The sequence below is a fragment of the Cellulosimicrobium sp. BMG9.23 genome (genome assembly GCF_059159985.1).
In genome coordinates this window covers 171,831-228,204 of the sequence record NZ_JBZGBZ010000010.1, presented here as the reverse complement: position 1 = coordinate 228,204, position 56,374 = coordinate 171,831, and the positions used below count along the sequence as shown (strand labels likewise).

Below are 56,374 nucleotides of genomic sequence, written 5' to 3'. Positions count from 1 at the left end.
GACTCCCGGCAGGACCGAGTGGTCGATCGCCGAGGCGAGGTAGTTGGCAGCGCCCGGCGGCGTGCGCAGGACGACGAGGTTCGCCGACGCCTCCGCGGAGACGAGCATCTCGGAGCACAGGCGAGCGAGCCGTGCCGCGAGGTACTCGGGCGACTCCGCGCTCTGCACGCTGCGGTCGCCGCCCTCCCCCGGGACCGCGTACACGAGCGCCCCCGCGGGGCCGCGCACCTTCTCGGCGCGGAGCTCGATGAGGTCGCGCGAGAGCGTCGCCTGCGTGACCGTGAGACCGTCGGCCGCGAGCTCCCGGGCCAGCTCCGCCTGCGAGTGGATCTCGGTCCTGCGCACGATCTCGGCGATGCGCGCGTGACGCGCCGCCTTCGTCGTGGCGGTCCGGCCGTGCGCCGGGTCGGCACGCTCCGTGACGTCCAACTCGCGCCCCTCGGTCACGACCGCTCCAGGAGGAACGTCATGAGGGCCTTCTGCGCGTGCAGCCGGTTCTCGGCCTCGTCCCACACGACCGACCGCGGGCCGTCGATGACCTCGGCCGTGATCTCCTTGCCCCGGTACGCCGGCAGGCAGTGCAGGACGATCACGTCGTCCGCGCCGTGCGCCAGCAGCTCGGCGTTCAGCTGGTACGGCACGAACGGGAGCGCGCGCTGCGCCGCCTCGTCCTCGTCGCCCATGGACACCCAGGTGTCGGTCGCGACGACGTCGGCCCCGGTCACGGCCTCGACGGGGTCGGCCGTGACGAGGACAGATCCCCCGGTCTCGGCCGCGATCCGCTGCGCGTCGGCGACGAACGCCGGTGCCGGTGCGTAGCCCTCGGGTGTGCCGATCCGCACGTGCATCCCGGCGGTCGCGCCTCCGAGGAGGTAGGAGTGCGCCATGTTGTTCGCGCCGTCGCCCACGTACGCGAGGATCTGGCCGGGCAGCGCCGCCGTGCCGCCGCGGTGCTGCGCGACGGTGAGGAGGTCGGCGAGGATCTGGCACGGGTGGAAGTCGTCGGTCAGGGCGTTGACGACGGGCACCCGGCTGACGCCGGCCATCTCCTCGATGCGGTCCTGGCCGTGGGTGCGCCAGACGATCGCGGAAACCTGCCGGTCGAGCACGCGCGTCGTGTCGGCGATCGACTCGCGCACGCCGATCCCGGCGAGGCGACCGTCGACGACGAGCGGGAAGCCCCCGAGCTCCGCGATCCCTGTCGCGAACGAGACCTGCGTGCGCAGCGTCGGCTTGTCGAACAGCACCGCGACGGCCTGCGGTCCGCCGAGCGGCTGGCGGAACGTGCGGTCGTCCCGGAAGGCGAGCGCGATCTCCAGGACCTGGCGCTGCTCGGCGGGCGTGAGGTCGTCGTCGCGCAGGAAGTGCCGCGGGGCCACCGGGGTCATCGTCAGGTCCTCGTCTCGGTCGGTTCGGGATCGGGCAGGCTCAGCTCCGTGAAGAACGCGACGACGTCGCGCGCCTGGTCGGGCGTGAGGACGAGCGGCGGGGCGAGCCGGATCGCGTCGGGCGCCACGGCGTTGACGATGAACCCGGCCTTGAGCGCGGCGTGCACGACGTCGGCCGCGACGGGCCGCGTGAGCAGGATCGCGAGGAGAAGGCCGCGTCCCCGCACACCGGCGACGAGCGGGTTGCCCGCCGCCGTGATGCCGTCGCGCAACGACTGCCCGACCGTCCGGACGTTCTCGAGGAGCCCGTCCCGCTCGATGACGCCGAGCGTCGCCAGGGCGGCCGCCGCGGCGACAGGGTTCCCGCCGAACGTCGTGCCGTGCTGGCCCCGGCCGAGCAGGGTCGCGGCGCGCTCGCCGTACGCGATCACGGCGCCGACGGGGAACCCGCCGCCGAGGCCCTTGGCGAGCGTCACGACGTCGGGCACGATCCCGCCGCCGAGGTCGTGCTGCTGGACCGCGAGCCAGGACCCGGTGCGGCCGACACCGGTCTGGACCTCGTCGAGGACGAGCAGCGCCCCGTGCTGCGCGGTGAGCTCGCGCGCGGCGACGAGGTAGCCGGGCGAGAGGGAGCGCACGCCCGCCTCGCCCTGGACGGGCTCGACGACGAGCGCCGCGACCTCGCCGCGCGCCGCGACCGCCTCGGCGGAGAACGCCTCCTCGAGCGCCGCGACGTCGTCGAACGCGACGTGCTCGACGCCGCCCGGGAGCGGCTCGAACGGCTCGCGGTACGCCGCCTTGCTCGTGAGGGCGAGCGCGCCCATGGTGCGGCCGTGGAACCCCCCTTGGAGGGCGAGCACCCGCGGCTTCCCGGTGCGGCGCGCCATCTTGAAGGCCGCCTCGTTCGCCTCGGTCCCCGAGTTCGTGAAGAACACGCGCGACCCCTCGGGCGCGCCGCAGAGCGTGAGCAGGCGTTCGGCGAGCGCGATCTGCGTCGGCGTGCCGAAGAAGTTCGACACGTGCCCGAGCGTGCCGAGCTGTGCGCTCACCGCGGCCGTCAGGGTCGGGTGCGCATGGCCGAGCGCGTTGACCGCGATGCCCGCGAGCAGGTCGAGGTACCGCTTCCCGTCCGCGTCCCAGACGTAGGCGCCCTCGCCCCGCACGAGCACGCGCTGCGGCGGGCCGAACGTGTCCATCACGGCGTGCGAGTAGCGCTCGGTCCACTCCTGCACCGAGCCAGGGGTCGTGTCGAGGACGCCTCCCGTGGCGGTGACGGCGGTCGCGTCCGTCGCGAGCGTCGAGCCGTCGTGCGTCATGCGGCACTCCCTGTCACGGGGTCGGGGACGACCATGGTCCCGTTCCCCTGCGTCGTGAACACCTCGATGAGGAGCGAGTGGGGTACGCGCCCGTCGATGACGGTCGCCGCGGAGACCCCGCCCTCGACGGCGCGCAGGCACGCCTCCATCTTCGGCACCATGCCCGACTCGAGGGACGGCAGGAGCACCGCGAGCTCCGACCGCGTGATCTGCGCGACGAGCGAGCCCTTGTCCGGCCACGAGGTGTAGAGCCCTTCGACGTCCGTGAGGACGACGAGCTTCTTCGCACCGAGCGCGACCGCGAGCGCCGCCGCTGCGGTGTCCGCGTTGACGTTGAGCACCTGGGTCGGGTCCTCGAGGTCGGGCGCGATGGTCGACACGACGGGGATGCGCCCCGCGTCGAGCAGGTCCTGCACCGCGGACGGGTGCACCTCGACGACGTCGCCCACGAGGCCGACGTCGACGGGCTCGCCGTCGACCGTGGCGTGCCGGCGCTGCGCCTGCAGCAGGCCGCCGTCCTCGCCCGAGAGCCCGACGGCGTACGGGCCGTGGGCGTTGATCAGCCCGACGAGCTCGCGCGACACCTGGCCCGTGAGGACCATGCGCACGACGTCCATCGCCTCGGGCGTCGTGACGCGCAGCCCGCCGCGGAACTCCGACTCGATGCCGAGCCGGCCGAGCATCGCGGAGATCTGCGGCCCGCCGCCGTGCACGACCACGGGGTGCAGCCCGACGCGGCGCAGGAACACCATGTCCTCGGCGAACGCCGCCTTGAGCCGGTCGTCGACCATCGCGTTGCCGCCGTACTTCACGACGACGAGCGCGCCGGCGTACTCCTCCAGCCACGGGAGCGCCTCGACGAGCACCTCCGCCTTCTGGTCGGGGCGCAGGTCCGTCCGCGTGTCGAAGACGGGGTCGGCGGGCACCAGCCCCGGCGTGGCCGCCGTCGCCGGTTCGGTCATGATCTCGCTGGTCTGGTCGCTCATGAGGAGTACGCGCTGTTCTCGTGGACGTAGTCGTGCGTGAGGTCGTTGGTCCAGACGGTCGCGGTCGCGGAGCCGGCGTGCAGGTCGACCTCGACGCGCACCTCGCGGTCGGCGGCGAGGTCGACGAGCTCGCGCGGCTCGCCGACGCCCCCCGCGCGGCACACCTGGACGCCGTTCACCGACACGTCGAGCGCGAGCGCGTCGAAGGGCGCGACGTCCTCGGGCACCGTGCCCACGGCGGAGACGATGCGGCCCCAGTTCGGGTCGTTGCCGAAGATCGCGGTCTTGAACAGGTTCGAGCGCGTGACCGCGCGGGCGACCGCGACGGCCGCGTCCTCGTCGGAAGCGTTCACGACCGTGACGGCGACGTCGTGGCTCGCGCCCTCGGCGTCGGCGACGAGCTGGCGCGCGAGCGAGGCGCACGCCTCGGTGAGCGCGTCCGTCAGCTCGTCGAGCGTCACGGCGACGCCCGACGCCCCGGAGGCGAGGAGGATCACGGTGTCATTGGTGGACATGCAGCCGTCGGAGTCGACCCGGTCGAACGTCGTCCGGGTCGCGGCGCGCAGCGCGGCGTCGGCAGTCTCGGCGTCGACGACGGCGTCCGTCGTGAGGACCGAGAGCATCGTCGCGAGCCCCGGCGCCAGCATGCCCGCCCCCTTGGCCATGCCGCCGACCGACCAGGTCGCGCCGCCGTCGAGCGAGCCGGGCGCCGCCCCCTCCCGCACGACCTCGACCGTCTTGGGCACGGTGTCCGTCGTCATGATCGCGAGCGCGGCGTCGCTCCCGCCCGTGGCCGCCGAGGACGGGTCGTCGAGCGCGACGGCCGCCGCGTCGACCCCGGCGAGCAGCTCCGGCATGGGCAGCCGCACGCCGATGAGGCCCGTCGAGCACACGAGGACGTCGCCCGCGGACGTGGACAGCACGTCGGCGACGTGCTCGGCCGTGCGGTGCGTGTCGGCGAAGCCCTCGGGCCCGGTGCACGCGTTGGCGCCGCCCGAGTTGAGCACGACGGCGGTCGCGCGCCCGTCGCTCACGGCCTGGCGCGTCCATGCCACGGGAGCGGCGAACACGCGGTTGGTCGTGAGGACGGCGGCCGCGACGTCGAGCGGGCCGTCGTTGACGACGAGCGCGACGTCCTGCGCGCCGGTCGACTTGAGCCCGGCGGCGACGCCGGCGGCCCGAAAACCCTGGGGCGACGTGACGGTCACGGGGCCACTCCCTCGGTGGTGAGGCCCGCCGTCTGCGGCAGGCCGAGCGCGATGTTCATGGACTGCACCGCGGCGCCCGCGGTGCCCTTGACGAGGTTGTCGATCGCGGTGACGGTCACGACGCGGCCCGCGGCGTGGTCGACCGTGACCTGGAGAAGTGCCGTGTTGGCACCGAGCGTCATCGCCGTGCTCGGCCACTGCCCCGCGGGCAGGACCTGCACGAACGGCTCCCCCACGTACGCGTCGTCCCACGCCTGGCGCACCCGCGCGTCGATCTCCGCGGGACCGAGGTCTGCGACGTCGCGAGACAGCGGCGCCGAGACCGTCGCGAGGATCCCGCGCGCCATCGGCACGAGCGTCGGCGTGAACGAGACCCGCACCGCCGGTGCACCCGCGGCGCGCAGGTTCTGCACGATCTCCGGGACGTGCCGGTGGCTCCCGCCCACGGCGTACGGCTGGGCGGACCCGAGCCCTTCCGACGCGAGCAGGTGCGGCTTGAGCGACTTCCCGGCACCTGAGTACCCGACCGCCAGCACGGCGACCACGTCGGCCGCGTCGACGAGACCCGCCGCGACGCCGGGCTGGAGACCGAGAGTCACCGCGGTGACGTTGCAGCCCGGCACGGCGATCCGTCGTGCACCGGCGAGCCGCTCGCGCTGGCGGGTCTCCGTGGCGCCCGCGCCGGGGTCCTGCGTGAGCAGGAGCTCGGGGAGCCCGTAGGGCCACGTGCCGGCGTGCTCCGAGCCGTAGAACTGCTCCCAGTCCGTCGCGGACTCCAGCCGGTGGTCCGCACCCAGGTCGAGGACGAGCACGTCGTCGGGCAGCAGCGCCGCGATCTCACCCGACGCGCCGTGCGGCAGCGCGAGCACGACGACGTCGTGTCCCACCAGGTGCTCGACGGTCGTCGGCAGCAGCACACGGTCGGCGAGGGATCGCAGGTGCGGCTGGTGCGCCCCGAGGAGCGTGCCCGCGTTGCTGTGCGCCGTCACGGCGCCGATCTCCACGTCAGGGTGCCCGGCGAGCAGCCGGAGCATCTCCCCGCCCGCGTACCCGGACGCGCCGGCGACCGCCACTGTGATCGTCATATGCATCACTATACATAGTTATACATCGCGGCGTGTGCTCGCTGGCGCGCTCACGGTTGCGTCCGCGGAGGGGTCGCGCCGTGCGCTCGGGCCGACGGGCTCTGGTTGCGCCCGCGGAGGGGTCGCACCGTGCGCTCGGGCTGGCGCGCCGTCACCGTGGTCTGCCGCCTCACCTTCTCGCGCGCGCTTCTACGCCCTTCGCACACGGTCCGCCCCCACCGCTCGTCCCGACCGTCACCGTTTCGACGACACCACGGCGCGGCGGCGCGGCGGCGCGGCGGCGCGGCATGCGACATGCGACATGCGACATGCGGCGTCTGGCGTGTGGCGTGTGGCGTGTGGCAAGACAAGGGTGAGACGACGCCGGGCGGGGCGGGTGATGTGCGAAGGGCGTCAGAGCCGCGCTCCCAGAACGTGAGCCGGCGGACCGGGGTGACGGCGCGGCAGCCCGAGCACGTCAGCCGCCCCGCCCACCCCACCCGACCACAAGACCCGCCACGAGACCCGACCACGAGACCCAACCACCCGACCGACAACGCCGCGCCCCGCCTAGGCTGCTCCTATGCATGCGATCGTGGCCCGCGAGGCGGGTGGCCCTGACGTCCTGGAGCACCGCGAGCTGCCCGACCCGACGCCGGGACCGGGGCAGCTCCTCGTCCGCACGGCGGTCGCGGGCGTCAACTTCATCGACACGTACAGGCGCGCGGGCGTGTACGCGATGGAGTACCCGCACGTCGTGGGTAGTGAGGGCGCCGGCCACGTGGTGGCGGTCGGGGACGGGGTCGAGGACTTCGCCGTCGGCGACCGGGTCGTGTGGACCGAGGCTCCCGGCTCGTACGCGGACCTCGTGGTCGTCGCGGCGCGCGAGGCGCTGCACGTGCCCGACGCCGTGTCGCTCGAGGACGCGACCGCCGTCGCGCTCCAGGGCCTCACCGCGCACTACCTGTGCACGTCGTCGTACCCGATCCGTCCTGGCGACCGCGTCCTCGTGCACGCGGGCGCCGGCGGGGTCGGGCTGCTGCTCACACAGATGGTCGTGGCGCGCGGCGGGCACGTGATCTCGACGGTCTCGACGCCCGAGAAGGCCGAGCTCGCGCGCGGCGCGGGCGCGGAGCACGTGATCGAGTACACGGCGCTCGGGGACCTGTCGCACGACCTTCCCGAGATCGTGCGCGGGCTCACGGGCGGCGAGGGTGTCGCCGCCGTGTACGACTCCGTCGGCAGGGACACGTTCGACGCGTCGCTCGCGTCGCTGCACCGCCGCGGGACGCTCGTGCTGTTCGGCGGGTCCTCCGGCCAGGTGCCGGCGTTCGACCCGCAGCGGCTCAACGCCGCGGGGTCGGTCTTCCTCACGCGCCCCAAGCTCTCCGACCACACGGCGACGCGGACCGAGCTCGTCGAGCGTGCGACGGAGGTGCTCGGCGCCGTCGCGGGCGGCACCCTGGACGTGCGCGTCGGCGCCACGTTCCCGCTCGCCGAGGCAGCCGAGGCGCACCGCGCGCTCGAGGGGCGTGCCACGACCGGCAAGGTGCTGCTCGTGCCCGACGCCGCGGCGTCCGGCACTCCGGGCCGTCCGGCATGAGCTGGGACTGGGTCCCGGCGCGGCCCGGCGAGGAGGACGGGTCCGACGGCGGCACCTCCCCCGCGCTGCGCCGGGCCGTGACGGTGCTCGCCGTCCTGTTCACCGGGGTGCTCGTCGTCTACTACCTGACGATCGGTGTCCGGCAGGGCGACGACCGGTGCGTCGCCGAGCGGCCGGACGGGGTCGCCGCGAGCCAGGTCGACTCGCAGTGGCGGTGGTGGCCGCCCGGCACGGAGTGCGTCTACCCGACCGGGACCGAGGTCGCGCGCGCCTGAGACCCGGCGCTGCCCGCGCCGTGTCCGTCGACCGGTCCGCTGGCCGGCACGGCGACCGGCACGTCGACCGGTTCGGCGACCGGCGACGTCGCGTGCAGGTGGTCGACGGGCCCGCGGCCGGTCCCGACCTGCAGCGCCGCCCCCGCGCGCAGCGCGCCGGTGAGCCACTCCTTGGCGTCACGCGCGGCCTCCGGCCAGCCCGCGCGCTGCGGGCGCAGCGCCGCGAGCGCCGCGGAGAGCGAGCACCCGGTGCCGTGCGTGTGCGGCGTGTCGACGCGGTCGGCGTCGAACGTCGTCACCCGACCCACGCCGCCCTCGGCCGAGCCGGGCTCCACGAGCGCGTCGGGCGACGTCGCGCCGGTGAGGTGGCCGCCCTTGAGCAGGACCGCAGTCCCGCTCGCCGCGACGAACGCGCGCGCCTGGTCGAGCGCCTCGTCCCACGTCGTCCCGACCGGCGTCCCGGCGAGGACGGCGAGCTCGGGCAGGTTCGGCGTCACGACGTCGGCGCGCGCCGCGAGGTCGCGCACACCCTGCTCGGCGCCGGCGTCGAGGAGCCGGTGGCCGGAGGTCGCGACCATGACCGGGTCGAGCACGACGTACGGCGCCCGCTCGCCGCGAGACCGTCGCGACGCGGCCAGGTCGTCGAGCCACGCGACGATCTCCTGCGCGTTCGCGGCGTCCGCCACCATGCCGATCTTCACCGCGTCGATCACGACGTCGTCGGAGACCGCGTCGAGCTGCTCCCGGAGGAAGGCCGGCCCGGGGACGTGCACGGACCGCACGCCGTGGGTGTTCTGCGCGACGAGCGCGGTCGTCACCGCCATGCCGTACGCGCCGTGCGCGCAGAACGCCTTGAGGTCGGCCTGGATGCCCGCGCCGCCGGTCGGGTCGGTCCCGGCGATCGACAGGACGCGCGGCCGCGAGGGCCCGGGCGACCCGCCCGCGCGAGGTCCGGGTGCGCCGTCGGGCACGGGTGCGGTGCCGGGCGGGGTGCCGGGCGTGGTGGAGGCGAGCGTCATCGCGGACATCCCTTCGCTGGTACGAGCCAGAGCAGGTTCGACGGGTGTGATCTCAGCCCCGCTGCGGGGCACCCCGTGTCGTTCGCGTCATCCTAAGCCTGTCGAACAACTATCCGCGGCGGTCGAGTAGGCGTAGCAGGAGCTGGGTCTGGGACACATTCACCAACGCACCGTGGGCGGTGAGCCTGGCCTCTTGCTCGTGAAGTGCTTGTGTGCCGCGGACCTCGACACGGTGCAGTCGTGCGAGAGCGCCCGCGAAGGGACGCCGGTCGCGACGACGAACAGCAACGCGTTGACGTGCTCGTGTGACCAGTGCTCGCAGCATGGGCGCCCGCCGTGGGTGTGGGCGGAGATGACGAGGTTGCGGGTGCGCGTCCAAGGTGGTTTCGGTCAGGTCGGACGGGTACGAGCGTCGGGCGGACGTTCACGCGGAGCTGATCCTCTCGTGACCAGGGAGGACACACCGACTTGTGGCGGTGGGCACGGATAGCGTGCTCGTCGTGGCTCGGCATACGACGTTCCAGCTGATGGCTGACCCCACCGTGGAACAAGCGCGTGCCCTGGCCCGGCACGAGGGTGGCGCCCGGTTCGCATTCAACCAGGGCCTGCGGCTGCACCTGGACGCCCGCAACGCCTCAAGGAGGGCTGCCGCGACGATCACGGCCGACGACGACGGCGCGGTGAAGGTGCCGTGGACCGGGTTTGATCTGATCAACACGTTCAACGCGTGGAAGAAGTCCGAGGACGCTGGCCGCCGGTTCATCGTCGACGCAGCCGGTGAGACCGATGTCGAGGTGACGGGCCTTGCCTGGCGCACGCACGTATCCGCGCAGGTGTTCGAAGAAGCCGTCGTCGACCTCGGCGGGGCCCTGAAGGCGTGGACCGACTCCCGGCGCGGCAAGCGCGCAGGTCGGGCGGTCGGCCACCCCAGGTTCAAGAAGAAGAACCCCGAGCGCGGCTCGTTCCGGATACGCAACAAGGTCTCCAGGACGAAGGCCAGCGAGCGGGCCACGATCCGCCTCGGGGAGAACGGCCCCCGCTCGGTGACCCTGCCCGGCATCGGCACCATCAAGGTGCACGACGACACCCGCCGGCTGCGCCGCATGCTGAACAAGGGGCGGGCGCGCATCCTGTTCGCGACCCTCTCGCGCCGTGGCGGGAGGTGGCGGATCTCGCTGAACGTCAAGGCGTGCGACCTGCACCCCGTCGCCCGCCATCAGCAGCGCGACGACGCCGACCGCGGTGGGTGGGTCGGTGTGGACCGCGGCCTGCACGCACCCGTCGTCGCCGCAACCAGCGACGGCGAAGAGATGTTCCGCGTCGACGTGGCACCGAGAGCCCTGCGAGCGGCGCAGCCGGTCACCCGGCGGTTGAGCAAGGCCGTTTCCCGCAAGGTCAAAGGCTCCGCGAACCGGCGGGCTGCCGTGCGCCGGCTCGCACGTCATCACGAGCGGGTCCGTGCCCGCCGACACCACTTCCTGCACCAGGTCACCAACACGTTGGTCCAGACCCACGACCGGCTCGTCATCGAAGACCTGAACATCCACGGGATGCTCGCCAACCACCACCTCGCCGCCGCCATCGCGGACGCGGCCTGGGGCGAGCTCGCGCGCCAGATCACCTACAAGGCGTCCTGGCGTGGTGGGCGAGTCCTGATCGCGGACCGGTGGTTCCCGTCGTCGAAGACCTGCTCCGCGTGCGGAGATGTCAAGACCGCGCTCACCCTCGCCGACCGCGTCTTCGGCTGCGAGATCTGCGGGCTGACGATCGATCGTGACCTGAACGCCGCGGTCAACCTCGCCACCTGGGGCGAGCGCAACTTCTCCCAGGTCCTGGACCCCGAAGCACGAGGCCAGGTCACCAACGCCCACCGACGGGAAGGCTCTGGCCGACGCACACGCGCCGACGAAACCAGCCCGAATGACGTGGGAACCCGCACCGCCACAGCGGCATAGGGACGTCCGAGAAGGACGCTGCCGACACCCTCACCGAGGTTGCTCGACAGGCTTTAGACTGCGGGCGTGACCCTGCGCCTCGCCCTGCTCGCGTCCGGTACAGGCACCACCGCGGCAGCGTTGATGGACGCGTGCCGCACCGGGGACGTCGCCGGCGACGTCGTCGTCCTGATAGGGAACAACAGCGGCGCTCCCGTGCTGGCGCGGGCGTCGGAGCGCGGGGTGCCGACACGGCACCTGTCCGCGGTGACACACCCGGACGCAGGTGACCTCGACCGTGCCGTGCTCGAGACCCTGCGGGCGCACGGTGCCACCCACGTGGTGCTGACCGGGTACATGAAGAAGCTCGGTCCGCTCACGCTCGCTGCGTTCGACGGGCGTGTGCTCAACACCCACCCCGCCCTGCTCCCGGCGTTCGGCGGACAGGGGATGTACGGCGACCGGGTGCACCGCGCCGTCCTCGACGCGGGCGTGACGGTCACCGGCGCGAGCGTGCACGTCGTGACGGCGCGGTACGACGAAGGGCCGGTGCTGGCCCGGACCGAGGTGAGCGTCGCACCGGACGACACCGTCGAGACGCTGGGGGCGCGCGTCAGGGCGGCGGAGAAGACGCTCCTCGTCGAGACGCTCGCCGCCCTGTGAGATCGCGGACCTGCTCGCTGGCGGGTCCGGCGCACTCCCTCACTCCTGGTGGATCGCCTCGCCCGCGATCTCGAGCGACACCTTCTTGCCGACGAGGATCCCGCCGGTCTCGAGGATCACGTTCCACACGAGCCCGTAGGCCTCGCGGTCGAACTCGCCCGTGGCGTGGAAGCCGAAGATGTCGCGGCCGTACGGGTCGCGACGCGCGCCCCCGTAGCGCATCGTCAGGTCGATCGGGTGCGTGACGTCGCGGATCGTCAGCAGCCCGCTCACGATGAAGTGCCCGGCCTCGGCCGGTGCGACGCGGTCGGCGGCGACGGTCGCCCGCTCCGGCGACCGGTTGCGCAGCCGTGCCCAGGCGAGGATGGCGTCGTCCTGGCTCCCCTGCCAGCGGACGCCCGTGCTGCGGAACTCGAGCGTCGGGTAGGTCTCGACGTCCAGGAAGTCGGCGCTGTGCAGGTGCACGTCCCGGTCGGCGTTGTGGGTCGTGAGGCTCGCGGACTCGATGGTCGCCGACACGGCCGAGGCGAGCGGGTCCTGCCCGACGAGGATCGTCGCGCTCGCCCGCGTGAACTCGCCCCGCACCGGCGAGACCATCATGTGCTGCCCCGCGAAGCCCACTCGCTTGTGCGCCTCGTCGAGGACGTACGTCCCCGCGTCAGGAACGGTCATGCCGTTCCACTGGCGGACCGGTCGTGTCGTGGTCATCCGTCGCCCTCCGGGCTGCTGTGGTCGAACCGCGACCGCGCCGTCCGCTCGGTCCTGGTCAGGTGTCCAGCATCCCGGATTGTTAGGTGAACATTCAACTAATGGGGGCGTGACGTTGAGTACAACGACATCGCTCAGCGGCGGGGCAGCTCGCCGGGCATCGGGTCGTCGTCGCCCCAGCGGGTCACGCGCAGCCGGCGACCGTCCGGGCCGGGCACCGCACGCCCGTCGCCGGCCGCCAGCTCGAGCGCGGCCCGCAGCGATTCCGGTGAGTCGTGCGTGACGCGGACGAACGACCCCGAGAACGCGTCCAGCCCGCCCCCGGCGATCGCGACCACCATCTCGACCGTGCGCTCGACCGGCGTCCACTCCGTCCGGCCCCGGTGCATGACCATCGAGCCCGTCATGTCGGTCTGCACGACGCCGGGCGCGACCTCGAACGTGCGCAGCCCGCGGTCGTACCCGGAGCGGTGCAGGTTCGCGCCGAGGCGCAGGAGCGCCGTCTTGCTCGCGTTGTACGCGCTCGCGCCGACCATGTCGTGCGAGCCCGCGCCGCTGTTGAGGTCGACGACGCGGCCACCGCCCCGGGCGAGCATGCCCGGGACGACGGCCCGGGCGAGAAGGAACGGCCCGCGGACGTTCGTCTCGAGGATCGCCCACCACTCGTCGGGGTCGGCCTCCCACAGCGGCACCTCGGCGTCGACCCGGCCCGCGTTGTTGACGAGCAGGTCGATCCCGCCGATCTCCGCCTCCGCCGCGGCGACGGCCGCGGACACCGCCCCGGCGTCGGTGACGTCCGCCGTCACGAGGACGGCGCGCCCGGCGCCCGCGGCCGTGATCTCTTCCGCCACGTCCCGGAGCCGAGGGGCGTCCCGAGCGAGCAGCGCGACGTCGAGCCCCGCACCAGCCAGGCCGACGGCGATCGCGCGGCCGATGCCGCGCGACGCCCCGGTGACCAGCGCCGTGCGCGCGGACGCGACGGGCCCTCCCGCCACACCTGCGTCGGCGGGGGTGCCGGTGCTCATGCCCGCAGCTCCGCCCCGACGCGCTCGCGTGCCGCCTCGACGGCCCCGGCACGGACGCGCGCGACGTCGTCGGCCGTGAGCGTCCGGTCGGCTGCGCGCAGCCGGAGCGAGAACGCGAGCGACTTGCGGCGCGCGCCGATCTGCTCCCCGGTGAAGACGTCGAAGAGGGTCAGGTCCTCGAGGAGCTCGCCCGCGCCGTCGGCGACCGCCGAGCGCAGTGCCTCGGCCGTCACGTCGGCGCTCACGACGAAAGCGAGGTCCTCCTTCGCGGCGGGATACGTCGAGACCGGCGTCGCCGCGAGCGGCTCCGCGCTCGACCCCGCGAGGAGCGCGGTGAGATCGACCTCGAACGCGACCGACCGCGCGGGCAGCCCGAGGTTCTCGAGCGCCTTCGGGTGCAGCTCACCCGCATGCCCGACGACCGTCCCGTCGGCGAGCGCGAGCCGCGCACAGCGGCCCGGGTGCCACGGCGCGCGGTCGGTGTCGGCGCTCACGACGACCTCGGCCCCGACGTGCTCGGCGACGAGCCGGGCGGCGTCGAGCGCGTCGGTCCAGTCGGCGGCACGCCCTTCGCCCCACCAGCCGGCGCGCTCGCGCCGGCCGACGAGCACGCCTGCCACGTGGCGCGGCTGGTCCGGCACCGCGGCCGCGAGCGCCGCGAGCTCGTCGTCCGTCGGACGCACGCCCGGCGGGAGCGAGGGCGCAGCCGGGGCGTCGGCGCGCGGACGCGTCACCAGCCCGGTCTCGAACACCGCGAGATCCGTCATCCCACGACCGACGTTGCGGCGCGCGGTCTCCAGGAGCGTCGTGAGCAGGTCGGTGCGCATCAGCGGCCGGTCGTCGGCGAGCGGGTTGACCAGTCGCAGCGCACGACGGCGCTCGTCGGCGGCGGGCAGGCGCAGCGCGTCGAGCTCGGCCGTCCCGACGAAGGGGTAGCTGAGCGTCTCGACGAAGCCCGCCTCGGCGAGGCCACGGGCCACCGAGCGACGGACCGCCTGCTCGCGGGTCAGGCCCCGGCCGCCGGGCGCCTTCGGCAGCACCGACGGGATCTTGTCGTAGCCGACGAGCCGCGCGACCTCCTCCACCAGCTCCGCCGAGCCGGTGAGGTCGGGCCGCCACGACGGGGGCGTGACCACGAGGACGTCCGCACCGTCGGACGACGGCTCGTCCGCGACGGCGCAGCCCAGCGCGCCCAGCGTGCCCACGACCTGCTCGAGCGAGTAGGGCACGCCGACGAGCCGCTCCGGCTCCGAGACCAGCAGGCGCACCGACGCCGGTGCGGGCACGCGGTCGAGGTCCGAGACCGCCGGGTCGGCGGTCCCGCCGCCGTGCTGGACGAGCAGGTCGACGACGCGCTGCGCGGCGACCGCAGGCAGGCGCGGGTCGACGCCGCGCTCGAACCGCTTCGCCGCCTCGCTCGACAGCTTGTGCCGGCGCGACGTGCGCGCGACGGACACGGGGTCGAAGTGCGCGGCCTCGACGAGGACGTCCGTCGTCGTCGGGCCGACCTCCGAGGACGCCCCGCCCATGACCCCGGCGAGGCCGAGGACCCGCGAGCCGCGGGCGCCGTCGGGCGAGTCCGTGATGAGCAGGTCCTCGGCGTCGAGCGCGCGGTCCACGTCGTCGAGCGTCACCAGCCGCTCCCCCGCCTCCGCGCGGCGGACCACGATCGGGCCGGAGACCTGCGTGAGGTCGTAGGCGTGCAGCGGCTGACCGAGGTCGAGCATGACGTAGTTCGTCACGTCGACCGCGAGCGAGATGGGCCGCATGCCCGACGCCGTGAGGCGGCGCTGCATCCACGCGGGCGTGGTGGAGGCCGGGTCGAGGCCGCGCACGACCCGCGTGACGAAGCGGTCGCACCCGTCGACGCCGTGGACCGGTGCCGCGTCGTCGACCTCCACGGGGAACCCGTCGGGGGTCGCGGCCGGAGGCGGCGTCGGGAGCGAGGCGGCGAGACCGCGGTCGGTGAAGCGCGCGCCGGTCGAGTGCGCGTACTCGCGCGCGACCCCGCGGTAGGAGAACGCGTACCCACGGTCCGGGGTGACGTTGATCTCGAGCACCTCGTTCCCCAGGCCCAGGAGCGCGACGGCGTCCTGGCCCGGGGTGAGGTCGGCTTCCGCGAAGCCGAGGCGCGGGAGCACGATGATGCCGTCGTGGTCCTCGCCCAGCCCGAGCTCGCGCTGCGAGCAGATCATGCCGTCGGACACGTGGCCGTACGTCTTGCGGCTCGCGATGGCGAACGGCCCGGGCAGCACGGCGCCCGGGAGCGCGACGACGACGAGGTCGCCCTCGCCGAAGTTGTGCGCCCCGCACACGATGCCGCGCGGCTCGCCGCCCTCGGACGCCGGGACGCCGTCGACGTTGTGCGCGCCGACGTCCACCTGGCACCAGTTGATCTTCTTGCCGTTCTTCTGCGGCTCGGGCGTCAGGCCGAGCACGCGCCCGACGACGAGAGGACCGGTCACGGCGGCGCCGTGGACCTCCTCCTCCTCGAGCCCGACGCGCACGAGATCGGCGGCGAGCTGCTCGGCCGCGAGGCCGGCAGGGAGCTCGACGTGGTCGCCGAGCCAGTCCAGGTCGACGTACGGCATCAGACGCCCCTTCCGAGCTGGGCGGAGAAGCGCACGTCGCCCTCCACCATGTCGTGCATGTCCGCGATCTCGTGGCGCAGCATGAGCGTGCGCTCGATGCCCATGCCGAACGCGAAGCCCGAGTAGACGTCCGGGTCGATGCCCGCCGCGCGCAGCACGTTCGGGTTGACCATCCCGCAGCCGCCCCACTCGATCCAGCCCGGCCCGCCCTTCTTCTGCGGGAACCACAGGTCCATCTCGGCGCTCGGCTCGGTGAACGGGAAGAAGCTCGGGCGCAGGCGTGTGCGCGCCTCCGGGCCGAACATGGCCTGCGCGAACGCGTCGAGCGTGCCCAGGAGGTTCGCCATCGTCAGGCCCTCGTCGACCGCGATGCCCTCGACCTGGTGGAAGACGGGCGTGTGCGTCGCGTCGAGCGCGTCGGTGCGGAACACCTTGCCCGGGCACGCGACGTACAGGGGTACGCCGCGCGCGAGGAGCGAGCGTGCCTGAACGGGCGACGTGTGGGTGCGCAGGACGAGGTTCGACGGCTCGTCGCCCGCGCCCGCGACGTAGAACGTGTCCTGCATCTGACGCGCCGGGTGGTCGGGACCGAAGTTCAGGGCGTCGAAGTTGAACCACTCCGCCTCGACCTCCGGGCCGTCGGCGATCTCCCAGCCGAGGCCGACGAAGAAGTCGGCGACGCGCTCCTGCAGCGTCTCGAGCGGGTGGCGTGCCCCGCGCGCCGCGCGGTCGGTGGGCAGCGTGACGTCGACGGCCTCCTCGACGAGGACGCGCTCGTCGCGCTCCGTCTCGAGCTCGACCTGACGTGCGGCGACCGCCTGGTTCAGGCGACCACGGAGCGGGCCGAGGAGACGACCGGCGGTCTTCTTGTCCTCGGGAGCGAGCGACCCGATCTGCCGGTTCGCGAGCGCGAGCGCGCTGCGGTCGCCGGCGTGCTCGGTGCGCACGGCCTTGAGGGCCTCGAGGTCGGTCGCCGCGGCGACGGCAGTGAGCGCGGCGTCGAGCGCGCGCTGCAGGGCGTCGGCGTCGAGCGGCGACGGCGCGTCGGTGGGGGGTCCGTCGTGGGTGGCGACGGCGTCAGGGCTGGACATACGAGCCTTCCTGGCGGTGGCTGGACAGCTGGCGGGACGGTGTGAGGGCCCACGGGCGCGTCACGAGGGCCGGACGCGCGGACACGCCGAGCGCGTCCGCGACATTCTAGGGCGCCCGTCGGTGCCCGGACCTCTCGGTCCCGTCCACGTCCCGGTCAGGAGGCGTGACGGCGCGTCAGCAGCGCGGGCCCGTGACGGGCCTGTGACGGGCCTGTGACGGGCCCTGAAGATCGACGATCAGCTCGCGCAGTCATCCTCGCACGACCGGCCCTGCCCCGACGGCGAAGGGCAGGCTTGCGATCTCGTGGTGCACCGGCCGGCCGGCACCAAGATCCGAGGCGACGACGGCGAGCCGCGTCGCCTGCCAGCGGGGCCCGTCGTAGACGGCGAGCGCTGCGGACGGCGCCTCGAGCGCGTCCCGCAGCGTCGGTCCGGCGGGTCGCCCGCGTCGCCCGGCGCGGCGGTCCGCCTGGCGCGCCCCGGGGGCCGCCCGGGCGATGGTGAGGTGCGCGCGCTGGCGCGGGCGGCGGTCGACGTGCACGCCGACCGCCGAGCCGGCGTCCGCGGCCGCGGCGCTCAGGGCGCGCAGGTGGTCGAGGTCTGCGCGAGGTCCGCCCACGCCCACCCACAGCACGCGCCGGTCGAAGACGCCCGCCCCGTGCAGGCTGAGCTCGAGCGGGGGCGTGGCGTCGGCCACCTCGGTGAGGGCTTCGACGAGCTCGGGGACTGCGCCGTCGGCCACCTCGCCGTAGAACGAGACCGTGAGGTGCCACAGCTCGCGCGGCGTCCAGCGCACGAGCGGCGCGCCGTCGGGCCGGAGCGACTCCTGCGCACGCACCGCCCCGAGCGCCAGGTCGAGGTGGTCGCACGCGGCGACGTCGGGATACAGCGCGGCGAAGATCCTCACCGACGCGCCCCGCGGTGGGCGCGGCCCGACGCGTAGAGGCATACGGTGGCCGCGGTCGCGAGGTTGAGCGACTCCGCCCGGCCGCGGATCGGGACGCGGACGACCGCGTCCGCGAGCGCACGGTCCTGCTCCGGGAGCCCCCATGCCTCGTTCCCGAACACCCACGCGGTGGGCCGCGCCAGGTCCGGGAGACCTGGGGCGCCGCGGTCGGGACCACCGGCGCGCTCTGCGCCCGCGGTGTCGAGGAGGTCGTCGAGATCGTGGTCCCCCGCACCGTCGGCGGCGAGGACGAGCAGACCGGCCGCGCGGAGGGCGAGGACCGTCTCGTCGAGCGCGACGCCCGAGACGACGGGGAGGTGGAACAGCGAACCCGCCGTCGAGCGCACCACCTTGGGGTTGTGCACGTCCACGCTGTCGCCCGCGAGGACGACCAGGTCCGCCCCGGCCGCGTCCGCGGCACGGATCACGGTCCCGGCGTTGCCCGGGTCACGGACCGTCGCGAGGACCGCGACCAGCAACGGCCCGGCGGCGCCGCTCGAGGCTGCCGCGAGCGCGTCATCCAGACCGGGACGCTCCTCGCGCACGACCGCGAGCACACCCTGTGCGTCCGGGCTCATCGCCGCGAGCACCTCCGGGGTGCCCACGTGGACGTGCAACCCCGCGTCACGGGCGTCCGCGAAGATCTCGACATAGCGACCCGCCGCGGACGGCGTCACGTAGAGGTCGCGGACGCGCTCCGCGGCATGCCGGACCGCCTCCCGGACGGCCTGAGGACCCTCGACGAGAAGCTGACCGTGCCGTGAACGCGCCGAACGCCCGGCCAGGGCCCTGACCGCCCGGACCCGGTCGCTGCGAGGGTTCGTCAGCGTGGGGTCGAGGGGATCGGGCACCTGCCGGGCGTCCGTGGCGTCGGTGCGGATGCTCAGGCCGCGGCCTTCGGCGCGTTGACGTCCTCGGGGAGCGCGTCCTTCGCGACCTGGACGAGCGCGTTGAACGCCGCCACGTCGTTGACCGCGAGCTCCGCGAGCAGGCGACGGTCGACCTCGACACCCGCGGCCTTGAGGCCCTGGATGAGGCGGTTGTACGTCAGGCCCTGGGCGCGCGACGCCGCGTTGATGCGCTGGATCCACAGCTTGCGGAAGTCGCCCTTGCGCGCCTTGCGGTCACGGTAGGAGTAGACGAGGGAGTGGGTGACCTGCTCCTTCGCCTTGCGGTAGAGGCGCGAGCGCTGGCCGCGGTAGCCCGCTGCGCGCTCGAGGGTCGTACGGCGCTTCTTCTGGGCGTTGACCGCCCGCTTCACGCGTGCCACGTGATGCTCCTTGCAGTTGGGGGCTCAGGGTGAGCCGGTCGGCGACGGGGTGTCGTCACCGCGACCGGGTCACTTGCCGAGCAGCTTCTTGATGGACTTGACGTCGGCGGGCGAGACCACCTGGTCCTGGGCGAGGCGGCGCTTGCGCTTGGTCGCCTTGTGCTCGAGCAGGTGTCGAGCGTTGGCCTGCTCGCGCATGACCTTGCCGGTACCCGTGATGCGGAAGCGCTTCTTGGCACCCGAGTGCGTCTTGTTCTTCGGCATGGCTGCCGTGTCTCCTTGTGTCCGGTCAGCCACCTCGCGGTGGCCGACGTGTTCGGGTCCGGGCCGGTGGGTCCGGACCCCGAGCAGTTTCGGTCGATGGGCCGGCCGTCAGCCGGCCTTGCCGCGAGGGGCGGGCTTCGGCGCGGGGCGCGGGGCGCCCGGCTTGGGAGCCGGTCGCGGCACCGCGGGCTTCGCCGTGCCGGACTCCGCCGGAGCCGCGGCGGGCCGCGGCGCGGCCGGGCGTACCGGCTCCGCGGACTGGGCCCGAGGACGCTCCGCAGACTGTGTCCGAGGACGCTCCGCAGACTGTGTCCGAGGACGCTCCGCGGACTGCGCCCGCGGACGCTGCGCAGCGGGCGCCCTGGCGGGGGCCGGGGCCTTCGCCGGAGCGGAGGCCTTGGGCGGCGCGGGAGCCTTCGCCGGGGCGGGAGCCTCCGCAGCAGCCGCGGTCTCGACCGGCGCGTCCGCGGGCGTCTCGACGACAGGCTCTGCGACGGGGGTCTCGGCGACGGACTCCTCCGTGACCGGGCTCAGGTCCTGGGCGTCCTGCTCGACCTCCGGCGCGTCATCCTCGGGGCCGTCCGGCTCGCGCTGAGCAGCGCGCTGCGCAGACTTCGTCAGCCGCGGCTCGGCCTCCTGGGCGCGCTTGCGCTGCTCGCTCTTGGCGTCGGCCTTCTTCTTCACCGGGCCGAGCACCATCGTCATGTTGCGCCCGTCCTGCTTGGGCATCGACTCGACGAAGCCCAGCTCCGAGACGTCTTCCGCGAGGCGCTGCAGCAGGCGCACGCCCATCTCGGGGCGGGACTGCTCACGGCCGCGGAACATGATCATGACCTTGACCTTGTCGCCGGCGGAGAGGAACCGCTCGACGTGGCCCTTCTTGGTGCCGTAGTCGTGCGGGTCGATCTTCAGCCGGAAACGGATCTCCTTGAGGACCGTGTTCGCCTGGTTCCGCCGCGCCTCGCGCGCCTTCATGTCCGACTCGTACTTGAACTTGCCGAAGTCCATGAGCTTGCAGACGGGCGGGCGGGCGTCCGGGGCGACCTCGACCAGGTCGAGGTCCGCGTCCTGGGCAAGGCTCAGGGCAACCTCGGTGCGGACGACGCCGACCTGCTCCCCGCCAGGACCGATGAGTCGGACCTCGGGGACGCGGATCCGATCGTTGATGCGAGGCTCGCTGATGTGATGCTCCTAGGAAGTCGTCGGTAGACCGCCCGGCACGAGGAAGGCCCCCGTCCCTGAGCGCAGGGCGGAGGCCATCGTTCCGGCAGCCGTGGGTGCACCACGACGACCACGTCAGGGCGACACACCACGAGGGCGAGCCGTCCGGACCAGGACCCGGCCTCTGTCGCGACATCACGTCGACGGTCGAGACCCGGGTGGGATGGGATCCACTTGCGCACCCGCACTGGCCTGCCTCGGTGTCCACGGACGGCCGCGGGGCCGCACCTGATCACCGACGCACGTCGTGCAGGTCGGTCAGCCATCAAGACTACCAGAGGTCGGCGGCCTCCAGGACGAGCGGCCGTCGTCGACCGTCGCGCCGCGCGAGCTGGACATCTCCCCCGAACTAGACGCCCTCCATCATTGGAACTCTTCCAGAGAAGAGGGTTAGGGTGGGGTCATGACGACGGGATCGACGCGGTCCTCCGCCGTACCCGAGCGTGCGGCACGGCCGCCGCACGGGTCGGGCCACGAGGTCGAGCTGCGCGAGCACGGGCTGCGCGTCACGGCGGCGCGGCTCGCGGTGCTCGACGCCGTCGGCGCTCGCCAGCACGCCGACGCCGACGCCGTCCTGCGCGCAGTGCGCGCCGCGCTCGGCTCGGTCTCCGTGCAGGCGGTCTACGACGTCCTCAACACGCTGACGGACAAGGGCCTGCTCCGGCGCATCGAGCCGGCCGGCCACCCTGCCCGCTACGAGCGCCGCCTCGGCGACAACCACCACCACGTCGTGTGCCGTGCGTGCGGCGCCGTCTCCGACGTCGACTGCACCGAGGGCCACGCCCCGTGCCTCACCCCGAGCAGCACCTCCGGGTTCCGGATCGACACCGCCGAGGTGACGTTCTGGGGCCTGTGCCCCGACTGCGCGCCCTGACCCCTACTGGGTGGACCGGTGGACCTCGCGCATCCCATCGACGCCCGTTATCTCACGATGACCCCGTTACGGAACTCGGTCTCTCGCACCGGGTCCGCTGGAAGGAGCGCCTCATGACCTCCCCGTACACGACGACGAACGCCGGAGCACCCGTCGCGTCCGACGCCCACTCGCAGTCCGTCGGCGCCGACGGCCCGATCGTCCTGCACGACCACTACCTCGTCGAGAAGCTCGCGCAGTTCAACCGCGAGCGCGTCCCGGAGCGCGTCGTCCACGCCAAGGGCGGGGGCGCGTTCGGCACCTTCACCGTGACCGGTGACGTCAGCGCGTACACGCGCGCCGCCGTCTTCCAGCCCGGGACGGCGACCGAGATGCTCGCCCGGTTCTCCACGGTCGCCGGGGAGAACGGCTCGCCGGACACCTGGCGCGACCCCCGCGGCTTCGCGCTGAAGTTCTACACGAGCGAGGGGAACTACGACCTCGTCGGGAACAACACCCCGGTCTTCTTCATCCGCGACGGCATCAAGTTCCCCGACTTCATCCACTCGCAGAAGCGCCTGCCGGGCTCGAACCTGCGCGACAACGACATGCAGTGGGACTTCTGGACCCTGTCCCCCGAGTCGGCGCACCAGGTGACGTGGCTCATGGGTGACCGCGGCCTGCCGTCGAGCTGGCGCCACATGGACGGCTTCGGCTCGCACACGTACCAGTGGATCAACGCGACGGGCGAGCGCTTCTGGGTCAAGTACCACTTCACGACCCAGCAGGGCATCGACAACCTCACCGCGGACGAGGCCGCCCAGCTCGCCGGCTCGGACGCCGACCACCACATCCGCGACCTGTACGGGCACATCGAGGCGGGAGACTTCCCGCGCTGGACGCTATCCGTCCAGGTGATGCCCTACGAGGACGCGAAGACCTACCGGTTCAACCCCTTCGACCTCACGAAGGTGTGGCCGCACGGCGACTACCCGCTCGTCGAGGTCGGGGTCATGGAGCTCAACCGCAACCCGGAGAACTACTTCGCGGAGATCGAGCAGGCGACGTTCGCGCCGAGCAACTTCGTGCCTGGCATCGCGGCGAGCCCCGACAAGATGCTCCTCGCGCGCATCTTCTCCTACGCGGACGCGCACCGGTACCGAGTCGGCACGAACCACGCACAGCTCCCGGTGAACGCCCCGCGCGGCGCCGAGGAGGGTGGGCACTCGTACGCGAAGGACGGCGCGATGCGCTACTCCTTCTCCTCCGCCACGACGCCGGTCTACGCACCGAACAGCCGCGGCGGTGCCCACGCCGACCCGGCACGCGCCGCGGAGTCGACCGGGTGGGAGGCCGACGGCGAGCTCACGCGCGCCGCCGCGACGCTCCACCCCGAGGACGACGACTTCGGCCAGGCCGGCACGCTCTACCGCGAGGTCTTCGACGGCCCGGCGCGCACCCGGTTCCTCGAGACGATCACGGGTCACGTGGGCGGTGTGAAGAGCACCGACATCCGCGAGCGGGCGATCCAGTACTGGACGAACGTCGACGCCGAGCTCGGTGCGGCGCTGCGTGTCGCGCTCGAGGCGAAGGGCGCACCGGTCGAGGCCGGCGAGCCCGGCACGGCGAGCGAGCCCGTGCGCGTCTGACGTCCACGGACCGACGCCCACCCGGCGCCCACGCGGCGCCGAGACCGGAGAAGCCGCCCCGGATCCCTGCGGATCCGGGGCGGTTTCCCACATCTCGGCGCACATTCGGTGCACGTCCCGTGGCCCGTTCGGTGACGGGCCGGAGACGGACCGGCTCCGGTCGAGCGGGCGGCTCGACCGCGACGGTCGGACCGGATGGAAAGATGGACGCCATGAGCATCGAGAACGCCCCCGCGCAGGACCCCTCGACGGACGCCGTCCGTGACATCGCCGACGTCGCCTCCGTGGAGGTCATCACCTCGGCCGCGGTGCACCTCATGAGCGCCGCCGCGGTCAAGTGCGGCCTCGCCGAGGACGCCGAGGCGCAGGGCCACCTGGACCTGGACGAGGCGCGCAAGCTCATCAACGCGCTCGCCGCGCTCGTCACCGCGAGCGCGCCGGACATCGGCAACCAGCACGCGCGGTCCCTGCGGGACGGCCTGCGCTCCCTCCAGCTCGCGTTCCGCGAGGCCTCGGTCTACCCGGACGCCCCCGGTGACGGCCCGGGCGAGAAGTTCACGGGTGCGGTGAGTTGAGCACCCCGCCACCGCCGCCGTCCGGCAGCACGGCAGCCCCCGACGGCCCGACGCCGGTCGCCCCCGTGCCGGTCGTCCCGGCGCCCGCCGGACGGGAGCCCGAACGTCCCTGGCCGGCAAGCGGCCCGTCGCCCGACGTGGCCTCGAGCGGGCCGGAGGATCCGGGAGCGACGCCGGCCGTGGCACCCCGCAGACGCCGGCGGACGGGGATGGTCGTGACGATCGTCCTCCTGTCGCTGCTGCTCGCGGGCGCGGTCGGCGTGGGAGCGTACCTCTGGGTCACCACGACGCGCTGGCAGGAGAGCAGCGCGGAGTGGGAGTCCCAGGCGCGAGCGCTCGGCGAGGACGTCGCGCGCCTGCAGGCGGACCTCGACGGCGCCAACGCCGAGCTCGAGTCGGCCCGAGGCCAGCTCACCACCGCGCAGGACCGGATCACCGAGCTCGCGAACGAGAAGGCCCAGCTCGGCGACGAGAACGAGGCCTCGCAGCAGTACCTCGACTACCAGAGCCGGGTCTCCGACGCGGCGGGCAAGGTCGCCGCGGCGCTCGGTCAGTGCACGACGGCGCAGTCCCAGCTCATCGGGTACCTCAACAACCGCGACGCGTACGACCCGGCCGACCTCGAGCGCTTCTCCGGCCAGGTCGACGAGCTGTGCCAGGCGGCGGCCGACGCGAACACGCAGCTCCAGCAGGAGCTCGCGGGATGAGCCGCAGGATGACCGGCGCCTCGCGGGACCGCTCGGCGGGGGCGGCTCGGCACTCCGCTTCGCGCACCGTCCGGTGGACGACGGCGCGTCCTCTCCGGGGCGCGCGCGTCGCGACCGCCGTCGCGGTATCGATCGCGATGTCGGTCGTCGCCGGCTGCGGAGTCCTGCCGGAGCTGCCCGACCCGGTGCCGCAGAGCGTCGTCCCGTCGTTCGCCGCGCCGGGCGAGCCCGCCGGGTCGGAGGTCCTGTCCCCCGACGGCTCGGACACGGTGCGCCGGATGGCCGTGCGGATCCGCAACGTCGGCTGCGAGGGCCTCTCGACGGGGTCCGGGTTCGCGCTCGACGCCCGCACGCTCGTGACGAACAAGCACGTCGTCGACTCGTCGCGCTCGCTGCAGCTCCTCACCTACGACGGCCGGGACATCGCCGCCCAGACCGCGAGCATCGCCGGGCTCGCCGACCTGGCGATCGTGCGCACCGCGGAGGACCTGCCGTCCGCGCCGACGCTCGCCGCGGCCGACCCGGCGCCCGGTGACCCCGTGACCGTCGTGGGGTACCCGGAGGGCGGGCGCCTCACGGTCACCGAGGGCTCCGTGATCGGCACGACGACCGACCCGCTGCACGAGAACCTCGGCGAGGTCCTCGTGACCGACGCCCCGGTCGAGCCCGGGAGCTCCGGGTCGGCCGCGCTCAACGACGCGGGCGAGGTGATCGGCGTCGTCTACGCGAAGACGTCGACCGACAAGAGCCTGCTCGTGCCCGTGAGCACGCTGCGCGAGCTCCTCGCCGACGAGTCCTCGTTCAGCGCCGCGGAGGAGTGCTCGGGCTGAGCCGCGCGCGACGTGGCGCGGGGGTCTAGTCTCGGCCGCATGGCAACGAACGCGAGCCCCGGCGACGCGCCCGCCGTCGACCCGGCGCACATCACGCAGGCCGCACGCGACACCCTGACCGTCCGCCGTGTCTACGGGGAGGCCTACGAGCGCGGTTCGACGCTCGTGATCCCCGTGGCCACGGTCTGGGGCGGCACCGGGTCCGGCTGGGGCTCCGGCTCCGGTGAGCTGTCCGGCAAGGGAGCGGCCGACTGGCCGTTCCACATCGGGAGGTCGCCGGCGCCGCCCGAGGCGCCCGAGACCTCCGGCAAGCCGTCCGACGGCCCCGGGTCCGGTAACGCGGACGGCGACGCCGGTGCTGAGGGATCGGTCGCTAGCGGCGCGTTCGGCGTCCGGGTGAAGGCCACAGGGGTCTACGTGGTCGACGACGCGGGCGTGCGCTGGCAGCCCGCCGTCGACGTGAACCGCGTCGTGCTCGGCGGGCAGGCGGTCCTGGCGGTCGTCGGCGTCGCGGCGTCGCTCGCCTGGGCGATCGGCCGGTTCCGCCGGGGCTGACGATGTCCGCCCGGGTCGGCCGGGACCGTCAGTCCGCCCGGCCGATCCGCAGCTCGAGGCCGTCCACGCGCGCCGACACGACGTCGTTCGCCGCGAGCGCGGCGTTGACCTGGGCGAGCACCGCGTCGAGGCCGGCACGGTCGAGGCCGGCGTCGATCCGCAGGACGACCGCGACCTCGGCGCGCCGTCCGGGCTCGGCCCACGCGCGCGCCACGTGCGGCACGCCGGCGACCGCGGACGCGACGGCGTCCTGCACCGCGGGCGCCACGACGCCGTCGGCCACCGCGGGCTCCCACTCCACGCCCTGGGCGAGAGCCCACACCGCCGGCCGCGGGACCAGCACGGTGACGGGGCCCGCGGGGTCGACGACGAGCAGCGCCCAGTCCTCGCTCACGGCGGACAGCGCCGCGCGGCGCGCGTCCACGGGTACCGGACGCGCATCCGTCCGCCAGGCCGCCATGGACGCGACCGAGGTGAACACCGGCAGGGCGCGGCGCCCGTCCGGCGCCTGGAGCGCGACGACGCCGGCCGACGCCTCCTTGTCGACGGTGTGGCCGTGCTCCCCCTCGGCCGACGACTCGAGCTCGGCGAGGATCGGCACGAGGACACGTGTGCTGCCGAGCCGGCGCACGACCTCGGCCACCGTCGCCGCGCCGCCCTGGTGGGCCGCGAGCGTCGCGGTGAGCTCCGGGTCGGCCGAGCCGTCGTCGCCCGAGAAGCCCGAGGACGCCGGCAGCGCCTTCCCGGAACCGGACGCCGCGCCGACGGAGGCGTCGGCCTCCGGGTGGCCCGAAGAGTGGCCGTGGGTGTCGTCGCCCACGGTCACGGCCGACCGGCGACGTCGAGCGCCTGCGGCAGCGTGAAGGCCCCGGCGTACAGCGCCTTGCCGACGATGGTGCCCTCGATGCCGGCGGGCACGAGCGCGCGCAGCGCCTCGAGGTCCGCGAGGCTCGAGATGCCGCCCGAGGCGACGACCGGCGCGTCGGTGCGCGAGGCGACGTCGCGCAGGAGCTCGAGGTTCGGGCCACGCAGCGTCCCGTCCTTCGTCACGTCGGTCACGACGTAGCGCGCGCAGCCCGCCGACTCGAGGCGGTCGAGGACCTCCCAGAGGTCGCCGCCCTCCTCGGTCCAGCCGCGCGCGGCCAGCGTCGTGCCGCGCACGTCGAGGCCGACTGCCACCGCGTCGCCGTGCTCGGCGATGACCTTCGCGGTCCAGTCCGGGTTCTCGAGCGCCGCGGTGCCGAGGTTGACGCGGCGCGCTCCCGTGGCCAGCGCACGCTCGAGCGACGCGTCGTCGCGGATGCCGCCCGACAGCTCGACCTGGACGTCGAGCCGGCCGACGACGTCGGCGAGCAGCTCCGCGTTCGACCCTCGCCCGAACGCCGCGTCGAGGTCGACGAGGTGGATCCACTCGGCACCGCCGGACTGCCAGTCGAGCGCGGCGGCGAGCGGGTCGCCGTACGAGGTCTCGGAGCCCGCCTCGCCCTGGACGAGGCGGACGGCCTGGCCGTCGGCGACGTCGACGGCGGGGAGCAGCACGAGGCGGTCGGTCACGAGGTTCTCCATCGGTCGTGGCGCGGGCTCCCGCGCCGGGTTGGGTGAGGACGGACCGGCCGCGGTCGACGGTACGCCGCCGACCCGCCCGGGGCGTCCGTCAGAGCGTGCGGACCCAGTTCTCGAGCAGGGCCGCGCCCGCGTCGCCGGACTTCTCCGGGTGGAACTGGGTCGCGGACAGCGGGCCGTTCTCCACGGCGGCGACGAACCGCCCCCCGTGGTCGGACCAGGTGACGAGCGGGCGCCGGATCGGCGAGTCGGACGGGAGGTCGTCGCCGAGCGTGAAGGAGCGCGCGGCGTACGAGTGCACGAAGTAGAAGCGCTCGTCCTGGATGCCGTCGAAGAGGACGGTGCCCTCGGCGGCCTCGACCGTGTCCCAGCCCATGTGCGGGACGATCTCGGCCTCGAGGCGGTCGACGAGACCCGGCCACTCCCCCAGCCCGTCGGTGAGCGTGCCGTGCTCGTCGCCCTGCGAGAACATCACCTGCATGCCGACGCAGATGCCGAGCACGGGCCGCCCGCCCGCGAGCCGGCGCCCGACGACCTCGTGGCCGCGCACCGCCGTGAGGCCGTCCATGACGGCCGCGAACGCCCCGACGCCGGGCACGACGAGCCCGTCGGCGTCCTGCGCGCGGGCGCGGTCGGCGGTCAGCTCGACGTCCGCGCCGACACGTTCGAGGGCGCGCACCGCGGAGCGCACGTTGCCGAACCCGTAGTCGAGGACGACCACCGACGGGCGGCGGCCCGCCACAGGCCCTGCGGTCGCGGCGCTCACTTCTTGCGCGCCCGTCGGCCGGCGGCGGTCAGCAGCCGCATCGCCTTCCACCGGGAGATGGACGAGCTCGCGACGACGCCGTCGAGGTCAGCGAGCGTGCTCGAACCCGTCAGGAGGTCCTCGAGCGCCTCCGGGGCGCCCCCGAGCACGAGACCCGGGGCGAGGGTGTCGCCGACCGCGCCGTCGCTCCAGCGCGTCATCGTGAGCTGCTCGCCACGGCGCTCCACGAGGATGAGCGGGACGCCCTTCACGAGGGTGGTGAGGGCGGCGGCGGCCCGCGCGGGCGCGTCGCCGGACCGGTCCCGCAGCACCGCGACGGCACCGACGTCCGTCGCGACGACGTCGGCCTCGACCTGGGCGAGCGAGCACGCCGCCGCGAGCGGTTCGGCGCCCGCGATCTGCGTGACGAGCGCGACGAGCTCCGGGTCCGAACCGGCGGTCAGCGACGACACGTCGTCCGGGATCTCGAGGCCCTCGAGGGCCTCGGCGCCCGGGCGGTCGTCGCCCGGCACGGCCGGGTTCGGGTCGGTGCTCACAGGGTGCCCTTCGTCGACGGGATGCCCTCGACGCGCGGGTCGGGCGCGACGGCGGCGCGCAGCGCGCGGGCAAGGGCCTTGAACTGCGCCTCCACGATGTGGTGCGGGTCGCGGCCGGCGAGGACGCGCACGTGCAGGCAGATGCCGGCGTGGTGCGCGATCGACTCGAGCACGTGCCGCGTGAGCGACCCCGTGAAGTGGCCGCCGATCAGGTGGTACTCCTGCCCCTCGGGCTCCCCCGAGTGCACGAGGTACGGGCGGCCGGACACGTCGACGACGGCGAGCGCGAGCGCCTCGTCGAGCGGGACCGTCGCGTCGCCGAAGCGCGCGATGCCGCTCTTGTCGCCGAGCGCGACGCGCAGCGCCTCGCCCAGTGCGATCGCGACGTCCTCGACCGTGTGGTGCGCGTCGATGTGGGTGTCGCCCGTCGCCTCGACCGTGAGGTCGATGAGCGAGTGCTTGCCCAGCGCGGTGAGCATGTGGTCGTAGAACGGGACCGTCGTCGAGATCTGCGTCCGTCCCGTCCCGTCGAGGTCCAGCTCGACGAGCACGCTCGACTCGGAGGTCGTGCGCTCGATGCGCGCGATGCGCCCTGACCCCTGCGTACGACTCACAGTCCTGCCACCTCCACGAGGGCGTCGCGGAACGCCCGCATCTCGTCGCGGGTGCCGATCGACACCCGCAGCCATCCGTCCGGCCCAGTCTCCCGGATGAGCACGCCGCGCTCCAACAGGCCGGCCCAGACCGCGTGCCGGTCGGCGAACGTGCCGAAGAGGACGAAGTTCGCGTCGGAGTCGGCGACCTCGAGCGCGCGCCCGTCCGGGTGGCGCAGCGAGCGCAGCCACGCGACGGTCGCGTCGCGCTCGGCGCGCAGCGTGTCGACCTGGGCCAGGAGCTCGTCGGCGTGCGCGAGAGCGCCCCGCGCCACGGCCTGCGTGACGGCCGACAGGTGGTACGGGAGGCGCACGACGCGCAGCGCGTCGACGAGCTCGCGCGACGCCGTGAGATATCCCACGCGGGCGCCTGCGAGCGCGAACGCCTTCGACATCGTGCGCGTGACCGCGAGGTTCGGGTAGCGGTCGAGCAGCTCGAGCGCGGACGGCGTGCCCGCGCGCCGGAACTCCCCGTACGCCTCGTCGACCACCACGACCGCGGGCGCCTCGCCGTCTCCCGTCGGCACGCGCACCGCGAGCGCCGCCTCGCAGACGGCCTCGACCGTCGCGGCGGGCAGGGCCGTGCCCGTGGGGTTGTTCGGGCTCGCGAGCAGGATCACCGACGGCTGCTCACGGCGGACGACGTCCCGCGCGTGGTCGGGGTCCAGCGTGAAGTCCTCGGCACGCCGCCCGACGACCCAGTCCGTGTGCGTGTCGCGCGCGTACTCGGGGTACATCGAGTACGTCGGCGCGAACGAGACCGCCGTGCGGCCGGGCCCGCCGAACGCCTGCAGGACGTGGAGCATGATCTCGTTGGACCCGTTGGCCGCCCAGAGCTGATCGGCCTCGCGGTGCACGCCCGACTCCACCCCGAGGTACGCCGCGAGGTCGGTGCGCAGCGCGTGGAAGTCGCGGTCCGGGTACCGGTTGAGGCCGGCGGCCGCGGCCCGCACGTGCTCGGTGATCGTCGCGACGACGGCCGGGCCCGGAGCGTGGGGGTTCTCGTTGACGTTGAGGAGGACGGGCACGTCGAGCTGCGGCGCGCCGTACGGCTCGATGCCCGCGAGCTCGGGGCGCAGCGGCAGCCCGGAGGTCCCGGCGACGGTGGGTGGGGTCACCTCCACAGTCTACGAACCGACCGGAGCGCCACGGGGTCGTCGTCCGGCACGCGGTCATCGTCGTCCGTGGGGCGCTGCCGCCGAGCGCGGCGTCAGGCGGACGTCACCTCACCGGACTCGACCGTGACGGGCACCTCGGGGAGCGGCTCGGGCGCCGGACCGCCGAGGACGGCGCCGGTCGCGAGGTCGTACCGGGAGGCGTGGCACGGGCAGAGCAGCTCCCCGTCGCCCGGGGCGACGGTGCAGGCCTGGTGCGTGCAGATCGCGCTGAACGCGGCGAACGTCCCCTCCTCGGGCTGCGTCACGAGGAGCTGGGCTCCGCCGACCGTGACGCTCAGCGCGCCGCCCACCGGGACGTCGTCGGCCCGCGCGAGGACCTCACCCGGCGCCACGGCCCCGGAACCCTCGCCGCTCTCGCCCGCCGTCCCGGACCCCTCGCCCGTGCCCGACGGCGACCCGCCGCCGCACGCGGCGAGGAGCAGCAGGACCGCGCCCGAGCCGGAGCCGGCGAGGACCGCCCGGCGGGTGGGTGCGTGCCGCTCGACGGTGCCCTCGTCGCTGTGGTGTCCGTCCATGGTCTCCTCCGTCGCAGCTGTGTACCGGGAGGGCGGGCGCGCCGTCGGGCCCGGCGTGCGTCGTCCGGCGATCCTGTCCGCCGCCCCGTCCGACGAGCGCCGCACGACGGACGGCGCTTCAATTGAAGCACCGGGGTCGCAGGGTCGCCCCCGGGCGCCAGCAGACCGCGGTCGCTCCCGCCCGCACGCCGTTCCCCGCACCCTCGCTCGTCCACGGACGGAGCCGCGATGACCACCTCCGGGCCTCCCGGCCCTCCGTCGCCCGAACCCCGCACCCGGGGTGCGTGGTTGCTGCGGGGCCTCGCGGCCGCCGGGCTGCTGCTGTCGGCGGACATCCACCTCGTCCTGTACGTCGAGGGCTATGCCGACATCGACGTCGTCGGGCCGCTGTTCCTCCTCAACGCCGTCGCGGGGCTCGTCCTGGGGCTCCTCGTGCTCGTGTGGCGACACTGGCTGCCTCTGCTCGGCGCGGTCGGCTTCGGGGCCCTCACCCTCGCGGCGTTCTACCTGTCGACGACGGTCGGGTTCTTCGGCGTGAACGAGACGGTGCGTGGGACGCAGCAGGTGCTGGCTGCGGTGGCCGAGTGGGTGGTGGTCGTCGCGGGGACTCTCGCGCTGGTGGTGGAGCGGGGCCGCTCCCGGGCCCCGCACCGTGAGACCTGACCACGGCCTGGGGACGACGCGGCACGTGCATGGGCGGGTGCGCCTACGATCGGGCGGGTGAGTTCCACCGACCCGTACGCGGACCTGCCCTTCGACCCGGCCGACGAGCCGCCGCTCGACGACCCGTACGACGCGCCGAGGTCCGACCCGGCCGCCCAGGCGGCCGTCGGCCCCGGGGCGGAGGTCGCCCCAGAGCAGGCGGCCCCGTCGGCACCTGCGCCCGCGCCCGTCTCGGGACCGCCGGCGGTGCCCGCGGCGGAGCGCGCGGTGCCGCCCACGGCGACAGCCGGGGACGGCGAGGCCGCGCGCCGCGCGAAGCTCGCGATGCTTCGCGGCCTGCTGGACGGTGAGTCGCTGCGCGAGGACGCGGAGACGGCGCTGCGCGCGCTCGTGGGGCGCGACGACGCGCGGCTGCGCGACGACCAGTGGCGCGCGATCGAGGCGCTCGTGGCGTTCCGGCGCCGCGCGCTCGTCGTGCAGCGCACCGGGTGGGGCAAGTCGGCGGTGTACTTCGTCGCGACGAAGCTGCTGCGCGACCGCGGCGCCGGGCCGACCGTCATCGTCTCGCCGCTGCTCGCCCTCATGCGCGACCAGGTCGCCGCTGCCGCGCGCGCGGGGATCCGCGCGGTGACCATCAACTCGTCGAACGTCACCGAGTGGGACGACGTGCACGCCGCGATCGAGGCCGGGCAGGTCGACGTCCTGCTGTGCTCGCCCGAGCGCCTCAACAACCCGGGGTTCCGCGACGAGGTGCTGCCGCGGCTCGCGGCCGACGCGGGGCTCGTCGTGGTCGACGAGGCGCACTGCATCTCGGACTGGGGTCACGACTTCCGGCCCGACTACCGGCGCATCCGCACCCTGCTCGCCGACCTGCCCAGCGGCATCCCCGTCCTCGCGACGACCGCGACGGCCAACGTGCGCGTCACGGCCGACGTCGCCGAGCAGCTCGGCGTGCACGCGTCGGCCGCTGCGGCGCCGAGCGGGCCCGGCACGTCCGACGAGGTCCTCGTGCTGCGCGGTGGGCTCGACCGCGAGTCGCTGCACCTCGCGGTGCTCCCGCTGCCCGACCAGCCGTCGCGCGTCGCGTGGCTCACCGAGGCGCTCCAGGACATCGACGGGTCGGGCATCGTCTACTGCCTCACCGTGTCCGCCGCCGAGCAGGTCGCGAGCCAGCTGCGTTCCGCCGGCCTGGCCGTCGCCGCGTACACCGGGCAGACGGACCCGGCCGAGCGCGAGCGCCTCGAGGGCGACCTCAAGGAGAACCGGGTCAAGGCGCTCGTCGCGACGTCCGCGCTCGGCATGGGATTCGACAAGCCCGACCTCGCGTTCGTCGTGCATCTCGGCGCGCCGAGCTCGCCGATCGCCTACTACCAGCAGGTCGGTCGTGCCGGGCGCGGAGTCGACTCGGCCGTCGTCGTGCTGCTGCCCGGCGAGGAGGACCGGCGCATCTGGGAGTGGTTCGCGTCGACGGCCTTCCCGCCGCAGGCCCAGGTCCGCACGACCCTCGCGGCCCTCGACGGCGGGGGGACGCAGTCCGTCGCGCAGCTCGAGACCCAGGTGGACCTCAAGCGGTCACGGCTCGAGGGGATGCTCAAGGTGCTCGACGTCGACGGCGCGGTGCGCCGCGTCAAGGGTGGCTGGGAGTCGACCGGGGCGCCCTGGGAGTACGACGCCGAACGGTACGCGCGCGTCGACGAGACCCGCACGGCGGAGCAGCGAGCCATGCTCGACTACGAGGCGACGACCGGGTGCCGCATGGCGTTCCTGCGGGCGGCGCTCGACGACCCCGAGCTCGAGGCGGGCTGGGAGTGCGGCCGGTGCGACCGCTGCGGCGGCGTCACGCTGCCCGCCCTGCCGGACGCGGAGACGGTCGCCGCTGCGCGTGCGGACATGGACCGCCCCGGCGTCGAGGTCGTGGCGCGCCGGCAGTGGCCGAGCGGGATGGACCGGCTGGGGATCGACGTGCGGGGGCGCATCCCGGCCGAGGAGCAGGCCGAGCCGGGGCGCGCGGTGGCGCGGCTCGACGGCCTCGGGTGGTCCGCGCCCCTGCGCGAGCTGTTCGCCCCGGGGGCGCCCGACGGCGAGACGCCCGTCCCGCTGCGCCGCGCGGCTGCCCGGGTGCTCGACGAGTGGGACGCGCTGCGGGCGCCGTCAGCCGCCGCTCCGGCCGCGACGACCGGGGACGCCGGCGACGGCGCGGACGCGGACGCGGCGGACGCCGAGACGGCCGCCCGGGCGCTGCTCGTCGACGGCGTCGTCGCCGTCCGGTCGGTGACGCGACCCGTGCTCACGCACCACCTGGCGACCGGCCTCGCCGCGTACCTCGGGCGTCCGCTCATCGGGGCCATCGGGCCGGTGCCCGGTCGCGAGGAGCCCGGGCGCCACGACGTGAACTCCGCGACACGCCTGTCGGGCGTCGCGGGCCGGCTCCGGCTCGAGCTGTCCCCGGCCGCGCTCGACGGTCTCGTCGGGAGACGCGTCCTGCTCGTCGACGACTGGACCGAGTCCGGCTGGACGCTCACCGTCGCGGCGCGGCTGCTTCGTCAGGCGGGGGCTGCGGCGGTCTACCCGTTCGTGCTCGGCGTGCGCTGACACTCGGAGGCGGACGGGCACAAGACTGACGAGGACGGGCTCACCAGCGCAGGCGCAGCTCGGTGTACGTCGTGTCGACGAAGCCGAGCGAGCGGTACAGCTCCTCGCCGTCGGGCGTCGCGTGCAACGAGACCGAGTCGACGCCGGCGTCGCGCGCCCACGCGATCGCGGCCTCGACGCACGCGCGCCCGTGCCCGCGTCCGCGCGCGGACGGCAGCGTGCACACGTTGGACAGGTGAGCCGTGAGCCCTCGCGGGTTGCGGGCCGACGGCGCCCCGCGACCGAGCGTCACGAGCGCGCCGGCGACCACGACTCCGTCCTCGTCCACGACGAACGCCGCCGCGTCGTCGTCGGCGAGGGCGTCGCGGAACCAGGTCAGGGCGCGGCCCTGCCAGGCCTGCCCGTCCGTGCCGGCCTCACCCATGGCGCGCATGAGCTCGACGCGCAGGCCGACGAGCGCCGGGGCGTCCACCGGACGCGCCCGGCGCACGGTGTGTCCGTCCGTGGGCACGGCGCCGACGATCAGAGGAAGCGCGCGCGTACGGCCTCGCCGTGCGCGGGCAGGTCCTCGTCGTTCGCGACGGCGACGATGCGGTCGGCCACGACCCCCAGCGCATCCCGGTCGTACTCGATCACCTGGACCGCCTTGACGTAGCTGTGCACGCCCAGGCCGCTCGAGAAGTGCGCGCACCCGCCCGTCGGCAGGATGTGGTTCGACCCCGCCATGTAGTCGCCGAGCGACACCGGTGACCACGGTCCGACGAAGATCGCCCCCGCGCTGCGCACGCGCTCGGCCAGGGCGGCGGCGTCGTCCGTCTGGATCTCCAGGTGCTCGGCTCCGTAGGCGTCCACGACCCGCAGGCCCTGCTCGAGGTCGTCGACGAGGACGACCGCCGACTGCGGACCTGCGAGCGCCTGCGCGACCCGCTGCGCGTGCTTGGTCGAGGGCACGAGGTCCTTGAGCCGGGACTCGACCGCCGCGGCGAGCTCGACCGAGGGCGTGACGAGGAGGGCCGCCGCCGACGGGTCGTGCTCGGCCTGGCTGATGAGGTCGACCGCGACGTGCCCCGGGTCGGCGGAGCCGTCCGCGAGGATCGCGATCTCGGTGGGACCTGCCTCGGAGTCGATGCCGACGACGCCGCGCACGAGGCGCTTCGCCGCGGCGACGAACACGTTGCCCGGGCCGGTGACGACGTCGACGGGCTCGCACAGCACCTCGCCGTCCTGCGGCGCGCTGCCCGCGGCGCCGTACGCGAACATCGCGACCGCCTGCGCACCGCCGACCCCGTACACCTCGTCGACGCCGAGCAGCGCGCACGCGGCCAGGATCGTCGGGTGCGGGAGCCCGCCGTTGTCCTTCTGCGGCGGGGACGCGACGGCCAGGCTCGGCACGCCGGCCTCCTGGGCCGCGACGACGTTCATGACGACCGACGACGGGTAGACGGCGAGCCCACCCGGGGCGTAGAGGCCGACGCGCTGCACCGGCACCCAGCGCTGGCGCACCTGCGCCCCCGGGGCGACCTGCACCGTGAAGTCCTGGGGCCGCTGCGCGGCGTGGACCTGCCGCACCCGGCGGATCGCCTCCTCGAGGCCTGCGCGCACGGTCGGGTCGAGCTCGGCGAGCGCCGCCGAGAGCGCCTGCGTCGGCACCCGCAGGTGCTCCGGACGGACGCCGTCGAACCGCTCGGCGTACTCGCGCAACGCGTCGGCGCCGCGAGCCCGCACCGCGTCGATGATCGGGGCCACCCGATGCGTCGCGTCCTCGACGCCGACCCCTGCGCGGGGCAGGGTCGCGACGAGCTCGCGCGCGGACAGGGTGCGGCCTCGGAGATCGATGCGGGTGATCATCCTCCGAGTCTAGGAGCGACCGCAGCACGAGGACGAGCGGATTCGCCTGCCGGTCGCCACGGGACGGGACCCGGTGGGATGGGACGATGTGTCGCATGGACGCACACGACGCCACCCCGGTCGAGATCTCCGACGACGTCATCCGTCTCGGGCAGTTCCTCAAGCTCGCCGGTCTCGCGGACTCCGGGGCCGACGCTCGTGAGCTCATCGCGGACGGCGAGGTCAGCGTCAACGGCGAGGTGGACACGCGGCGCGGCCGCCAGCTGCGCAAGGGCGACACCGTCGCGGTCGAGCACCCGCAGGGCGCGCAGCGCGCGACCGTCGCCTGAGTCGTGACGGTCCGCCACGTGCTGCTCGACGCCGACGGCGTGCTGCAGGAGGTCCCGGGCGGCTGGTACGCCGCGATGGAGCCGCACCTGGGGACGCGCTCGCGCGAGTTCCTGCACGCGACGTGGAGCGACGAGCTGCCGTTTCTCGCGGGCAGCGGTGGGGACTACCTCCCGTTCCTCGCCGACGCGCTCGCCGCGTACGGCGTGTCGACGCCCGCCGACGTCGTGTACCGCGACGTGTGGCTCCGCATCGACGTGGTCACCGAGTCGGTCCGGCTGGTCGAGCAGCTGCGCAGCGCGGGCTACGGCGTCCACCTCGGGACGAACCAGGATCGCGAGCGCGGCGTCCACATGCGCACCGCGCTCGGCTACGACGCGCTGTTCGACGTGAGCTGCTACTCCTACGACCTCGGCGTGGCCAAGCCCTCCGCCGAGTTCTTCGTCGAGGCCGCACGCCGGATCGGCGCGGCGCCGTCGAGCATCCTGTTCGTGGACGACGTGGCGAAGAACGTCGAGGCCGCTCGGGGCGCCGGGATGATCGGTGTGCACTGGAGCGTCGAGCGCGGGCACGACGAGCTCCTCGCGGCCCTTGCGCAGCACGGCGTCCGGATCTCCGCCGGCGCCGAGCCCCGGGTGCCGCCCCGATCAGACGACTGACCGGCAGCCGACACAGGTGCGTCCGCCGGTCTGTCGACGCCGGCAGGTCAGGCCATGTAGGTCGAGGCCATGACCTTGTCGGGCGTGAGACGCAGGACGACGCGCTCCGGGTTGGGGTCGAGCTGGCGGTAGCGGCGCGCGTACCGGGCGACGGCGTCGGCGACCTCGGCCTCGTCCTCGACGACCTCGATCGTCCCCTCGATCGTGATCCAGCGGCCGCCGTCGACCTGGCACACCACCGCACGCGGGTGCTCACCGCCGACGCCCGCACGTCGTGCGTTGCGCGCCTTGGCCGACGACCGGTTCGTCGTGATGCGCACGACGCCCGCGTCGGCGTCCCACGTGAACGCGACCGGCACGACGTGCGGCGAACCGTCCGCACGCAGGGTCGTGAGGGTCGCGAGGTGGCGCTCGGTGACGAAGACGCGCTGCTCGGGGTTGAGTCGGATCACGCGACCGAGCCTAGTGCGGTCGCGCCGCCCAGCCGCCCAGCCGCGGGCGTCGGGCGGGCTCAGCCGTCGAAGCCGCAGGTCATGATCGGCGGGACGTCTCCGTGGCGCAGCGCACGCAAGACCTGGAGCTCGTGCGGCACGACCGGCTCGGGCAGGGCGTCGAGCGGGAACCACCGCAGGTCGGACGCCTTGTCGCGCTCCCTCAGCGTCGGGGCACCGCTCCAGCGGGTGGCCTCGAAGAAGAAGTCGACCCGCTGCTCGAGCGCGGGTCCGGCCGGTTCGCCCCGGTGCAGCACCGTCACGGGCCGCAGGTGCGCGGGATCGACGTCGATGCCGAGCTCCTCGCGTGCCTCCCGGACCGCCGCCGCGACGACGGACTCCCCTTCCTCGACGTGTCCGGCGGCCGCCGCGGCCCAGTACCCGTCCCGGTACCCCGTTCCCTGCCGCAGCTGGAGGAGCACCTCGTCGCCGAGTCGCAGCAGCACGTAGGCGGCCGGCACGACACGGAACCGGTGGTCGGCCGTCCCGTCGTCCCCGGATCTCACGGCCGCCTCGTGACGTGGCACCGTGCCCCGCCGGTCCGCCACTGGATCAGCCCACGAGGCACGACGGTCCGAGCAGGGCCTTGAGGTCGCCGAACAGCGCGGGCGACCTCTCGACGCGCAGGGTGTCCCCCGCACGCACGATCGTCGTCTTGCCGGGCTCGAGCACCTGCACGTGGACCTCGGCGGAGCCCGGGTGCGTCGCGAGCACCTCGCGCAGGCGGGTGATGACGGGCTCGACGCACCGCGTGTGCGGCACCCGGACCGCGACGGGGGACTCGGCCCCCACGGACACGTCCGGGAGAGAGACCTCCATCGCCTGGAGCTGCATCGTGTCGTCGCGGCGCCGCACGCGACCACGGAGCACGACCACCTGGTCCTCGGCGAGGATCGTCGAGTACGCGAGGTACGTCTCGCCGAAAAACATCACCTCGACGGCGCCCTCGAGGTCCTCGATGGTCACGGCCGCCCACGGGTTGCCGTTCTTGCTCATCTTGCGCTGGAGCGAGGTGATGAGCCCGGCGACGGTCACCGTCGACCCGTCCGGGCGGCCCTCGTCGGCGATGAGCGCCGCGATCCCCGTGTCCGCGGCGCGCGTGAGCACGTGCTCGAGGCCGGACAGCGGGTGGTCGGACACGTAGAGACCGAGCATCTCGCGCTCGAACGCGAGGCGCTGCTTCTTGTCCCAGTCCGGCAGGTCCGGCACGTCGACGGAGAAGGAGAGGCCGGCCTCGTCTTCCGCGCCACCGAAGTCAGCGAACAGGTCGAACTGCCCCTCGGCCTCCTTGCGCTTGACGCTGATGACGGAGTCCACGGCCTGCTCGTGGACGACGAGCAGGGCTCGCCGCGGGTGGCCGAGCGAGTCGAACGCTCCCGCCTTGATGAGCGACTCGATCGTGCGCTTGTTGCAGACGACGGCCGGGACCTTGTCGAGGAAGTCGGTGAAGGACGTGAAGTCGCCCTTCTCCTCGCGCGTCGCGACGATCGCGTCGACGACGTTGCGGCCCACGTTGCGCACCGCGGTCAGGCCGAAGCGGATGTCGTCGCCGACGGCCGTGAAGTTCGCGGCGGACGAGTTGACGTCGGGCGGGAGCACCGTGATGTGCATGCGGCGGCACTCGTTGAGGTAGAGCGCCGACTTGTCCTTGTCGTCGCGCACGCTCGTGAGCAGCGCCGCCATGTACTCGGTGGGGTAGTTCGCCTTGAGGTAGGCGGTCCAGTACGAGACGAGGCCGTAGCCGGCCGAGTGCGCCTTGTTGAACGCGTACCCCGCGAACGGGACGAGCGTGTCCCACACCGCCTGGATCGCCTTGTCGGAGTACCCCCTCTCCTTCATGCCCCCGTGGAAGGGCACGAACTCCTTGTCGAGGATCTCCTTCTTCTTCTTGCCCATCGCGCGCCGCAGCAGGTCGGCCTGGCCGAGCGAGTAGCCCGCGAGCACCTGCGCGGCCTTCTGCACCTGCTCCTGGTAGACGATGAGGCCGTACGTCTCGTCGAGCACCTCCGCGAGCGGCTCGGCGAGCTCGGGGTGGATGGGCTCGATCTTCTGCACACCGTTCTTGCGCAGCGCGTAGTTCGTGTGCGAGTTCATGCCCATCGGGCCCGGGCGGTACAGCGCGATGACGGCGGAGATGTCCTCGAAGTTGTCCGGCCGCATCTGGCGCAGCAGCGCACGCATGGGCCCGCCGTCGAGCTGGAACACCCCGAGCGTGTCCCCGCGCCCGAGCAGCTCGTACGCCGCTCGGTCGTCGAGCTCGAGGGTCTCGATCTCGATCGGGTCCTTGCCGTTCATGACGATGTTCTCGAGCGCGTCATCGAGGATCGTCAGGTTGCGCAGGCCCAGGAAGTCCATCTTGATGAGGCCGAGGCCCTCGGACGTGGGGTAGTCGAACTGCGTGATGACCGCGCCGTCCTGGAGGCGACGCATGATCGGGATGATGTCGATGAGCGGGTCGCTCGACATGATGACGCCTGCAGCGTGCACGCCCCACTGGCGCTTCAGCCCTTCGATGCCGCGCGCGAGCTCGACGACGCGCTGCGCCTCCGGGTCGGTGTCGTGGAGCTGGCGGAACTCGCCCGCCTCCGCGTACCGCTCGTGCTTCGGGTCGAAGATCCCCGCGAGCGGGATGTCCTTGCCCATGACCGCGGGCGGCATCGCCTTCGTGAGCTTCTCCCCCATCGCGAACGGGAACCCGAGGAGCCGCGACGAGTCCTTGAGCGCCTGCTTGGCCTTGATGGTGCCGTACGTGACGATCTGCGCGACGCGGTCGTCGCCGTACTTCTCCGTGACGTACCGGATGACCTCGCCACGCCGGCGCTCGTCGAAGTCGACGTCGACGTCGGGCATCGACACGCGCTCGGGGTTGAGGAAGCGCTCGAAGATGAGGCCGTGCTTGAGCGGGTCGAGCTCGGTGATACCCATGAGGTACGAGGCCATGGACCCCGCGGCCGACCCACGGCCCGGCCCGACGCGGATGCCCTGTGCCTTGGCCCAGTTGATGAAGTCGGCGACCACGAGGAAGTACCCCGGGAAGCCCATCTGGACGATGACCTCGGTCTCGTACTCCGCCTGCTTGCGCGACGCGTCCGGGATGCCGTCGGGGTAGCGACGGTGCAGCCCGCGCTCGATCTCCTTGACGAACCAGCTCGTCTCGTCCTCGCCCTCCGGGACGGGGAACCGCGGCATGTAGTTGGCCTTCGTGTCGAACGACACCTCGCACTGCTCCGCGATGAGCAGCGTCGTGTCGCACGCCTCCGGCAGCTCGGCAAAGACGCGCCGCATCTCGGCCGCCGACTTCACGTAGTACCCCGTGCCGTCGAACTTGAACCGGTCCGGGTCGTCCAGGGTCGAGCCCGAGTTGATCGCGAGCAGCGCCTCCTGGCTCGACGCGTCCTCCTCGCGCACGTAGTGCAGGTCGTTCGTCCCGACGATGCGCGCGCCGACGGTCTCGGCGAGCCGCAGCAGGTCCTTCGTGACCCGGGTCTCGATCTCGAGCCCGTGGTCCATGAGCTCGACGTAGAAGTTCTCGCGCCCGAAGATGTCCTGCAGCTCGCCCGCCGTGCGGACGGCCTCGTCCCACTGCCCGAGCCGCAGCCGCGTCTGGATCTCCCCGGAGGGGCAGCCGCTCGTCGCGATGAGGCCCTTGCCGTACCGCTCTAGGAGGTCGCGGTCCATGCGCGGCCACTTGCCCATCTGCCCGTCGAGCGACGCGAGCGACGACGCCCGGAACAGGTTGTGCAGGCCCTCGTTGTTCTTCGCGAGCAGCGTCATGTGCGTGTAGGCACCGCGCGCCGAGACGTCGTCGGACTCCTGGCCCTTCTCGCCGAACCGCACGCGCGTCTGGTCGAACCGGCTCGTGCCCGGCGTGATGTACGCCTCGACGCCGATGATCGGCTTGATGCCCTTCGCCTGCGCCCGCGACCAGAACTCGAACGCCCCGAACACATAGCCGTGGTCCGTCGTCGCGATCGCCTTCTGCCCGAGCCGCTCGACCTCGTCGAACAGGTCCCCGATCCGCGCCGCGCCGTCCAGCATCGAGTACTCGGTGTGGACGTGGAGGTGGACGAAGTCCTCGGTCGTGCTCGGCATGCGTCGATCCTAGGCCGGGGTACCGACGCTCCCGTGCACCTCCGGCGGGACATGGGGGTGTGCGCCGGATCTACCATCCGCGCCTCGTCCCTCGGCGCTCCCGCCAGGCCCACCACGATCCGGCGCACACCCCCACGTCCCCCCTCGACCGTCCGTCACCTCGTGTGTGACGAAGGACTCCTCGCGCGGCGACGCCCGAGCTCGGCCCGGCCCCGCGCGCGGTCGTGACGACGCGGTCCTGGTCCCCGGCGATCAGGCGTCGGCGGTGAGGGTCTTCGCGGCGTCGCGGTGGTCGATGCCCGCGTCGAGGTAGACGGGGCCTGAGACGGTGTAGCCGAGGCGCTCGTAGAAGCCGATCGCCTGGACCTGGGCGGACAGCTCGACCCGCGCCGTCGGACGGCCGTCCGCTCCCGGGACGGCGTACTCGGCGAGGGCGATCTCCTCCAGTGCACGCATCACCGCGGCGCCCGCCCCGGTCCCGCGAGCCGACGCCGCGACGGCCACGCGGCCGATGTGCGTCTCCCCCGGGTGCGCCGGGTCGGTCAGGAGGCGCCCCGTGCCGACGACGTCGCCACCCTGCTGCGTGTCCCGCACGAGCACGTGGGTCGTCGTGGGAGCGGTGTCGAGGTCGTCGATCTCTTCCTCCACCGGCACGTGCTGCTCGTCGACGAACACCGCGAGCCGCACCGCGTGCGCGGCGGCCAGCCCGGCGGCGTCGTGCACCCGCTCCACGACGAGCCGCGGGGCGCGCGCGTCAGGTGCGGAGGCGCTCACGCGTACGCCCCGCGCAGGACGTCGAGCGCGTGCGCGAGGTCGTCCGGGTACGTCGACGCGAGCTCGAGCCACTGCCCTGTACCCGGGTGCTCGAAGCCGAGCCGCATCGCGTGCAGCCACTGCCGCGTGAGGTCCACGCGCGAGGCCAGGACCGGGTCGGCGCCGTAGGTCAGGTCGCCGACGCACGGGTGGCGCAGCGCGGAGAAGTGCACGCGGATCTGGTGCGTGCGACCCGTCTCGAGGTGCACCTCGACGAGCGAGGCGGCCGGGAGCATCTCGAGGACCTCGTAGTGCGTCACGGACGGCTTGCCCTCGGCGGTCACCGCGAACTTCCAGTCGCTGCTCGGGTGCCGACCGATGGGCGCGTCGATCGTCCCGGTGGTCGGCTCGGGATGGCCCTGGACGAGCGCGTGGTACACCTTCTCGACCGTGCGCTCCTTGAAGGCCCGCTTGAGCGCGGTGTACGCGGTCTCGCTCTTCGCGACGACCATGAGCCCGGACGTGCCGGCGTCGAGGCGGTGGACGATGCCCTGGCGCTCGGCGGCGCCGGACGTCGAGATCCGGTAGCCCGCGGCGGCGAGCGCGCCGACGACCGTCGGCCCGGTCCAGCCCGGCGACGGGTGCGCGGCGACGCCGACCGGCTTGTCGACGACGACGAGGTCCGCGTCGTCGTGCACGATGCCCATGCCGGGCACGGGCTCGGCGACGACCTCCACCGCGGCGGGAGCGGTGTCGGGCACGTCGACCTCGAGCCAGGCGCCCCCGACGAGGCGCTCGGACTTGCCGACCTCGCGGCCGTCGAGACGCACGGCGCCCTCGGCGGCGAGCTCGGCGGCGCGCGTGCGCGACAGCCCGAGGAGCCGCGCGAGACCCGCGTCGACGCGTTCGCCGGCGAGGCCGTCGGGGACGGGGAGCGAGCGCAGGCTCACCGCGTCTCTCCCCCCGCGGCGTCGGCGCCGTGCGGGCCCTCGGCGGGTTCCGCGGTCGGCGACGTCGCGTCGTCGCGTCCTTCGCGCGTGCCGTCGATGCGGATGCCGAGCAAGGTGAGCACGACGATCATCACCGCAGCCCCGACGATCGCGATGTCCCCGACGTTGCCGACGAAGAAGCCCGCGTAGTCGATGAAGTCGACGACGTGGCCGCGCGCGAAGCCGGGCTCGCGGAAGAACCGGTCGACGAGGTTCCCCAGGGCACCACCGAGCAGCAGGCCGAGCGCCACGGCCCACGCGCGCGAGCCGATGCGACCGACCATGCGCACGATCACCACGACCACGGCGACGACCACGATCGTGAGGACCCACGTCATGCCCGTGGCGATGGAGAAGGCGGCACCCGGGTTGTACAGGAGGCGCAGGCCGAGGAGGGAACCGACGAGCGGGATCGGCTCGTCACCGAGCTCGAGAGTCGACTCGGCCCACCACTTGGTGAGCTGGTCGAGCACGAGCACGAGGGCGGCGAGGCCGGCGGTCGACGCGACGAGGAGACGGCGCGACCGTCCCGAGGTCGGTGCCGGCCCGTTCGGGACCGTGCCCGGTACGGAGACGACGTCGTCGGGTCGGTCGGTGGAGGACGACCCCGGCGAGGAATCGACGGGGTCGACCGGGTCGACGGGTTCGGGGCGCGAGGAGGTGGACATCGGCGGCAAGTCTGCCACGGTCGCGTCGCGCCACGGGCCTCGCGGCCCCGCAGGGCCGACTTCTGCCCGGCTCTCGCCGGGACGTGCGTGTCAGCGGCGCTCTTCGCGCTGCTTCGCCTCGACCGACAGGTTCGCGCGCGGGAAGGCCTGGAGCCGCGCCTTGCCGATCGGCAGGCCCGACGCCTCGCACGTCGCGTAGGTGCCCGCCGCGATGCGGTCGAGCGCATGGGTGGTCTGGGCGAGGAGGTCGCGCACGTTGTTGACGAGGGTGAGCTCCTGCTCGCGCTCCAGGGCGCTCGACCCCGAGTCCGCCTGGTCGTCGCCCGCGCCGTCGCCCGAGTCCCGCAGGAGGTTCGACAGGGCCTCGTCGGCCTGGGCCAGCTCGCCCTCGAGGCGTTCCTTCTCCGACAGGAGCTCCGAAGCCAGCTCCTCGACCTCGCGCAGGGTCCACGGCTCCTCGCCCTCGCGCACGGGGAAGGTCTTGACGTCCTTCGCAAGGTTCGGGAACTGTTCGCGCACGGCCGACCTGGCCGCGGTGGTGAGCTTGGTCATCTGCCCCTCCTGGATCGAGTCACGCGAGAGTAGACGCAGCGGCCGGTACGCACAACACACCACGCCGTCCCCCCGAGAGGGAGGGATCGCAGGTGCGCGTGCGTACCGGCCGCTGCCGGACGGTCGACGCTGGGGCTAGATGCCGGACGCGAGGTCGCTCGCGCGACCGGACCCGCCGACGTTGCTGCGCGGCGGGAGGGCGCTGCCCCGGTTGTCCAGGTCCCCGAGGAGGTTCTGGAGGTAGCTCTTGAGGCGCGTGCGGTAGTCGCGCTCGAAGAGACGGAGCTCGTCGATCTTGCGCTCGAGGAGCGAGCGCTCCTGCTCGAGCTGGGAGAGCGTGCGGTGCGAGGTCTCCTCGGCCTCGCGCACGATGCGCGAGCCCTCCTCCTTCGCCTCGGCGATGAGCCGGTCGCCCTCCTCCTGCCCGGAGCGCACGTAGTCGTCGTGCAGCTTCTGGGCCAGCTGGAGCATCCCGGTCGCCGACTCCGGCTCCGCCGCGTTCTTCGTGACGACGGCCTGCGAGACGGGGGCGGGAGCCGGCTCGGGCTCCGGCGCCGGCTTGGGCGCCTCGACGGGCGCCGGGGCCGCTGCTGCGGAGGACGCGTCGGCCCGGCTCAGCTCGGCGACACGACGCTCGGCGGCGGCGAGCTTGGACTTGAGGTCCTCGTTCTCCTCCTGCACGGAGTTGAGCGTCCTCACCACCTCGTCCAAGAAGTCGTCGACCTCTTCGACGTCGTACCCCTCGCGGAACTTCGTCGCCGCGAACTTCTTGTTCAGGATGTCCTCTGCAGTGAGCAGTGCCATCGGTTCACCTCATCAGCGTTAGCGTCTTGGTCCGGGCGACCTCGCGATCGCCAGGATCCAACGTAGCGGAGTTTGCCGCCCGGAGCCCGGACCACGCCCGCGCTCGCGCGCCGGGCGAACGCCACGAGCAGGGGCGAACCGGACGTACGGCACCGCCCGGGGGCGCTGTGGCGGCCGGATCAGGTGACGTGCGTCTCAGATGCTCTGGACCACCTGGAGCGCGATCGTCACGGCGAGGAACAGCACGACGAAGCCGAGGTCGAGCCGGATCTGCCCGAGCGTCAGCGGCGGGATCAGGCGCCGCAGGAGGCGCAGCGGGGGGTCCGTGGCGGTGTAGATCACCTCGGCGAGCACGAGCACCACCCCCTTGGGCCGCCACTCGCGAGCGAACACCTGCACCCAGTCGAAGATCAGGCGCCCGATGAGCAGGATGAGATAGAGCCACAGGACGAACGCGAGGATGCCGGTGACGAGGTCCAGGATCACGGGGACAACTGTGCCAGACGTCGCGCCGGTTCCGGTCCTCGCGACCCGCGCAGCACCGGCTCAGCTCTGGTTGTAGAAGCCGGCACGCGTGTCGGGCGGCGGGGCCGCCTGCTCCTCGCCGGTGATCTCGACGTGCTCCGGTGAGAGCAGGAAGACCTTGTTCGTCACGCGCTCGATCGCCCCGTGCAGCCCGAAGATGAGGCCGGCGGAGAAGTCGACGAGCCGCTTCGCGTCCGCGTCGTCCATGTCGGACAGGTTCATGATGACCGGCGTCCCGCCCCGGAACGCCTCGCCGATCACGCGCGCGTCGTTGTACGAGCGCGGGTGCACGGTCGTGATCCGGCGCAGCTCGGCGGCCGACATGCTCGTCTGCGGCACCTCCCGCGGGCCGAGCGCGCGGTGCAACGGCGTCACCTGGGCCTGGTAGTCCTGTGGCACGTCCGCCCCCGTCTCGTCGTACTCGTCGACGTACTCGTCCCGCTCGTCCTCGCCGCGATCATCCGCGAGGCCCAGATACAGCATGGTCTTGCGCAGCGCTCCCGCCATGGGCCTTGCTCCGTCCTCAACTCGTACCGTCGGACACCGGCCGCCCGACCGGTGAACCCACGCTAACCGAGCACGTGGTGACGGCCGGGCGCGACACGCCCGGGACGGAGGAACCTCGCACAGGGCTCCGTGGGGCCCGCCCGAGAACGCCGTCGGCCGCTCAGGCGGTCAGGCGGTCACGAGCGCGACGAGCCCGGCGAACCTCCCGGTGGTCGCCCCCGACCGTGTCGCCCGGCGGTGGGAGAACCAGCGGTCGTCCTCCACCGTGCAGACACGGGTGCGCTCGACCGACGCGACCCCGGCGGCCTCGAGGTCGGCCGCGACCCCGGCGGGGAGGTCCAGCGCCGCGGTCCCCCACGACGTGGTGGACCAGGTCGCGGGCCGCGCGACGGCGATCTCGTCGCGCATCGTCGCCGGTACCTCGTAGCACCCCCCGCACACCGCCGGCCCGACGGCGGCCCGCACCCTGGCCGGCTCCGCGCCGGCCGCGGTCATCGCACCGAGCACGGCCGGCACCACGCCCTCCGCGAGGCCGCGCCGTCCCGCGTGCGCCGTCGCGACGACACCGGCCTCGGCGTCGGCGAGCAGGACGGGCACGCAGTCGGCGACCAGCACCCCGAGCCCGAAGTCGGCCGTGCCCGTCGCGACGAGCGCGTCCGCTTCGCCGACGGAGTCCACCGAGCCGGCGGCGTCGTCCGGCCCGCCCTCGGCGGGGTCCCGGTCGAGCACCACGACGCCGGTCCCGTGCACCTGCGTCGAGAACCGCGCCGACCGGCCCAGCCACGTCGAGGCCCGTCGCCGGTTCGCGCGCACCCGCGCCGCGTCGTCGTGCACACCCAGACCGAGGTTCAGGCTGTCCCAGGGGGACGGGGACACCCCGCCCGCCCGGGTCGTGAAGCCCGCCCGGACCCCGGGCCCGAGGTCGACCTCGAGCACGGGGAGCCGGTCGGCCGTCACTTGAGGAAGTCGGGCACGTCGAGCTCTTCCACCTTGCGACGCGCGGGCTCCTCGTCGTAGATGCGCGGAGGCACCTCGACGGACGGGTTCTGACGTCCCGCCGCGGGGTCGGCGTTGTGGTTCCCGGCCTGCTCGGACCCGACGACGGTGAACGTCGGGGCGGGCTGCACCGGCACCGGACCGCTCCCGCCGTCGAAGGTCACGGGCACGTCGTCGCCCTCGGTCGCGATGGGGACCACGGGGCGCGGGAGGGTGTGCGCTCCGGTCGTGGGCGCCGGCGGCACCTGGCGCGCGCCGGGGACGGCCGGGATCGCGCTCGTCGCCGGACGCGGGGTGGAGCCCGCGACCTGGCCCAGCCCGCGACCGTCGCCGCGGACCTGGGGCGCACCGCCGTCGAACCCGGCCGCGATGACCGTGACCCGGACCTCGTCCCCGAGCGCGTCGTCGATCACGGCGCCGAAGATGATGTTCGCCTCCGTGTGCGCGGCCTCGTGGACGAGGCGCGCGGCCTCGTTGATCTCGAAGAGACCGAGGTCGGAGCCGCCCTGGATGGACAGGAGGACGCCGTGCGCACCGTCGATGCTCGCCTCCAGCAGGGGCGAGGAGATCGCGAGCTCGGCCGCCTGGACGGCGCGGTCCTCGCCGCGCGCCGAGCCGATGCCCATGAGCGCGCTGCCCGCGCCCTGCATCACGGACTTGACGTCGGCGAAGTCGAGGTTGATGAGGCCCGGCGTCGTGATGAGGTCCGTGATGCCCTGGACGCCCGAGAGCAGCACCTGGTCGGCCTGGTGGAAGGCCTGGAGGGCGCTGACGTTGCGGTCGGACATCGACAGCAGCCGGTCGTTCGGGATGACGATGAGGGTGTCGACCTCGTTGCGGAGGTTCTCGATGCCCTGGTCCGCCTGCACCGAACGACGACGCCCCTCGAACGTGAAGGGACGCGTGACGACGCCCACGGTGAGCGCCCCGAGCGAGCGCGCGATGCGGGCGACGACGGGCGCGCCACCTGTACCGGTTCCACCCCCCTCGCCCGCCGTGACGAAGACCATGTCGGCGCCGCGCAGGACGTCCTCGATCTCCTCGGCGTGGTCCTCGGCGGCCTTCTTGCCGACCTCGGGGTCGGCGCCCGCGCCGAGCCCGCGTGTGAGCTCACGGCCGACGTCGAGCTTGACGTCGGCGTCCGACATCAGCAGGGCCTGCGCGTCGGTGTTGATGGCGATGAACTCGACGCCCTTGAGGCCGACCTCGATCATCCGGTTGACGGCGTTCACGCCACCGCCGCCGATGCCGACCACCTTGATCACTGCCAGGTAGTTCTGCGGAGTTGCCACGTCGATGCCTCTCGATCTGTCAGCCCTGAACCTTCACCCTCAACTAGAGGGTTAGAGTTATGTCAGGTGGTGCCATGTGTCGACGGTAGGGGCCGACAATCCCTTCATCAACGACCCGCCTGCGCGTGTCGGGGATCCTCGTGCGTCCTGAGCCGCCGGACGGTGGCCGAAGGCCTCATCGTGTCACCGGCAGCGTCGGCGCCGAGACGTCGTAGACGGTCACGCCCGCGTTCTCCGGCACGGCCCGCAGCGTCTGCAGCACGCGCACCTTGAGCGCCGCGTCCTCCGAGCCGCCCCACTCGACGGTCACGCCGTCGCGCAACCTCATCACGACGGCGTCGCGCGTCGTCGCCGAGACCTCGGCCACCTGCGCGTGCAGCTCGGGCGGCAGCGCGTTGACGAGCACGAGCGCCGACTCCAGCGCGCGCCGGCCCGCGTCGTCGAGCGGGACGTCGACCTCGGGCAGCCCGGCCGGGACCGCCGCCTCCGTACGCACCCGGACGCCGTCGGCGTCGAGCAGCGCGTAGCCCTCGTCGACCGGGACGGCCACGACCGGCTCGCGGGACTCGAGCCGGACGTCGAGCCCGGTGGGCCATGTCCGCCGGATCTCGACGTCCCGGACCCCGTTGAGCGCGAGCATGCGCTCGCGCAGCGCGACCGTGTCGAGCCGCGGCAGCGGGACGCCCTGCTCCTCGGCCACGACCCCGGAGACCTGCGCAGGGTCGATCACCGTGCCCTCGCCGCTGATCGTCACGTCCTGGGGGTCGAGCCCGAGCACCGGGGAGAAGAACGCGACCCACCCGAGGCCGGCCGCCGTCACGATCCCGACCGTCCACCACAGCAGGTTCCGCAGGATGCGGTGACGCCGCATCGCGTCGCGCTCCGCCAGCCGTTGCGCCATGCCGTGCGAGACCACTCCCACGGGCGCCGTCGCGGGTCCGCGCCCGCGGTCCGCCCCGGCCTGCGAGCCGGAGCCGGTCGACGCACCGCGCGGGGACCGCGTCGCGGCGGACGCGCGGACAAGCTCCGACCCGGGTCGCGGCACGGGCGCGGTCGGGACGTCGCGCGTCCGCGGGACGGCGCGTGCGGCCGGTCGGACCGGTGTCTCGCGCGACGGGTCGGCGGCGCGCGGCCGGTCCGGCCGCGGCGCGGCCGGTCGAGGGCGAGGGGGCGGGCGCATCAGCCGCCGGTCCCCGCGTCCCGCGCGGCGAGACGCTCGAGGACGACGGCGCCGAGCTCGGTCACGTCGCCCGCGCCGACCGTGAGGAGGAGGTCGCCGGGGCGTGCGACGTCGGCGACGCGACGGGCAGCCTCGACCCGGTCCTCGACCGCGGTCGCCACCCCTGGGCGAACGAGGTCGACGATCGTGCTCGCGTCGACGGCCGGGTCGGGGTCCTCGCGCGCCGCGTAGACCCCGGTCACGACGACGACGTCCGCCGCACCGAGCGCGTCCGCGAACTCCCGCGCGAAGGCTCGTGTCCGGGAGTAGAGGTGCGGCTGGAAGAGCACGACGACGCGGCCGTCACCCGCCACGGGACGCGCCGCGGCGAGCATGGCCGCGATCTCCGTCGGGTGGTGCGAGTAGTCGTCGACGACACGGACCCCGCCTGCCTCGCCGCGCGCCTCGAACCGTCGCCCGGTGCCGAGGAAGTCGTGCGCCGACGACGCCGCGACGGCCGGGTCGACGCCGAGGAGGACCGCGGTCGCGACGGCAGCGGTCGCGTTGAGCGCGTTGTGGTGACCGGGGACGCGCAGGGAGAGGTCGAGGCCGTCGACCGCCCGTCCCGCGACGCTCCCGTCGAGCGTCGCGCGCACTCCCCCGCGGGCGCCCTCCGCGGCGACCGGACGCACGTCGCGCAGGCGCAGGTCGGCGTCCGGGCTCGCGCCGTAGGTGACGACCGTGCCCCCGCCCGCGGCGTGCGCGCGGGCGAGCGCGAGGGAGCCCGCGTCGTCGGCGCACGCCACGAGCGTCCCGCCGGGCAGGATCCGGGCCGCGAACTCGACGAACGCCTGCTCGAAGGCCGCGCGCGAGCCGTAGTGGTCCAGGTGGTCGGGCTCGACGTTCGTCACGACGGCCACCTGGGGCGCGTAGTTGAGGAAGGACCCGTCCGACTCGTCCGCCTCCGCCACGAGGACGTCGCCGGCGCCGAGGTGCCCGCCCGGGACGGGCCCGTCCGCGGTGAGCACCGTCCCGCCGATCGCGAACGAGGGGTCGACGCCCGCGCCGCGCAGCACCGTGGCGATCATCGCCGAGGTCGTCGTCTTCCCGTGGGCGCCGGCGACCGCGACCGCACGGCCCTGCGTCATGAGCGCGGCGAGGGCCTGCGACCGGTGCAGCACGCGCAGGCCGGCGGCGCGGGCCGCGGCGAGCTCGGGGTTGCTCTCGCGCACCGCGCTCGACACCACGACGGTGTCGGCTCCCGCGACGTGCGCGGCGTCGTGCCCTGACCACACGCGCAGCCCGTCGGCGCGGAGCCCGGCGAGCGCCTCGCCCTCGCGCGCGTCGGAGCCCTGCACGGGCACGCCGTGCGCCGCGAGCAACCGGGCGACCACCGACATCCCGGCGCCGCCGACCCCGACGAGGTGGACGGTGCCCAGGTCCTCCAGGCGCACGACGTCCTGGGCTGCGCCGTTCACGGCCGCGCCCCGTCGGCCACGGCCTCGGCGACGAGGTCCGCGACGCGCGCAGCGCCGTCGCGCACGCCGGCACCCGCTGCGGCGCGTGCCATCGCCGCGAGGCGGACGGGGTCGCCGAGGAGCCCCGGCACGTTGCGGGCGACCCACGCGGCGTCCAGGGCGTCGTCGTCGACGAGCAGGCCGCCCCCGGCCTCGACCACGGGCGCGGCGTTGAGCCGCTGCTCGCCGTTGCCGATCGGGAGCGGGACGTACACGGCCGGGACGCCGAGCGCGACGAGCTCGCCCACGGTGCCCGCACCAGCCCGGCAGACCACGAGGTCCGCCACCGCGAGCGCGAGCTGCATCTCGGCGAGGTACTCGCGCACGTCGTAGCGCGCGCCGCCGACGGCCACGCCCGCGACGGCGTCCCGCACGGGCCCGTCCTTACCCCTGCCCGTGAGGTGCAGCACCTGGGCGCCGGCGCCGAGCAGCTCGCCCGCCGCGCCCGAGACCGCCTCGTTGAGGCTCCGCGCGCCGAGCGAGCCGCCCGTGACCACGAGCGTGGGCGCCGTCGGGTCGAGCCCGAGGCTCGCGGCGGCGCGCGCCCGGACGCCGGCGGGGTCCGTCGCGCGCGCGGCGACAAGGTCCGCGATCTCGCGGCGCAGCGGCAGGCCCGTGACGACCGCGCCCTTGAGCGGAGTGCCCTCGAACGTCACCCCGACCCGCGCCGCCCAGCGCGCACCGGCCCGGTTCGCGAGGCCCGGGCGCGCGTTCTGCTCGTGGACGACGATCGGCACGCCACGGCGGTGCGCCGCGACGTAGGCGGGCGTCGAGACGTAGCCGCCGAAGCCCACGACGACGCGGGCGCCGGTCTCGTCGATCGCCGCACCGGCGGCGTCGACGGCCGCCTTGAACCGCCCGGGCAGGTTGATCCACTCGGTGCTCGGCCGGCGCGGGAGCGGGACGCGCGGCACGTGCCGCAGCGGGTAGCCGCGCGCGGGCACGAGATCGTCCTCGAGGCCGCCGGCGACCCCCAGCGCCGTCACCACGAGGCCGGGCTCGCGCGCCCTCAGCTCGTCCGCCACCGCGAGCAGCGGGTTGACGTGCCCCGCCGTCCCGCCGCCCGCGAGCACCACAGATCCGATCGTCGTCACGTACTTCGTCGTCCTTCCCTGCGCGGCGGGTGCCGCGTCGTCCGTTGGTCTGGGGGTGTGCTCCTGCCCGGTGGCCCGAGGCGGGAGCCCTGCGCTCAGGTGGTCCGGCGGCGAGGCCGGGCGGCCCGGCCGACGACCGCGAGGGAGCGGCGGACGACGCTCTCCCGCGCGGCGAGCGCCTCCGTCGCGCCGGGCTCGGTGCGTGCGAACGAGATGACGACGCCCAGCGCCGCCATCGTCATGATGAGCGCCGTCCCGCCCGCCGACACGAGCGGCAGCGGGACGCCGATCACGGGCAGCAGCCCGATGACCACACCGATGTTGATGAACGCCTGGCCCACGATCCAGCACGCGATCGCGGCGGTCGTGATCTTGACGAACGGGTCGGGGTGACGCCGCACGATCCGGCTCATCGCCAGACCGAGCACCACGAAGAGGCCGAGCACGAGCAGCGTCCCGAGCAGCCCGAGCTCCTCCCCGATCACGGCGAAGATGTAGTCGTTGTGCGCCTCCGGGAGATAGTTCCACTTCTCCCGGCTCGCGCCCAGCCCGACGCCCGTCAGGCCGCCGGTGCCGAGCGCCCAGAGCCCGTGCGTCGGCTGGTAGCACTCCCCCAGCGTGTCCTCGCACTCACCGTAGGTCGCCATGATGCGACCGAGCCGGTCGCCACCGTCCTGCTGCAGGATGAACGCGTACCCGACGACGAACGCGGCGGCCGCGGCGCCCAGCCCCAGCAGGCGCGTGCTCGCGCCGGAGACGAAGAACGCGCCCGCGACGAGGAGCATGATGACGAGCGCGGTCCCCAGGTCGTGGCCGCCGAGCACGAGCCCCACGACGACGAGCGCCCCGGGCACCGCCGGCACGATGACGTGGCGCCACCGGCCGAGCAGGTGCTGCTTGCGGCCGAGGACCACCCCGAGCCACAGGGCCAGCGCGAGCTTGGCGATCTCCGAGGGCTGGAACGAGAACGCGCCGAGCTCGATCCAGCCGGTGTTCCCACCCCGGCTCGACCCGACGAACAGCACGGCGACGAGCAGCCCGAGGGCGACGACGAGCGCCGGCCACGCGAGCGCCTTGTACCAGCGCACGGGCAGGCGCGCGGCGACGAGCAGCACCGGGAGGCCGATGAGGACGAACTGGCCCTGGCTGAGCAGCGCCGTGAACGGCGACCGGTTCTCGGCGATCTCCGTGACGGCCGAGCTCGAGAAGACCATGACGAGCCCGATGATCGTCAGGAGGGTGGTCGCGCCCACCAGCAGGTAGTAGCTCGTCACGGTGCTGTTCCACTGGCCGAGCCACTGCCGCTCTGCGGGCGGGGCCGTCCGTGCGGGGCGGGCGGCCGCGCGTGGCGCGGTCCCCGAGGAGCGCCGTGGCGCCTTCCCCGTGCGCGACGTCGAGGTGCGGCAGCTCGCGGTCTGCGTCATCGGCTACCCGTGCTCGGGCACGAGGGCGCGGGCGGCCGCGGCGAACGCGTCGCCGCGTGCCGCGTACGACCGGAACTGGTCCATCGACGCCCCCGCCGGCGCGAGCAGCACCGTGTCGCCGGGGACGGCGAGACGGCGGGCGGAGTCGACGGCGCGGGTCATCACCGTCCCAGTGTCGCCAGGATCCACGCGCACGACGGGGATATCCGTCGCGTGTCGGGCGAGGGCCGACGAGAACGGGTCCGCGTCGACGCCGATGAGCACCACGGCACGCAGCCGGTCCGCACGGGACGCGACGAGGTCGTCGAACGACGCGCCCTTCGCGAGGCCCCCCGCGACCCAGACGACGGTCCCGGCGGCGAAGGCCGCGAGGGACGCGGAGGCGGCGTGCGCGTTGGTGGCCTTCGAGTCGTCGACGTACGCGACGCCGTCGACGGTCGCGACCTGCTGGATCCGGTGCGCGCCGGTACGGAAGGCGCGCAGCCCGTCGCGCACCGCCGCGGCCGGCACGCCGTGGGCGCGCGCGAGCGCGGCGGCGGCCAGGGCGTTCGCGACGACGTGCGCCGGCACCTGCCCGTCCGCGCCGGCGAGGTGCGCGAGGTCGTCGAGGGTCGCGAGCTCGGCCGCGTACGTGTGGCGGTCGCGCGCGTCGGCGGGTGCGTGGAAGGCCCGGTCGACGAGCACCCCCTCGACCACGCCGACCTGTCCGCGCGCGGGCGCGCCGAGCGTGAACCCCACCGCGCGGGCGCCCTCGACGACGTCCGCGTCGACGACGAGCGCCTCGGTCCGCGCGTCGGCCGCGTTGTAGACGCACGCGACCTGGGCGTCCTCGAAGACCCGTCCCTTGTCGGCCGCGTAGGCGTCGAGCCCGCCGTGCCAGTCGAGATGGTCGGGCGCGACGTTGAGGACCGCGCCCGCCTCGGGCGACGTCGTGTGCGTGTAGTGGAGCTGAAAGCTCGAGAGCTCGACGGCCAGGACCTCGAGCGCGGGGTCGAGCGCCGCCTCGACGACGGGCGTCCCGACGTTCCCGACCGCCGCGGCGCGCAGCCCCGCGGTGCGCAGGATCGTCTCGAGCATCTCGACGGTCGTGGTCTTGCCGTTGGTGCCCGTGACGGCGAGCCAGGGCGCGGGGCCTCCCGAAGGACCGTCCACGCGCAGGCGCCACGCGAGCTCGACCTCGCTCCACACGGGCACGTCCCGTGCCGCGGCCGCGACGAGGAACGGGTGGCTGGGCGCCCAGCCGGGCGAGGCGACGACGAGGTCGGTCGCGGCGAGGTCCACGGCGTCGGGCGTGCGCGCGTCGGCGTCGTCGGCGCGGTCGTCGAGCGTGACCACCGCGGCCGCTCGGGGACGCAGCGCGGCAGCCGCCGCACGCCCGGACACGCCGAGCCCGGCGACCACGACCCGGGCGTCGGCGAGCGGCACGGCGAGGTCGTGGCGGTCGCGCACCACTAGCCGACCACCCACTCGGCGTAGAAGATGCCCATGCCGAGCGCGGCGAACAGGCCCGCGATGAGCCAGAACCGGATGACGATCGTGACCTCGCCCCACCCGGACAGCTCGAAGTGGTGGTGCAGCGGCGCCATCTTGAACACGCGCCGCCGGGTCATCTTGAAGAAGCCGATCTGGATGATGTCCGACATGACGATGATGACGAACAGCCCGCCGATGATCGCGGCGAGGATCTCCGTGCGCGAGAGGATCGAGAGGCCGGCGAGCGCGCCGCCCAGCGCGAGCGAGCCTGTGTCGCCCATGAAGATCTTGGCCGGGCTCGCGTTCCACCACAGGAAGCCGAAGCAGGCCCCCATGATGGCCGCGGCCACGATCGCCAGGTCCTGCGGGTCGCGCACCTCGTAGCAGCGCGGCCCCGCCGAGACGATCCGCTGGCACGTCTGGTTGAGCTGCCAGATGCTCACGAGGATGTAGGCGCCGAACACGATGAGCGACACGCCCGTCGCGAGCCCGTCCAGGCCGTCCGTGAGGTTCACGGCGTTCGACCACGCCGTGATGAGGAAGTTGGCCCAGATGACGAAGAGGATCAGCCCGACCGTCACGCCCGCGAACGCCAGGTCGAGGTTCGTGTCGCGCAGGAACGAGATGCGCGTCGACGCGGGCGTCCGGCCGTTCTCGTTGGGGAACTGCAGGGCGAGCACGGCGAACGTGATGCCGACCGCTCCCTGCCCCACGATCTTCGCGCGCGCCGTCAGGCCGAGGCTGCGCTGCTTCTTGATCTTCGTGAAGTCGTCGAGGAACCCGACGAGCCCCAGACCGGTCATGAGGAACAGCACGAGCAGCGCCGAGACGCTCGGGAAGCGCCCCGACACCACGTAGGACATCGCCCAGCCGAGCAGCGTCGCGCCGATGATGACGACGCCGCCCATCGTCGGCGTGCCGCGCTTCGTGAAGTGCGCGGTCGGGCCGTCCTGGCGGACGAACTGCCCGTAGTTGCGGTGCACGAGGAAGCGGATGA

Annotated in this window: 57 protein-coding genes and 1 riboswitch (2 of these 58 only partly in view); of the genes, 14 read left to right on the top strand and 43 right to left on the bottom strand. The window is 73.9% G+C overall.

Annotated elements, in window-relative coordinates:
* The 6 genes in view from AC4H2G_RS18725 to argC are tightly spaced (at most 20 nt apart) and all read right to left on the bottom strand, a layout consistent with a single transcriptional unit that may run on beyond the window.
* Positions 1–429 carry the 5' portion of an arginine repressor gene (locus tag AC4H2G_RS18725; protein WP_494367253.1) on the bottom strand. 108 nt of this gene lie to the left of the window's left edge, so the window shows 429 of its 537 coding nt (coding positions 1–429); the start codon lies at positions 427–429; its stop codon lies beyond the left edge, outside the window.
* 14 nt (positions 430–443) lie between these two features.
* Positions 444–1,388: an ornithine carbamoyltransferase gene (gene argF, locus AC4H2G_RS18720; RefSeq protein WP_494367235.1), complete on the bottom strand. Its 945-nt coding sequence runs from the start codon at positions 1,386–1,388 to the stop codon at positions 444–446.
* A gap of 2 nt (positions 1,389–1,390) precedes the next feature.
* Complete coding sequence (locus AC4H2G_RS18715; protein ID WP_494367234.1) at positions 1,391–2,704, bottom strand: acetylornithine transaminase; 1,314 nt, start codon at positions 2,702–2,704, stop codon at positions 1,391–1,393.
* Complete coding sequence (gene argB, locus AC4H2G_RS18710; protein ID WP_494367252.1) at positions 2,701–3,666, bottom strand: acetylglutamate kinase; 966 nt, start codon at positions 3,664–3,666, stop codon at positions 2,701–2,703. Before argB ends, AC4H2G_RS18715 begins: the two co-directional genes overlap by 4 nt.
* A 20-nt stretch (positions 3,667–3,686) precedes the next feature.
* A complete protein-coding gene (gene argJ, locus AC4H2G_RS18705; protein ID WP_494367233.1) occupies positions 3,687–4,898 on the bottom strand; it encodes a bifunctional glutamate N-acetyltransferase/amino-acid acetyltransferase ArgJ in 1,212 nt (403 codons plus the stop codon).
* Positions 4,895–5,989: an N-acetyl-gamma-glutamyl-phosphate reductase gene (gene argC / locus AC4H2G_RS18700; protein WP_494367232.1), complete on the bottom strand. Its 1,095-nt coding sequence runs from the start codon at positions 5,987–5,989 to the stop codon at positions 4,895–4,897. The genes argJ and argC overlap by 4 nt, the downstream gene beginning before the upstream one ends.
* A 556-nt stretch (positions 5,990–6,545) precedes the next feature.
* Between argC and AC4H2G_RS18695 the strand changes: the two genes are divergently transcribed.
* Both AC4H2G_RS18695 and AC4H2G_RS18690 read left to right on the top strand, forming a co-directional pair.
* The gene (locus AC4H2G_RS18695; RefSeq protein WP_494367231.1) at positions 6,546–7,565 is read left to right on the top strand and encodes a quinone oxidoreductase family protein; all 1,020 of its coding nucleotides are present in this window, start codon (positions 6,546–6,548) and stop codon (positions 7,563–7,565) included.
* Positions 7,562–7,840 carry a hypothetical protein gene (locus AC4H2G_RS18690; protein WP_494367230.1) on the top strand — a complete coding sequence of 93 codons (279 nt, stop codon included), beginning with the start codon at positions 7,562–7,564 and terminating at the stop codon, positions 7,838–7,840. The genes AC4H2G_RS18695 and AC4H2G_RS18690 overlap by 4 nt, the downstream gene beginning before the upstream one ends.
* Here AC4H2G_RS18690 and thiD read toward each other — a convergent pair.
* Complete coding sequence (gene thiD / locus AC4H2G_RS18685) at positions 7,807–8,859, bottom strand: bifunctional hydroxymethylpyrimidine kinase/phosphomethylpyrimidine kinase (protein ID WP_494367229.1); 1,053 nt, start codon at positions 8,857–8,859, stop codon at positions 7,807–7,809. The genes AC4H2G_RS18690 and thiD overlap by 34 nt on opposite strands.
* A riboswitch (TPP riboswitch) is annotated at positions 8,851–8,945 on the bottom strand. Its footprint overlaps the gene before it by 9 nt.
* Before the next feature lie 441 nt (positions 8,946–9,386).
* On the opposite strand from thiD, the gene AC4H2G_RS18680 reads away from it, so the two are divergent.
* Together AC4H2G_RS18680 and purN are read left to right on the top strand one after the other, a co-directional pair.
* Positions 9,387–10,814, top strand: coding sequence for an RNA-guided endonuclease TnpB family protein (locus tag AC4H2G_RS18680; protein ID WP_494367228.1), 1,428 nt, complete (start codon positions 9,387–9,389; stop codon positions 10,812–10,814).
* A gap of 66 nt (positions 10,815–10,880) precedes the next feature.
* Positions 10,881–11,456, top strand: coding sequence for a phosphoribosylglycinamide formyltransferase (purN, locus tag AC4H2G_RS18675; RefSeq protein WP_494367227.1), 576 nt, complete (start codon positions 10,881–10,883; stop codon positions 11,454–11,456).
* 39 nt (positions 11,457–11,495) lie between these two features.
* Here the strand turns inward: purN and AC4H2G_RS18670 are convergent, their stop codons facing one another.
* From AC4H2G_RS18670 to infC, 9 genes are all read right to left on the bottom strand, one after another.
* Complete coding sequence (locus AC4H2G_RS18670; RefSeq protein WP_494367226.1) at positions 11,496–12,164, bottom strand: YceI family protein; 669 nt, start codon at positions 12,162–12,164, stop codon at positions 11,496–11,498.
* A 134-nt stretch (positions 12,165–12,298) separates the two neighbouring features.
* The gene (locus AC4H2G_RS18665; protein ID WP_494367225.1) at positions 12,299–13,189 is read right to left on the bottom strand and encodes an SDR family NAD(P)-dependent oxidoreductase; all 891 of its coding nucleotides are present in this window, start codon (positions 13,187–13,189) and stop codon (positions 12,299–12,301) included.
* Positions 13,186–15,780, bottom strand: coding sequence for a phenylalanine--tRNA ligase subunit beta (gene pheT / locus AC4H2G_RS18660; protein ID WP_494367224.1), 2,595 nt, complete (start codon positions 15,778–15,780; stop codon positions 13,186–13,188). Before pheT ends, AC4H2G_RS18665 begins: the two co-directional genes overlap by 4 nt.
* Positions 15,780–16,871, bottom strand: a complete 1,092-nt coding sequence (gene pheS / locus AC4H2G_RS18655) for a phenylalanine--tRNA ligase subunit alpha (protein WP_494367223.1) — start codon at positions 16,869–16,871, stop codon at positions 15,780–15,782. Before pheS ends, pheT begins: the two co-directional genes overlap by 1 nt.
* 250 nt (positions 16,872–17,121) lie before the next feature.
* Positions 17,122–17,778, bottom strand: coding sequence for an RNA 2',3'-cyclic phosphodiesterase (gene thpR / locus AC4H2G_RS18650; protein WP_494367222.1), 657 nt, complete (start codon positions 17,776–17,778; stop codon positions 17,122–17,124).
* Entirely contained in the window at positions 17,775–18,668 is an 894-nt protein-coding gene (locus AC4H2G_RS18645) for a TrmH family RNA methyltransferase (RefSeq protein WP_494367221.1), read from the bottom strand. Before AC4H2G_RS18645 ends, thpR begins: the two co-directional genes overlap by 4 nt.
* 32 nt (positions 18,669–18,700) lie before the next feature.
* Positions 18,701–19,087: a 50S ribosomal protein L20 gene (gene rplT / locus AC4H2G_RS18640; RefSeq protein WP_494367220.1), complete on the bottom strand. Its 387-nt coding sequence runs from the start codon at positions 19,085–19,087 to the stop codon at positions 18,701–18,703.
* Between the two features lie 69 nt (positions 19,088–19,156).
* The gene (rpmI, locus tag AC4H2G_RS18635) at positions 19,157–19,351 is read right to left on the bottom strand and encodes a 50S ribosomal protein L35 (protein ID WP_108051433.1); all 195 of its coding nucleotides are present in this window, start codon (positions 19,349–19,351) and stop codon (positions 19,157–19,159) included.
* Positions 19,352–19,459: 108 nt separating this feature from the next.
* Positions 19,460–20,482 carry a translation initiation factor IF-3 gene (infC, locus tag AC4H2G_RS18630; RefSeq protein ID WP_494367251.1) on the bottom strand — a complete coding sequence of 341 codons (1,023 nt, stop codon included), beginning with the start codon at positions 20,480–20,482 and terminating at the stop codon, positions 19,460–19,462.
* A gap of 493 nt (positions 20,483–20,975) precedes the next feature.
* Here infC and AC4H2G_RS18625 point away from each other — a divergent pair, with 493 nt between their 5' ends.
* From AC4H2G_RS18625 to AC4H2G_RS18600, 6 genes are all read left to right on the top strand, one after another.
* Positions 20,976–21,446 carry a Fur family transcriptional regulator gene (locus tag AC4H2G_RS18625; protein ID WP_494367219.1) on the top strand — a complete coding sequence of 157 codons (471 nt, stop codon included), beginning with the start codon at positions 20,976–20,978 and terminating at the stop codon, positions 21,444–21,446.
* A gap of 113 nt (positions 21,447–21,559) precedes the next feature.
* Positions 21,560–23,074 carry a catalase gene (locus tag AC4H2G_RS18620; protein WP_494367218.1) on the top strand — a complete coding sequence of 505 codons (1,515 nt, stop codon included), beginning with the start codon at positions 21,560–21,562 and terminating at the stop codon, positions 23,072–23,074.
* 212 nt (positions 23,075–23,286) lie between these two features.
* Positions 23,287–23,649 (top strand): DUF1844 domain-containing protein, encoded by a 363-nt coding sequence (locus AC4H2G_RS18615; RefSeq protein ID WP_494367217.1) that lies wholly within the window; start codon positions 23,287–23,289, stop codon positions 23,647–23,649.
* A 209-nt stretch (positions 23,650–23,858) separates the two neighbouring features.
* Entirely contained in the window at positions 23,859–24,356 is a 498-nt protein-coding gene (locus AC4H2G_RS18610) for a hypothetical protein (RefSeq protein ID WP_494367250.1), read from the top strand.
* Positions 24,353–25,186 (top strand): S1C family serine protease, encoded by an 834-nt coding sequence (locus tag AC4H2G_RS18605; protein ID WP_494367216.1) that lies wholly within the window; start codon positions 24,353–24,355, stop codon positions 25,184–25,186. The genes AC4H2G_RS18610 and AC4H2G_RS18605 overlap by 4 nt, the downstream gene beginning before the upstream one ends.
* Positions 25,187–25,225: 39 nt before the next feature.
* On the top strand, positions 25,226–25,741 hold the full coding sequence (locus AC4H2G_RS18600; protein ID WP_494367215.1) for a hypothetical protein: 516 nt from the start codon (positions 25,226–25,228) through the stop codon (positions 25,739–25,741).
* Between the two features lie 28 nt (positions 25,742–25,769).
* Here AC4H2G_RS18600 and AC4H2G_RS18595 read toward each other — a convergent pair whose 3' ends face one another.
* The 7 genes from AC4H2G_RS18595 to AC4H2G_RS18565 form a co-directional block, all read right to left on the bottom strand.
* Entirely contained in the window at positions 25,770–26,561 is a 792-nt protein-coding gene (locus tag AC4H2G_RS18595; RefSeq protein ID WP_494367249.1) for an SseB family protein, read from the bottom strand.
* Positions 26,562–26,563: 2 nt separating this feature from the next.
* The gene (gene priA, locus AC4H2G_RS18590) at positions 26,564–27,295 is read right to left on the bottom strand and encodes a bifunctional 1-(5-phosphoribosyl)-5-((5-phosphoribosylamino)methylideneamino)imidazole-4-carboxamide isomerase/phosphoribosylanthranilate isomerase PriA (protein ID WP_494367214.1); all 732 of its coding nucleotides are present in this window, start codon (positions 27,293–27,295) and stop codon (positions 26,564–26,566) included.
* 100 nt (positions 27,296–27,395) lie between these two features.
* Positions 27,396–28,046 (bottom strand): imidazole glycerol phosphate synthase subunit HisH, encoded by a 651-nt coding sequence (hisH, locus tag AC4H2G_RS18585; protein WP_494367213.1) that lies wholly within the window; start codon positions 28,044–28,046, stop codon positions 27,396–27,398.
* Positions 28,047–28,066: 20 nt separating this feature from the next.
* A complete protein-coding gene (locus AC4H2G_RS18580) occupies positions 28,067–28,606 on the bottom strand; it encodes a hypothetical protein (protein WP_494367212.1) in 540 nt (179 codons plus the stop codon).
* Positions 28,603–29,220: an imidazoleglycerol-phosphate dehydratase HisB gene (gene hisB / locus AC4H2G_RS18575; RefSeq protein ID WP_494367211.1), complete on the bottom strand. Its 618-nt coding sequence runs from the start codon at positions 29,218–29,220 to the stop codon at positions 28,603–28,605. The genes AC4H2G_RS18580 and hisB overlap by 4 nt, the downstream gene beginning before the upstream one ends.
* On the bottom strand, positions 29,217–30,377 hold the full coding sequence (locus AC4H2G_RS18570; RefSeq protein WP_494367210.1) for a histidinol-phosphate transaminase: 1,161 nt from the start codon (positions 30,375–30,377) through the stop codon (positions 29,217–29,219). Before AC4H2G_RS18570 ends, hisB begins: the two co-directional genes overlap by 4 nt.
* A 92-nt stretch (positions 30,378–30,469) precedes the next feature.
* A complete protein-coding gene (locus AC4H2G_RS18565) occupies positions 30,470–30,952 on the bottom strand; it encodes a Rieske (2Fe-2S) protein (RefSeq protein WP_494367209.1) in 483 nt (160 codons plus the stop codon).
* Between the two features lie 228 nt (positions 30,953–31,180).
* On the opposite strand from AC4H2G_RS18565, the gene AC4H2G_RS18560 reads away from it, so the two are divergent.
* Positions 31,181–31,615, top strand: coding sequence for a hypothetical protein (locus AC4H2G_RS18560; RefSeq protein ID WP_494367208.1), 435 nt, complete (start codon positions 31,181–31,183; stop codon positions 31,613–31,615).
* Between the two features lie 324 nt (positions 31,616–31,939).
* Positions 31,940–34,207 carry a RecQ family ATP-dependent DNA helicase gene (locus AC4H2G_RS18555; protein ID WP_494367248.1) on the top strand — a complete coding sequence of 756 codons (2,268 nt, stop codon included), beginning with the start codon at positions 31,940–31,942 and terminating at the stop codon, positions 34,205–34,207.
* A gap of 40 nt (positions 34,208–34,247) precedes the next feature.
* On the opposite strand, the gene AC4H2G_RS18550 is transcribed toward AC4H2G_RS18555, so the two are convergent.
* Together AC4H2G_RS18550 and hisD are read right to left on the bottom strand one after the other, a co-directional pair.
* On the bottom strand, positions 34,248–34,718 hold the full coding sequence (locus AC4H2G_RS18550; protein WP_494367207.1) for a GNAT family N-acetyltransferase: 471 nt from the start codon (positions 34,716–34,718) through the stop codon (positions 34,248–34,250).
* 11 nt (positions 34,719–34,729) lie between these two features.
* Positions 34,730–36,055, bottom strand: coding sequence for a histidinol dehydrogenase (gene hisD, locus AC4H2G_RS18545; RefSeq protein WP_494367206.1), 1,326 nt, complete (start codon positions 36,053–36,055; stop codon positions 34,730–34,732).
* Between the two features lie 95 nt (positions 36,056–36,150).
* Between hisD and AC4H2G_RS18540 the strand changes: the two genes are divergently transcribed.
* Positions 36,151–36,384 (top strand): RNA-binding S4 domain-containing protein, encoded by a 234-nt coding sequence (locus tag AC4H2G_RS18540; RefSeq protein WP_494367205.1) that lies wholly within the window; start codon positions 36,151–36,153, stop codon positions 36,382–36,384.
* Between the two features lie 3 nt (positions 36,385–36,387).
* Positions 36,388–37,041, top strand: a complete 654-nt coding sequence (locus AC4H2G_RS18535; protein ID WP_494367204.1) for an HAD family hydrolase — start codon at positions 36,388–36,390, stop codon at positions 37,039–37,041.
* Positions 37,042–37,088: 47 nt separating this feature from the next.
* Here AC4H2G_RS18535 and AC4H2G_RS18530 read toward each other — a convergent pair whose 3' ends face one another.
* From AC4H2G_RS18530 to mraY, 18 genes are all read right to left on the bottom strand, one after another.
* The gene (locus tag AC4H2G_RS18530; protein WP_494367203.1) at positions 37,089–37,493 is read right to left on the bottom strand and encodes a pyridoxamine 5'-phosphate oxidase family protein; all 405 of its coding nucleotides are present in this window, start codon (positions 37,491–37,493) and stop codon (positions 37,089–37,091) included.
* Between the two features lie 59 nt (positions 37,494–37,552).
* The gene (locus tag AC4H2G_RS18525; protein ID WP_494367202.1) at positions 37,553–38,038 is read right to left on the bottom strand and encodes an NUDIX hydrolase; all 486 of its coding nucleotides are present in this window, start codon (positions 38,036–38,038) and stop codon (positions 37,553–37,555) included.
* Positions 38,039–38,084: 46 nt separating this feature from the next.
* A complete protein-coding gene (gene dnaE / locus AC4H2G_RS18520) occupies positions 38,085–41,624 on the bottom strand; it encodes a DNA polymerase III subunit alpha (protein WP_494367201.1) in 3,540 nt (1,179 codons plus the stop codon).
* Positions 41,625–41,876: 252 nt separating this feature from the next.
* Entirely contained in the window at positions 41,877–42,398 is a 522-nt protein-coding gene (locus AC4H2G_RS18515; protein ID WP_494367200.1) for a GNAT family N-acetyltransferase, read from the bottom strand.
* Positions 42,395–43,327, bottom strand: coding sequence for an RluA family pseudouridine synthase (locus AC4H2G_RS18510; protein WP_494367199.1), 933 nt, complete (start codon positions 43,325–43,327; stop codon positions 42,395–42,397). The genes AC4H2G_RS18515 and AC4H2G_RS18510 overlap by 4 nt, the downstream gene beginning before the upstream one ends.
* Positions 43,324–44,034, bottom strand: coding sequence for a signal peptidase II (locus AC4H2G_RS18505; protein WP_494367198.1), 711 nt, complete (start codon positions 44,032–44,034; stop codon positions 43,324–43,326). The genes AC4H2G_RS18510 and AC4H2G_RS18505 overlap by 4 nt, the downstream gene beginning before the upstream one ends.
* Positions 44,035–44,124: 90 nt before the next feature.
* Complete coding sequence (locus tag AC4H2G_RS18500) at positions 44,125–44,586, bottom strand: TraR/DksA family transcriptional regulator (RefSeq protein WP_494367197.1); 462 nt, start codon at positions 44,584–44,586, stop codon at positions 44,125–44,127.
* A gap of 135 nt (positions 44,587–44,721) precedes the next feature.
* The gene (locus tag AC4H2G_RS18495) at positions 44,722–45,390 is read right to left on the bottom strand and encodes a DivIVA domain-containing protein (RefSeq protein ID WP_494367196.1); all 669 of its coding nucleotides are present in this window, start codon (positions 45,388–45,390) and stop codon (positions 44,722–44,724) included.
* 195 nt (positions 45,391–45,585) lie between these two features.
* Positions 45,586–45,870, bottom strand: coding sequence for a YggT family protein (locus tag AC4H2G_RS18490; protein ID WP_494367247.1), 285 nt, complete (start codon positions 45,868–45,870; stop codon positions 45,586–45,588).
* A 66-nt stretch (positions 45,871–45,936) separates the two neighbouring features.
* Complete coding sequence (locus tag AC4H2G_RS18485; RefSeq protein ID WP_494367195.1) at positions 45,937–46,422, bottom strand: cell division protein SepF; 486 nt, start codon at positions 46,420–46,422, stop codon at positions 45,937–45,939.
* 168 nt (positions 46,423–46,590) lie between these two features.
* Entirely contained in the window at positions 46,591–47,379 is a 789-nt protein-coding gene (locus tag AC4H2G_RS18480) for a purine nucleoside phosphorylase YfiH/LACC1 family protein (RefSeq protein ID WP_494367194.1), read from the bottom strand.
* Complete coding sequence (gene ftsZ / locus AC4H2G_RS18475; RefSeq protein ID WP_494367193.1) at positions 47,376–48,710, bottom strand: cell division protein FtsZ; 1,335 nt, start codon at positions 48,708–48,710, stop codon at positions 47,376–47,378. Before ftsZ ends, AC4H2G_RS18480 begins: the two co-directional genes overlap by 4 nt.
* 175 nt (positions 48,711–48,885) lie before the next feature.
* Entirely contained in the window at positions 48,886–49,611 is a 726-nt protein-coding gene (locus AC4H2G_RS18470; protein ID WP_494367192.1) for a cell division protein FtsQ/DivIB, read from the bottom strand.
* 278 nt (positions 49,612–49,889) lie between these two features.
* The gene (gene murC, locus AC4H2G_RS18465) at positions 49,890–51,269 is read right to left on the bottom strand and encodes a UDP-N-acetylmuramate--L-alanine ligase (RefSeq protein ID WP_494367246.1); all 1,380 of its coding nucleotides are present in this window, start codon (positions 51,267–51,269) and stop codon (positions 49,890–49,892) included.
* 74 nt (positions 51,270–51,343) lie between these two features.
* The gene (gene murG / locus AC4H2G_RS18460) at positions 51,344–52,480 is read right to left on the bottom strand and encodes an undecaprenyldiphospho-muramoylpentapeptide beta-N-acetylglucosaminyltransferase (RefSeq protein WP_494367191.1); all 1,137 of its coding nucleotides are present in this window, start codon (positions 52,478–52,480) and stop codon (positions 51,344–51,346) included.
* A gap of 95 nt (positions 52,481–52,575) precedes the next feature.
* Complete coding sequence (ftsW, locus tag AC4H2G_RS18455) at positions 52,576–53,904, bottom strand: putative lipid II flippase FtsW (RefSeq protein ID WP_494367190.1); 1,329 nt, start codon at positions 53,902–53,904, stop codon at positions 52,576–52,578.
* A gap of 3 nt (positions 53,905–53,907) precedes the next feature.
* Entirely contained in the window at positions 53,908–55,353 is a 1,446-nt protein-coding gene (gene murD / locus AC4H2G_RS18450) for a UDP-N-acetylmuramoyl-L-alanine--D-glutamate ligase (protein WP_494367189.1), read from the bottom strand.
* Between the two features lie 2 nt (positions 55,354–55,355).
* Positions 55,356–56,374: the 3' portion of a phospho-N-acetylmuramoyl-pentapeptide-transferase gene (gene mraY, locus AC4H2G_RS18445; protein WP_494367188.1), read on the bottom strand. It continues 64 nt past the right edge of the window; only the last 1,019 of its 1,083 coding nucleotides appear in the window; its start codon lies off the right edge, out of view — the gene reads right to left on this strand; the stop codon is at positions 55,356–55,358.

Excerpts from the sequence above, each read along its gene's own strand:
- AC4H2G_RS18600 (WP_494367215.1), top strand. The coding sequence starts at position 25,226 with ATGGCAACGAACGCGAGCCCCGGCGACGCGCCCGCCGTCGACCCGGCG.
- pheT (WP_494367224.1), bottom strand. The coding sequence starts at position 15,780 with ATGCCGTACGTCGACCTGGACTGGCTCGGCGACCACGTCGAGCTCCCT.
- AC4H2G_RS18715 (WP_494367234.1), bottom strand. The coding sequence starts at position 2,704 with ATGACGCACGACGGCTCGACGCTCGCGACGGACGCGACCGCCGTCACC.
- rpmI (WP_108051433.1), bottom strand. The coding sequence starts at position 19,351 with ATGCCGAAGAACAAGACGCACTCGGGTGCCAAGAAGCGCTTCCGCATC.
- AC4H2G_RS18495 (WP_494367196.1), bottom strand. The coding sequence starts at position 45,390 with ATGGCACTGCTCACTGCAGAGGACATCCTGAACAAGAAGTTCGCGGCG.
- AC4H2G_RS18500 (WP_494367197.1), bottom strand. The coding sequence starts at position 44,586 with ATGACCAAGCTCACCACCGCGGCCAGGTCGGCCGTGCGCGAACAGTTC.
- AC4H2G_RS18605 (WP_494367216.1), top strand. The coding sequence starts at position 24,353 with ATGAGCCGCAGGATGACCGGCGCCTCGCGGGACCGCTCGGCGGGGGCG.
- AC4H2G_RS18665 (WP_494367225.1), bottom strand. The coding sequence starts at position 13,189 with ATGAGCACCGGCACCCCCGCCGACGCAGGTGTGGCGGGAGGGCCCGTC.
- AC4H2G_RS18610 (WP_494367250.1), top strand. The coding sequence starts at position 23,859 with ATGGTCGTGACGATCGTCCTCCTGTCGCTGCTGCTCGCGGGCGCGGTC.
- AC4H2G_RS18615 (WP_494367217.1), top strand. The coding sequence starts at position 23,287 with ATGAGCATCGAGAACGCCCCCGCGCAGGACCCCTCGACGGACGCCGTC.
- argF (WP_494367235.1), bottom strand. The coding sequence starts at position 1,388 with ATGACCCCGGTGGCCCCGCGGCACTTCCTGCGCGACGACGACCTCACG.
- AC4H2G_RS18680 (WP_494367228.1), top strand. The coding sequence starts at position 9,387 with ATGGCTGACCCCACCGTGGAACAAGCGCGTGCCCTGGCCCGGCACGAG.
- AC4H2G_RS18555 (WP_494367248.1), top strand. The coding sequence starts at position 31,940 with ATGCTTCGCGGCCTGCTGGACGGTGAGTCGCTGCGCGAGGACGCGGAG.
- ftsW (WP_494367190.1), bottom strand. The coding sequence starts at position 53,904 with ATGACGCAGACCGCGAGCTGCCGCACCTCGACGTCGCGCACGGGGAAG.
- AC4H2G_RS18540 (WP_494367205.1), top strand. The coding sequence starts at position 36,151 with ATGGACGCACACGACGCCACCCCGGTCGAGATCTCCGACGACGTCATC.
- AC4H2G_RS18560 (WP_494367208.1), top strand. The coding sequence starts at position 31,181 with ATGACCACCTCCGGGCCTCCCGGCCCTCCGTCGCCCGAACCCCGCACC.
- dnaE (WP_494367201.1), bottom strand. The coding sequence starts at position 41,624 with ATGCCGAGCACGACCGAGGACTTCGTCCACCTCCACGTCCACACCGAG.
- thiD (WP_494367229.1), bottom strand. The coding sequence starts at position 8,859 with ATGACGCTCGCCTCCACCACGCCCGGCACCCCGCCCGGCACCGCACCC.
- hisD (WP_494367206.1), bottom strand. The coding sequence starts at position 36,055 with ATGATCACCCGCATCGATCTCCGAGGCCGCACCCTGTCCGCGCGCGAG.
- AC4H2G_RS18625 (WP_494367219.1), top strand. The coding sequence starts at position 20,976 with ATGACGACGGGATCGACGCGGTCCTCCGCCGTACCCGAGCGTGCGGCA.
- AC4H2G_RS18670 (WP_494367226.1), bottom strand. The coding sequence starts at position 12,164 with ATGACCACGACACGACCGGTCCGCCAGTGGAACGGCATGACCGTTCCT.
- argB (WP_494367252.1), bottom strand. The coding sequence starts at position 3,666 with ATGACCGAACCGGCGACGGCGGCCACGCCGGGGCTGGTGCCCGCCGAC.
- AC4H2G_RS18505 (WP_494367198.1), bottom strand. The coding sequence starts at position 44,034 with ATGTCCACCTCCTCGCGCCCCGAACCCGTCGACCCGGTCGACCCCGTC.
- AC4H2G_RS18485 (WP_494367195.1), bottom strand. The coding sequence starts at position 46,422 with ATGGCGGGAGCGCTGCGCAAGACCATGCTGTATCTGGGCCTCGCGGAT.
- pheS (WP_494367223.1), bottom strand. The coding sequence starts at position 16,871 with ATGTCCAGCCCTGACGCCGTCGCCACCCACGACGGACCCCCCACCGAC.
- AC4H2G_RS18620 (WP_494367218.1), top strand. The coding sequence starts at position 21,560 with ATGACCTCCCCGTACACGACGACGAACGCCGGAGCACCCGTCGCGTCC.
- AC4H2G_RS18695 (WP_494367231.1), top strand. The coding sequence starts at position 6,546 with ATGCATGCGATCGTGGCCCGCGAGGCGGGTGGCCCTGACGTCCTGGAG.
- argC (WP_494367232.1), bottom strand. The coding sequence starts at position 5,989 with ATGCATATGACGATCACAGTGGCGGTCGCCGGCGCGTCCGGGTACGCG.
- AC4H2G_RS18690 (WP_494367230.1), top strand. The coding sequence starts at position 7,562 with ATGAGCTGGGACTGGGTCCCGGCGCGGCCCGGCGAGGAGGACGGGTCC.
- murC (WP_494367246.1), bottom strand. The coding sequence starts at position 51,269 with ATGTCGGTGGTCGCCCGGTTGCTCGCGGCGCACGGCGTGCCCGTGCAG.
- AC4H2G_RS18470 (WP_494367192.1), bottom strand. The coding sequence starts at position 49,611 with ATGGCGCAACGGCTGGCGGAGCGCGACGCGATGCGGCGTCACCGCATC.
- AC4H2G_RS18565 (WP_494367209.1), bottom strand. The coding sequence starts at position 30,952 with ATGGACGGACACCACAGCGACGAGGGCACCGTCGAGCGGCACGCACCC.